We start from the raw sequence: 56958 nt of genomic DNA, 5'->3' as shown, positions 1-56958 counted from the left end.
TCACCGTTGAGCTGGAACCGTCGGCCAATACCCTGGAAGGCATCGAGCGCGCGCAGGATCGCCGCGTCGCTGACACCCACCTCCTGTGCGACGGCGATGGCCGCTGTGGCATTGAGCACATTGTGGCGCCCGGGCAAATTGAGCGTCACCGCCAGGGGCTCCGCGCGCCCCGCGCGGTGAATCGTGAAGCGTGTGCGCAGCCCATCCTGGCGAATGTCGATGGCGCGAACGTCGGCACGTGCGTCGGTACCGTAGGTGAGCAGCGGCTTGGATATCTCCGGCAAAATGCCGTTCACTTCGGGATCATCGATGCACATCACCGCCAGACCATAAAAAGGCAGGTGGTGAAGAAACTCCAGGAAGGTCTCGCGCAGCTGATCGAAGTCCCCCTGATAGGTCTCCATGTGATCGGCGTCGATGTTGGTCACCACCGCCAGCATCGGCTGCAGATAGAGAAAGGAGGCATCGCTCTCGTCAGCCTCGGCCACCAGGTAGCGACCGGCACCGAGCCGGGCGCTGCTGCCGGCACTGTTCAGCCGGCCACCGATCACGAAGGTGGGATCGAGCCCCCCTTCACCCAAAAGGCTCGCGATCAAACTGGTGGTCGTGGTTTTGCCATGCGTTCCGGCCACAGCAATGCCATAGCGAAAGCGCATCAGTTCAGCCAGCATCTCGGCACGGGGTATTACCGGGATCCGCGCGGCCCGCGCCGCCTGCACCTCGGGATTGTCCTGTTTGATGGCGCTGGAAATCACCACCACGTCACTATCGCTCACGTTGCGCGCCTCATGCCCCTGGAAGATGCGCGCGCCTTGCGCGGCGAGGTGGCGAGTCACCGCGTTTTCGGCGAGATCCGAGCCGCTAACCGTGTAGCCAAGATTGAGAAGCACCTCGGCGATCCCACCCATGCCCGAGCCGCCGATGCCGACCATATGAATGTTGCTGATCCGGCGAATCCAATCGACACCCACCGATACCCGGGTCGTATTCTCAGGCGCCATGATGCACCCCCTGATCCGACGCAGTGCTCGCCAGGCGCGCCTCCAACCCGGCGAGACTCAGACACTGCGTTCCGACCCGATCGGTCGCCTCGGGCTGGGCGACGCGGCGCGACGCCTCCGCCATTGCCAGCAGCCGCTCCCGATCCTGATCGAGCTGTTGCAGATGTTCGGCCAGGAGTCCCGCAGAGAGCAGTGGCTGGGGAATCAGTTCCGCCCCGCCCTGCGCTACCAGCCAGCGGGCATTGGCGCTCTGATGGTCGTCCACCGCGTGCGGGTAGGGCACCAGCAATGCGGCCACACCGGCGGCGGTGAGTTCCGCAATTGTCAGGGCGCCCGCCCGGCACAACACCAGATCTGCCCAACCGTAGGCCTGCGCCATATCCCCGATGAACGACTCCACCCGGGCCTCGACCTCGGCGTCGCGATACGCGGCACGCCCCTGCTCGAGTTGGCGCTCTCCCACCTGGTGCCAGATTTCGGGTCTGCACTGCGGCGCCAAGGCGGCCACAGCCTCGGGCACGACGCGATTGAGAGCTACGGCCCCACGGCTGCCACCCAGCACCAGCAGGCGCAGCGGCTTGCCGGTCGCTGCGCCGCGTAACGCCGGTTCCGGCAGGGCCGCAATCTCAGGACGAACGGGGTTGCCGGTGCTCACCACCTTGGGACTGGGTACAAAAGTTCCGGGGAACGCCTCCATCACCCGCTTGGCCATGCGGGCCAGCAGCCGATTGGTCAGTCCGGGAATCGCGTTTTGCTCGTGAATCAATAGCGGTGTACGCAGCAACCAGCTTGCCAATCCCCCTGGCCCGGTGACGAAACCGCCCATGCCAAGCACCGCGCGCGGGCGGCAGCGACGCAGAATCGCCAGCGCCTGCATGAGCGCTCGCAGCAGACGCACCGGCGCCAGCAGCCACCCGATCATCCCCTTGCCGCGCAAACCGGTAACCTGCACCCACTCGATCGGAATACCGGCCGCGGGCACCACCCGCGCCTCCAATCCGGCTTGGGTGCCCATCCAGGTCACCTCGACACCGCGCTCGCGCAGCCACCCGGCCACCGCCAGGGCGGGAAACACATGCCCCCCGGTGCCACCGGCCATGATCATCACGCCGCCCGCCATGTGGCCTCCTCACCGCGCCCGGCCTGTTCCGCTTCGCGACTCTCCAGATCGACGCGCAGCACCAGCGCCACCATCACGCAGGCGACGATGATGCTGGTTCCCCCGTAGCTCATCAGCGGCAGGGTCAGTCCCTTGGTGGGCAGCGCGCCCATGTTGACGCCGATATTGATGAGTGCCTGCAACCCGATGCAGATGCCGACGCCCCACGCAGCGTAGGCCCCGAACAGTCCGCCGCTGCGCTGGGCGCGCGCAGCGATAACAAACATGCGCCAGATCAGTACCGAGAAGAGCGCCACAACCCCCAATGCTCCCAGCAGACCGAGCTCCTCAGCGAGTACGGCAAAGAGGAAATCGGTATGTGCCTCGGGCAGGTAGAACAGTTTCTGCACGCTTGCGCCGAGACCGACCCCAAGCCACTCGCCACGACCGAAGGCGATAAGCGCCTGGGTCAGTTGAAAGCCGCTGTTGAAGGGGTCGGCCCAGGGATTGAGGAACGTGGTCAGCCGCTCCAGGCGGTAGGGGGAGCTGATCACCAGGTACCAGGCACCGGCCATACCCGCCGCCAGCAGCACCAGAAACTGCCAGAACTTCACTCCGCCCAGGAACAGCATCCCCATCACGGTCACCATCAACACACCGGTCGCGCCAAAGTCCGGTTCCAGCAGCAGCAGCACCCCGACGGCAGCGACCACCATCAAGGGTTTCAGAAAACCGCTCAACTGTTCCCGTAGTTCGTCACCACGACGCACCAGGTAACCCGCGACGAAGAGCACCATGAAAAGTTTGACCAATTCGGAGGGCTGCAGCCCCACCGGACCGACGCGCAGCCAGCGCATACTGCCGTTGACCTCGCGGCCAACGCCGGGGATCAATACCAGGACCAGCATCACGACGCCCGCCAGCAGCAGTGCCGGAGCACCGCGCCGCCAAACCTCCAGAGGCGTGCAGAACATCATCCAGGCCGCCGCCAGGCCAATACCCAGGAAGACGCTATGACGCAGCAGGTAATAGAGGGGCTGGCCGAACCTGCGATCGGCGATGGTGATCGACGCCGAGGCGACCATTACCCAGCCGAGCGCCAGCAGAACGGCAGCCGCACCCAACAGCCACGGATCCAGACGCAGCGGGTCGTTCACCGGCAGACTGCGTGGCGCGGAGCGCAGGGCCCGGGTGGTCATTACTACGCTCATGGCGCCAGCCCCCGCACCGCGGCGGTAAACCGATCGCCTCGTTCCTCGAAGTTACGGAACATGTCGAGACTGGCGCAGGCAGGCGCCAGCAGTACCGCGTCACCCGATCGCGCCAGGGATACCGCCACCCGCACCGCCTCCTCAACCGATTCGACCCGGTGCAACGGGACACATTGCCCGAGCGTTTCCGCCAATCGCGGCGCGTCGCGGCCCAACAACACGACCGCGCGGGCGTGGCGCTCGACCGGCGCCTGCAAAGGCGTCAGATCGGCTCCTTTGGCATCGCCGCCCGCAATCAGGATCAGGGGTCGTTCGAAGCCCTCCAGGGCGGCAACGGCGGCGCCGACATTGGTCGCCTTGGAGTCGTTGTACCAGGCCACACCTGCGATCTCGGCCACGAATTGGCAGCGATGCGGCAGGCCCGGGAACTCGCGCAGCGCCGCCACCATCGGTTCCAGCGGCAGACCCACCGCCTCGCCGAGCGCCAGGGCTGCCAACGCATTGGCGACATTGTGGCGACCGGCCATGCGCAACTCGTCAACCCCCAGCACAGGCTGCCTGCCCCGCATCAGCCAACGGCCGCCGGCGCGCTGCCCAAGCCCGTAACCATCGGCCTTCGGCGTGCCCAGCGTGAAGGTGATCGAGCGCCGACCGGGCAGGACCATCGCCACGACCTGGGGATCGTCGGAGTTGATAACCATCACCCCATCACCGCGATAGATTCTCTCCTTGGCGGCGCGGTATTCCGCCGGATCGCCGTAGCGGTCCATGTGATCTTCGCTGATGTTGAGTACCACCGCCGCGCTGGCGTTGAGCGCGTGCGCGGTTTCCAGTTGGAAGCTGGACAGCTCGATCACATACAGCTCCAACGCCGGATCGAGCAACTCCAGCAAAGGGGTACCCAAATTGCCGCCCACCCCAACGCGGCGACCGGCGTGGCGCGCCATCTCGCCCACCAGGGTGGTGACGGTGCTCTTGCCATTGGAACCGGTGACCGCAACGACCGGTGCGCCGGCCTCGGCGGCAAACAGATCCACATCACCCAGCACCGGCGTGCCCTGCTCCAACGCTTGCGCCAGCAGCGGTTCGCGCAACGACACGCCCGGGCTCACCACCACGGCATCGGCCGCAGCGAACGCCTCGGCGGCAAAGCCGCCGAGAAACAGCGCTGCATCGGGGAGCCACTCGCGCACGGCCTCCAATGCCGGTGGTTGCATGCGGCTGTCGGTAATGGCGACTTCCAGTCCACGTGCACTCAAATAGCGGGCACAGCTCAAGCCGGTCTTGCCCAGGCCGACCACCAGCACCCGCCGCCACTGTTTCCAGGGCGCGCTTTGTTGACCGTTACTCTGCATTGCCCACGCCAGTCTTTCTCTCTCGATCCCGTTGTTCCCGCTTGCCAAACCCACCGCGTTCATCCCGTCTCAGCGCAACTTCAAAGTGGCCAGGCCGATCAGCACCAGAATGACGGTGATAATCCAAAAGCGGACAATGACCCGCGGCTCGGGCCAGCCCTTCAGTTCAAAATGGTGATGCAGCGGTGCCATGCGGAAGATGCGCCGCCCGGTGAGCTTGAACGAGGCGACCTGGAGGATGACCGAAACGGTCTCCACCACGAACACGCCGCCCATGATCAGCAGCACCAACTCCTGGCGCACCACCACGGCCAACACGCCAAGCGCTGCGCCCAGGGCCAATGCGCCCACGTCACCCATAAAAACCTGCGCCGGGTAGGCGTTGAACCAGAGAAACCCCAATCCGGCCCCCACCAATGCACCGCAGAAGATCACCACCTCGCCCACTCCAGGCAGATAGGGAACGAGCAGGTAACTCGAAAAGTTCACGTTGCCCGAGGTGTAGGCGAAAATACCCAACGCGCCGGCCACCAATACGGTGGGCAGGATCGCCAGACCGTCGAGACCGTCGGTTAGATTGACCGCATTGCTGGAACCGACGATGACGAAGTAGGCCAGTACGACGAACACCCAGCCCAGATCGAGAACGACTTCCTTGAAGAACGGAACGATCAGCTGAGTCTCCGCCGGATTACTGGCCGAGAAGTAGAGCAGCAGCGCTGTCACCAGCCCCGCCAACGACTGCCAGACATATTTGCTGCGTGCAGAGAGTCCGCGACTGTTGCCGTAGACGATCTTGCGGTAATCATCCACCCAGCCGATCGCGCCGAAAGCCAGCGTCACGGAGAGCACGATCCAGACGTAGCGGTTGCTGAGATCGGACCACAACAGCGTGCTCACCGCGATCGCCACCAGAATCAACGCCCCTCCCATGGTCGGAGTCCCGGCCTTGGAGAAATGGGTTTGCGGGCCGTCATCGCGCACCTGCTGCCCGATCTGACGAAAACTGAGATGGGCGATCATGAAGGGACCGACCACGAAGGAGATCAGCAGCGCGGTCAGCACGCCGAGAATGGCGCGAAACGTCAGGTACTGAAAGACGTTGAAGGCGCTGTAGTAATTGGAGAGGTAATCAGTCAGTGCGTGCAGCATGCGTCAACGCCCCCTCTTCGCGTCGTCGCTCGGCATATCCTTACCGTTAGCGACCAACTGTTTGACGACCTGCTCCATACGCATGCTGCGCGATCCCTTGACCAGTACGGTGGCCTGGGGTGGAAGGTGGCGCAGCAAAGCCTCGATCAGCAGTTCATGATTGGGGTAGTGGTTGGCACCCTTGCCGAAGGCATGAACGGCGTGGCGGCCAAGAGGACCCAGCGCACAAAGTCGTTCGATGCCGGCAGCACGGGCATAACGCCCGGCCGCGGTGTGCAGCGCCACTCCGTCGGTACCCAGTTCCGCCATATCGCCCAGCACCAGCCAGCGCTCACCGGGACACACCGTCAGGACATCGATACCGGCTGCGAGCGAGTGCGGGTTGGCGTTATAGGTATCGTCGATCAGCCGCAATCCCTGGCGGCCGGCGCGATACTGCAGCCTTCCGGTGACCGCCCGGACCTGGCCGAGTCCAGCCGCGATGGCGTTGATCGGAATCTCAGCCGCCAGTGCGACTGCCGCAGCCGCCACCGCGTTGAAAGCATTGTGACGCCCGGCGAGGGGCAGCCGGAGTTGCAGCGGACCCTCCGGCGTGTCGATCCCCAGGCAGGAGACGAAGCCTTCGTCCCCCAGGGTCAACGAGAGCGCGCTCTCATCCAGCCGCACATCGCAATCCGGACCGCTGCCAAAGGTCAGCCGACGACGCTGTCCCGCAAGTTCGTGCCAGACAGGCGCACCCGGATCATCCGCATTGATGACGGCAACACCGTGCTCGGGCAGCCGGGTGTAGATCTCGCCCTTGGCGCGCACCACGCCATCGAGCGAACCAAAACCCTCAAGGTGGGCTGCCGCCGCGTTGTTGACCACAGCCACATCGGGCAGTGTGATCTCGGCCAGATAGGCGATTTCTCCCGGCGCGCTGGCGCCCATCTCAATCACCGCGTAACGATGTTGCGAACCCAGTTCGAGCAGCGTCAGCGGCACGCCGATCTCGTTGTTCAGATTCCCCTTGGTGGCCAGGGTCGGCGCGCATTGGGTACAGATGGCGGCCAGCATCTCCTTGACGGTGGTCTTGCCGTTACTGCCCGTTACACCGATGACCGGGAGGCGAAATCGGCGTCGCCACGCGGCAGCCAGTTGCCCGAGGGCGCGGCGCGTGTCCTCTACCGCCAGCAGCGGCAACCCGGTGTCGCGCCGGCGATCGGCGAGGGCGCAGACAGCCCCTTGAGCCGCCGCCTGTTCCAGGTAATCGTTACCGTCGAAACGGGGTCCGCGCAGGGCGACGAACATCGACCCCGCTGTCAAATGCCGCGTATCGGTGCTGACCCCGGTATAGCGGACATCGTGTACCGGGGGATCCAGGCCCAACATGTGCGCGGTGTCGCTGAGACTGGTGGCAATCATCATGCGCCGCCTCCCGTCAATTGGGCGGCGAGCGTCCGGTCACTGTAGGGCATACGCCGTCCTGCGACCTCCTGGTAGTTCTCATGCCCCTTGCCGGCGACCAGCACCACATCGCACGCCTCCGCAGCGGCATAGGCGGCGTGAACGGCACGCTGGCGATCGCGTTCCACCAGCGCCTTGCCCGGCTCGCTCAATCCCGCACGGATATCGGCAACGATGGCGTCGCCCTTCTCTCCTCGCGGGTTGTCGTCGGTGATCACCACACGATCGGCGAGCCGCTCGGCAATCGCGCCCATTTGCGGCCGTTTGCCCTGGTCACGTTCTCCTCCACAACCGAACACGCACCACAGCATTCCCTGCGTGTGTTCGCGCACCGCAAGCAGCGCCTGCTCCAGCGCATCGGGTGTGTGGGCGTAATCCACCACCAGAAGCGCACGACCCGCCGCGGAAAAGCGCTCCATCCGCCCGGCCACGGCGCGGGTCCCGGCGAGACGTTGCACGGCTTGCTCCAGTGTCCACTCCTGGGCCAGCAGTGTCGCCAGCGTAGCGAGCAGGTTGCTGGCATTGAAACGCCCCAACAAAGGCGCACCGAGTACCGCCCGGCCCCAGTCGCCATCGACTTCCATCCTCAGTCCGTCCGACGAAAGCGTCACCTCCGTCGCCCACAAGTGTCTGATCGGACACCCGGCCGCGGTGGTGCCGAGCGACTGGTTGGCTTCAGCGTTCAGACTGTAGGCGACGGCGCGCACCACGGGCGGCAGGTCGCGCAGCAACCGCCGACCGGCACTGTCGTCAGCGTTGATCACGGCGCAACCCAGATCCGGCCAATGGAAGAGCCGGCGCTTGGTGGCTTCATAACTCGCCATGTCACCGTGATAGTCCAGATGGTCGCGTGACAGATTGGTGAAAACTGCGGCATCGAAAGCCACGCCCCCCACTCGTCCCTGATTCAGCGCGTGGGAGGAGACCTCCATCACCACGGCGTGGGCACCCTTCTGGCGCAGATCGCTCAAGGTCGCGTGCACGGTCAAGGCGTCAGGTGTGGTATGGACGCCCGGATCCAGCGCGCCGAAAAGCCCGTTACCCAGCGTTCCGATAACGCCGCACGCGGCGTCCTTGTGGTTCAGCGCCTGAGCGAGGTAGTGACAGCACGAGGTCTTGCCGTTGGTGCCGGTAATGCCGATCACCTGCAGTGCCGCCGAGGGGTGTCCGTGGAATCGATCGGCGATCAAGCCAACCTTATCGCTCAACTGCGCGACGGCGATCGCCGGCACACCGAGCGGGTGTACGCCGTTGGCGCCCTCCGGGTCGTAGACGATGGCCACGGTACCCTGACGCAGGGCTTCGGAGATGTAGTCAACGCCGTGCGTCCTGCCGCCCCTGCAAGCCAGGAACAGGTCTCCACGGCGCACGATGCGGCTGTCGATCTGCACCCCGGAAACCACCACATCTTCACAGGCTGGGATTGCGACGACACCCTGCAGCAACTCGCTGAGATAACGCTCGTGGTGGTGCACCGGAGCCGCCATCATCGCTCGACCTCGCTGCGCGCCATCTGCGTTTGCAGCGCGGGCAGATCATCGGGGGCCACGTCGAGCAGGCGCAGCGCGCCGGCCATGACCCGCGAGAAGACGGGACCCGCGACCTGCCCGCCGTAGTACTTTTCACCGCGTGGATCATCGATGACCACAACGCTCACCAGACGCGGATCACTCAGAGGCGCGATACCAACGAAGATCGCCACATACTGATCTTCCGAATACGCGCCGTTGACCAACTTGTGCACCGTACCGCTCTTGCCCGCAACACGGTAACCGGCCACCTGCGCGCCTGGCGCTGTGCCTTCTGGACCCACCACCGCCTGCAGCATTTCGCGTAGCTGGCGCGCGACGCGTTTGGCGACGACGCGTTCACCGGCCGGCGCTACACCGACCCGCACCAGGCCCAACGGGCGCAACACGCCATCAGCCGCAATAGCGCTATAGGCATGGGCCAACTGCAGAGCGGTCGTGGCGAGCCCGTAACCATAGGAGAGGGTTGCCTGCTCGATGGGGCGCCAGGTGGAGTAATGCGCCAGCGATCCGGTCGACTCACCCGGAAAACCGATCCCCGACTGCGTTCCGAAGCCAACCTGGGTGAACACCGACCAGAGACTCTCGGGCGGCAGGGTGAGCGCGATCTTGCTGGCGCCCACGTTGCTGGATTTGCTCAACACCGTGGCCAGATCGATCGCCCCCAGGTTGCGCGAATCACGGATCATCTTGCCGCTCACTTTGTGCCAGCCGGGTGTGGTATCGATGGCGGTATCGGGGTGATAGCGACCCGACCCAAGCGCTGCGGCCACGGTGAAGGCCTTGGCGGTGGAACCCGGTTCAAAGACATCGGTGACGGCGCGATTGCGCATATGTGAAGGCTTGAGATCGCCACGGTTGTTGGGGTTGTAGGCCGGCTGATTGACCATCGCCAGAACCTCGCCGGTGGTCACATCCAGCATCACCAATGAACCTGAACGCGCGCGATTGGCCGCAACCGCGGCCTTCAACTCACGGTAGGCGAGGTACTGTATGCGCCGATCGATACTGAGGGAGAGGTCGCGCCCGGGTCGCGGCACGCTGATGCTCTCGACATCTTCGACGATGCGCCCGAGACGATCCTTGATCACACGTTTGGCCCCCGGGGTGCCGCGCAGGTGATCATCGTAGGCGAGTTCCAATCCCTCCTGGCCGCGATCGTCCACATTGGTGAATCCGATCAGGTGCGCCGTCACTTCGCCCATCGGGTAGTAGCGCTTGTATTCGCGCTGCAGAAATACACCGGGCGCTTCCAGCGCCTGGACTTGACGCGCGAGATCCGGAGTCGCATGGCGTTTGAGGTAGACAAACTCGCGATCGCGCCGCTCTTCCAGCAGGCGTTTTACGGCGTTAGGATCGAGGTCGAGTTTGCGCGCGACACGAATCAACGCCCGATTGTCCGCCAACAGTGCATCGGGCTGCGCCCACACCGAATCGACCGGCGTACTGATGGCCAGAGCCTCGCCGTTACGGTCGGTAATCACACCACGGTGTGCAGAAATCGGCACCGTCCGCAGATGGCGCGCATCGCCCTGTTCCTGAAGGAACGCCTTGTTGAAGATCTGCAGATCCACGGCGCGCCAGACCAGCAGCCCCACGGCAGCCCCCAGCATCGAGAGCACCAGGGCACGGCGCCAGCGATAGCTTGGATTGGGGACTTGGTCTCGATTCATCGTTTCACGATCACTACGTGGTCGGGAGTGGGAATGCGCATCTCCAGGCGCTCGCGGGCAACGCTCTCGATCCGGCCATGGGTCGCCCAGGTCGCCTGCTCGAGTTGCAGCCGCCCCCAATCGATCTGCAGATCGTCCCGCGATTTCTGCACTCCCTGCAGCTCGACAAACAACTTGCGGGTTTGATGCTTGGCATAGATCACGCCGAGCGCCGACCCCAATACCGCACCGATCAGCAGCGCCATGGCGACACGCGCAAAGCGGCTCATGACACGCGCTCCGCAACCCGCAGCATGGCACTACGGGCGCGCGGGTTTTGCTCCACCTCTTGCGCTCCGGCGCGGATCGCTTTACCCACCGGGCGCAGCCGTACGGCGAGCTGAGCCTGGGTCAAGGGCAGATCCGGCGGCAGGTCACCACCTCTTGCCTCGCGCTGCATGAAGCGCTTGACGATGCGGTCCTCCAGCGAATGAAAACTGATCACCGCCAGACGCCCGCCCTTGGGCAGCAGTTCGACGGCCTGCTCGAGACCTGACCGCAGATCGTCCAGTTCGCGGTTGATGAAGATGCGGATCGCCTGGAAACTGCGGGTGGCCGGATGTTTTCCCGGTTCCCAGCGCGGATTGGCGGCAGCGACGATCTCGGCCAGCTTGCCGGTGGTAACGATGGGCGCCTCGCGGCGTGCCTTCACTATCGCCCGCGCCACGCGTTTGGCGTAGCGCTCCTCGCCATACTCTTTGAGGATCTGGGCGATCTCCTGTTCCGGGGCCCGCGCCAACCACTCCGCCGCGCCGCGCCCGGACTCCGGGTCCATGCGCATATCCAGAGGGCCATCGTGGTAGAAACTGAAACCCCGGTTCGGGTCATCCAACTGAGGCGAGGAGACCCCAAGGTCCAGCAAAATGCCATCGACCTTATTGACTCCCTCCTGCCCGAGCATCCGCTCTAGCATTGCGAACGACCCCCGATGTATGGAAAACCGTCGATCCGCAGAAAACTCGTTTCTTCCCACCTCGATTGCCGCCGGATCCTTGTCGATGGCGATCAATCGCCCCTGCGGGCCCAGACACTGGAGGATGGCCCTGCTGTGACCACCCCGCCCGAAAGTACCGTCCACGTAGATGCCGTCAGCTTTCATCATCAGCGCCTCCAGCACTTCCTGCAGAAGCACCGGACGATGGGCGAGTGCCTCGGCCATCGCCCTTACAACGAGAGCGTCTCAAGACCGGAACCCAACTCCGACCCGCCCAAACCATCGGCAAGCCACGTCTCGCGACGCGCGTTCCAGGCTGATTCCTCCCACAACTCAAACTTATTGCCCTGCCCGACCAGCACGACGCGCTTATCGAGTTTGGCAAATTCACGCAACGGCGGGGGCAGCAGGACACGGCCGCTGCTGTCGATCTCGCAATCTGCGGCGTGACCGACCAGGAGACGCTGCATGCGCCGCACCTCGGGATCCAGCGCCGGCAGCCGCATCAATTGGCGTTCAATCTCAATCCACGCCGGCAAGGGATACACCAACAGGCAATGGTCGGGATCGACGGTGATCACCAACGATCCGTTGCTCTGCTCCTGCAGCGGCTCGCGGTAGCGCGTCGGAATCGCCAACCTACCTTTGGCATCGAGATTGAGCGTGTTGACGCCCCTGAACACGTTTTGCCCCCTTTTATTCGGTTCCTCCGCCCCGGAGGCGGAGATGGATCATTTCCCATTCTGACCCACTTTGTCCCACATTTTCACACTATAGGTATCCAAAACGCATTGTGTCAAGGCGTTTTCTCCACAAGAACAGGGGTTTACGAGCATTTTGTGACCTGTGCACGTAGCTGACACACGCACGAAACAGCCCATCAATATCGAGCTATTTCATAAGGTTGACGGGTTAAGCTAAATGACGACATTAAGTCGCGGGAGGGGTGGTTCGGTGCGGAATAAAGGGAGAGTCGGCCGATAAGCCGGGTTCTGTCGTGGACAACCATTCATCTGGGATGTGCGTCGCCGCACACCTCAAGCGACCTACCCGGGGACAGTGCGGGCCGCACCTATCGCCCCCCTATTTGGTCTTGCTCCGGGTGGGGTTTACCCTGCCACCGCCGTTGCCGGCGGCGCGGTGCGCTCTTACCGCACCATTTCACCCTTACCGGTCCCGAAGGACTTTGGCGGTATGTTTTCTGTGGCACTTTCCGTAGGCTCGCGCCTCCCAGGCGTTACCTGGCACCCTGCCCTATGGAGCCCGGACTTTCCTCCGTGACAAAGCACAGCGGTTGTCTGGCCGACTCTCATCCCTACAGTAGCCCCAGGCTACCTGCGTGGCAAGGATGGCCGGCTACTGGCGCCCTACCACTTCGACGCGCTCCTCTTCAGCGAGGGTCACGGTCACGCCGTCCAGCGTGGTGAAGGTTCGGCCGCGCATCTCGCCGCGGCTTACGTGGTATTGGGTTGTGAGGCCCGTGCGGCTGTTGATGACCTTCACCGACAGGACTTCGTTACGTTCCTGCCAGTCGAGATAGTAAAAGGTCACGCCTACCCCGATGACCGTTGCCAAAAATCCGTAGGCGATAAACCGCGGCCATTTTGGCATTGGAACCTGCGGCGTGGCGCTCCCCGTGGCCGTCTTTCCGCGCAGACGGCCGCGGGCAATCACCAGCACCACCAGGATGACAACGATGGTAAAGAGGATCTTCCCAATCATGGCGCGCTACCCTATCACACCTTCGGTTTCAGAGTTTGCGCCAGTGCGTAGAGTCGATTTCGGCGACCTCCGGTGATCCGCGCTGCAATGAGCGCAGCCTGTTTGGCCGACAACTCTTCGAGCAGAATCTTCAGTACGCGCTCCTCCTCAAGGCCGGTCTCATCATCCGCAGCTTCTGCACCCCGGATCAGGACAACAAACTCGCCTCGCTGTTGATCGGGATCGTCTGCCACCCACCGGGCCAAAGCTCCGAGGGTTCCATCGCGAATGGTCTCGAAGCGTTTGGTCAGCTCGCGAGCCACCACCGCCGCCCGACCCTTCCCCAGAATCTTCGCCATATCACTCAGCGCGGCAACTATGCGGTGACTCGATTCGTAGATGATGAGGGTTCGTGTTTCCCGAACCAGGGCCTCAAGCCGCTGGCAGCGGGCCGCCTGTTTCGCCGGCAGGAAACCCTCGAAAACAAAACGGTCCGATGGCAATCCCGCGGCCGACAGTGCGCAGACAGCGGCGCTGGGACCTGGGATAGGCACCACTCGAATCCCGGCGGACCGCGCACCGCCCACCAGATGAAATCCGGGATCGCTGACCAGTGGTGTGCCGGCATCCGAGATCAGTGCCACCGGATCTCCCGCCTGAAGACGTGTCAAAAGCTTAGCGGTCACCTCGCGCTCGTTATGTTCATGCAGCGCCAGGACGGGGGTATGAACACAGAAGTGGCGCAGCAACGGTCGGCTGTGGCGCGTATCCTCGGCGGCGATCAGCGCCACCCCCTGGAGCACTGCAATGCCACGCAGGGAAAAGTCGGCAAGATTACCGATGGGCGTAGCGACAATATAAAGCGTACCCGGCAGAATGGTTTCCGACACCATGAATGAGCCTTGGAGTTTTGTGTTTTGCGATGGACGTCGGTGGTCGCCGACTTCCCCGTCGCGCTATCATCTGTTTCCTTACAGGCCTCGCTGACGCTAGGCCGTGCATTTTGGGAGCGCCATGAACCGTTGGGGAGAAATCTGTGGGGTGCTGCTCCTCGCTACTGTTGCAGGATGTGCAACGCCGGTCAAGGAGACACCGCCCCTCGGGATTCCGGAGACAGTGGACCTGGAGCGCGCGCGCGCGCTCGAAAACGAAGGCGACCTGCTGGGCGCCGCGCGGCAGTATCTGGGTCTTGCGCGCGAGGCTGACAACCTCGAGACGCGCTTTGAACTCACGCTCCAGGCCGGCGAGCTGCTGATTCGCGCGGGTGAATTGAGCACCGCCGATCAGGTGCTGCAGCAACTCAAACCGCCTGCCCCCACCCCCCTGCTGGAATTCAGCCTGCGCTTGGCGGTCGGCGATCTGGCGCTGAAACGCTCCCGCGCCGAATTGGCGCTGCAGCAGTTAACCATGCCTGAACCGGGAACTCGGCTTACCCAGGCGCTGATGCTGCGACTCCACCGACTGCGGGCGGAGGCCTACGCGCTGAGCGGCAACGCGCTGGAAGCGGCCAACGAACTGCTCCTTCTGGAGGGTCTGCTGGTGGACAATGCCGTGATCGCAGACAATCAGGCGCTGATTCTGCAGACGCTTTCGCCCCTGACGGATCAGGCGCTGGAGCAGATGCAGGTGTTGGCCCCCGATGTGCTCGCCGGCTGGCTCGAGCTGACCCGGATCGCCAAGGCCCCCAGCGGTTCGGCACAGTTCCAGCGCAGCATTACCGAATGGCGTGCCCGGTTCCCCGATCATCCGGTCCTGCCACAGACAATCGATCGGCTGCGTGCCCGTCTCGCCGTTGAGCCCCTGCGCCCCACTCAGGTGGCGGTACTCCTCCCGAGCACCGGCCCTTTCGCTGAACCCGCGATCGCGGTGCGCGACGGTCTGCTGACCGCCTTTTACAGCGACACCTATCCGGAACGCCCGATTCTGCGGTTTTACGATGTCGCGGCTGATGGCAGCAATGCGGTCGTGACCTTGCAGCAGGCGGTCGCAGAGGGTGCGCAGTTGATCGTCGGACCGCTCAGCAAGAACGCGGTAACGGCCGTTGCGCGCAGCGATGCCTTACCCGTTCCGGTGCTGGCGCTCAACCAGGCCGAACTCGCAGATACCGTTCCGTTGCCGACCAACCTTTATCAGTTCGGACTGCCGCCCGAGGCGGAGGCACGCCAGGCAGCGGAACGCGCGTGGATCGAGGGCCATACGCGAGCGCTGATTCTGGTACCCGACGGCTTGTGGGGCTCGCGGATCGCGACAAGTTTTCGCGAGCGCTGGGAAGCCCTGGGGGGAATCGTCCTCGAACAGCAAAGCTACGACTCCACCAAAAACGACTACTCCAATCCCATCAAGGCCCTGTTCGATCTGAACGAAAGCGAAACACGGCGTACCAATCTGCGCCGCACCCTGGGTACGGAGATCAAATTCGAGCCCCGCCGCCGCCAGGATGTCGATGTGTTGTTTCTCGGCGCCTTTCCCCGCCAGGCGCGCCAAATCCGACCGCAGCTCAAATTTCACCACGCCAGGGATGTCCCGGTAATCGCCACCAGCCACATCTTCACCGGCAAGGTGGATCGAGCCGCCGACCGCGACATGGATGACCTGCTGTTCGGCGATACCCCTTGGACATTGGGAGTCGAACGCGCGACGGTGATCCAGCGCACCCAGATTGCCAAGGCATGGCCCGAGGCACAGGAACGATTCAGCCGGCTCTATGCCATGGGTTTCGATGCCTATCGTTTAATCCCCTATCTGGAGTGGTTGCAGACCTATCCAGAAGAGCGCTATGAGGGGGAGACCGGCCAGATTTCCATCGACGAACGCGGGCGTATCCACCGTCGGCTGGCATGGGCGCGATTTCGGCAGGGCGCTCCGGACCTGATTGGCTTCGCTCCAACGCTGATCGATGGTCGGCCGGTGGCGGAGGAACCTCAACAAGAGACGCCTGCTGTGGTACCTGCGTCCAACCCCTCGTGAGGAGTCAAGCAGGGCCGTGACACAACCGACACCCAGACAGCGCACCGGAGCACGTGCGGAGCAGCAGGCGCTGGAGTATCTGGAAGGGGCTGGGCTGTGTCTCGTCGAACGCAATTTTCGCTGCCGCTATGGCGAAATTGATTTGATCATGTTCGATACTGAAACCGTCGTATTCGTCGAGGTGCGCTTTCGTCGCAACAGCCTCTTTGGCGGACCGGCGGCCTCCGTCGATCAACGGAAACGTCAGCGCCTGATCACCACCGCGGAGCATTTTCTGCAAAGACATGCGGCACTGCGGCGCCGACCTGCCCGATTCGATATCGTAGCGGTTACGGAACCTAACGCTATCGAGTGGATTCCAAATGCCTTTGGAACGTAATTCAAACTTCACCCGCGTCTAACAACACATGGATAAAACGATGAAAAATCTTACCCATCTGATCACGCTGCTCCTGATCATCGGTACCGTCACCGGCTGCGCAACCGCGGTAGTCGGCGGTGCTGCAACGGGAGCAGCCGTCGTTCACGATCGTCGCACGGCCGGAACTGTCGTCGATGACCAGGGCATAGAGCTCAAGATCAACAATGCTATCGGTGCCAGTCAACGCCTGAGCGGGAACTCGCACATCAACGTCACAAGTTATAATCTCAATGTGCTGTTGAGCGGCGAGGTGGGAACACCCGCATTGAAGGTCGAAGCCGAAAGGCTCGCGGCCGCGACCCAAAATGTTAACCGCGTCATGAATCATTTGGTCGTGGGGCCAAACAGTTCGCTGGGAGCACGCACCAAGGACACCTGGATCACGACCAAGGTCAAATCAAGTCTCTTCGGGATCAAAATTGAAGGTTTTGACCCGACCCGCATCAAGGTAGTGACGGAAGCCAACACGGTATTTCTCATGGGTTTGGTCAACCGCCAGGAAGGCAGCGCCGCGATAAACGAAGCGCGCCAGGTCTCAGGCGTACACAGGGTGGTCGCCCTCTTCGAATACCTCTGAGCTTCCCGGAGAGGGCCCTCGCGCAGCACAACAAGGGCCGCATCGCTCAGAGGTCATCGGCAGTGACGCCGGACGAACAGCGCTCTGTGAGCCCAGCGGCCTGGCGCGCTGTGCCGATTACCGGCACGCGAGCGTGCGGTGGTAGCGTTCGGCGTCGCTTGAGCTGAAACAGCAGACTATGATGCGGTCGAGCTGTGCCTCCCTGGCGCGCATTGCGCCAATCGCGATCGTCGCGGCCTCCTCCTTCGGGTAACCAAAGACACCGGTACTTATCGCCGGGAACGCAACGCTCTTTAAGTCATACGCGAGAGCCAACGCGAGTGCGTTGTTGTAGCAGCTACCGAGAAGTTCGGCTTCACCGTGCTGGCCACCTTTCCACACCGGGCCTACGGCATGGATCACCCAACGCGCCTTGAGATCGAACCCAGGGGTAATCCGCGCCTCCCCGGTCGGGCAACCACCGAGTGTGCGGCAGGCCCTGATCAGCGCCGGCCCGGCAGCACGGTGGATCGCGCCATCCACGCCGCCGCCGCCCAACAGACTCTCGTTGGCGGCGTTGACGATGGCATCGGTATCGAGCGTGGTGATATCGGCGATGACGATCTCAATCACTGACTGTCTCCGCGGAAACACGAAAAGCGATTCAGGCGCTCATTTGACCACCCGGAGCCTGGGTTTTTCATCCCCGCCGTCGCTGGGATCCGGTGATGGTTCGTCTGATTCGTTGCTAAAGACCATGCCACGGCCGTTCTCGCGCGCATAGATGGCCAGTACGGCGTGCGTCGGAAATTCGACCTTCTGCGCCTTGCCGCCGAAACGCGCACTGAAGCTGACTTGCCCGTTCCCCAGCACCAACCCCTGCGTGGCGGCAGGACTGACATTGAGCACAATACGCTCGTCACTGACATGCTCGATCGGCACGCACACCTCAGGCAACCGGCAATCCACCAGTACATAAGGGGTCATATTGTTATCGACGATCCACTCATGAAGCGCGCGGATCAGGTAGGGACGACTGGATGTCATTTCCGGAAAGCTCACAGACAATACCGACCACAGAGAGCGTTGACGCTAACGGAACGTGTCAGGAAGTTCGCGGTGCCACGGGGTATCAGGCTCGTTGCCTACTCGCGCATTTCACGCTCGGCTTCGGAGAGACTGTCCTGAAATGAACCGCGATTAAAAATCCGTTCGGCATATTGTAGAACCGGCTTCGCCGAGGCAGGCAGTTCCACCCCGTATTTTGGCAACCGCCACAGCAGTGGGGCCAGGCAAGCGTCAACCAGCGTGAACTCCTCGTTGAGGAAGAAGCGCATCGCCGAAAAAACATCGGCGCTCGAAGTCAGGCTTTCGCGCAACAGCTGCCGCGCCTTGGCGGATTTCTTCTCCCCTGAGGACTCGAGATCGGGTAACAGACTGAACCAGTCCCGCTCGATGCGGTACATGACCAGGCGGGATTTCGCCCGGGAGACCGGATCGACGGGCATCAGCGGTGGGTGCGGAAAGCGCTCGTCCAAATACTCCATGATGACCCGTGCATCGTAGAGGACCAGATCGCGATCGACCAGCGTGGGCAGCGTCTGATAGGGGTTGAGATCGATTACGTCTTCCGGCAAATGGGCTGAATCGACGAAGTGGACTTCAACATTGATTCCCTTTTCGGCCAACACAATCCGAGCACGGTGGCTGTATGCGCAGACAGGATCGGAATACAACATCATCACAGACCGCTTATTGGCAACCACGCCCATGGAACGCATCTCCAGTATGTTCGCGTAAAGGAGGGCATTGTATCACGATGGATAGACCCGCTGGGCAATGGGGCCGACAACCATAAAAGAGACAGGGGCCCAAAGGCCCCTGTCTCTTTATACCGCTTCGATCCTTTATCAGTGGATATCCCGCCAGTACTCCTTTTTGAGCAGATACGCGACGACAAAGAAGATCACCAGAAAACCCATCACCCAGATGCCGAGCTCGCGGCGGGTATTCTGGATCGGCTCACCCACGTAGGAGAGGAAATTGACCAGATCGCGCATTGCGGTATCGAACTCAGCGGTACTCATTGAGCCTGGTGTGACCAACTCGAGTTTTTCAATCTGATCGGTGGCTTTTCCGTCCGGCCCGGTCTTGAAAACAGCCTTCTGCCAACCCTGAAGCTCCCACATCACGTGGGGCATTGAGACACCATTGAACACCGCGTTGTTGACGCCGAATGGGCGCTTTTCATCGACATAGAAAGAGCGCAGGTAGGTATAGAGCCAGTCAATGCCGCGCGAGCGTGCCACCAGCGAGAGATCCGGAATCTTGGTGCCGAACCACTGCTTGGCCATTTCGTCGGTCATGGCAACCCGCATCGTGTCACCGGGTTTCTCGACGGCCACCATGTATTCACTGATCAGGGTCTGCTCGTCGATGCCCAGGTCTGCGGCCATGCGGTTATAGCGCATGAACTTGGCTGAATGACAGCTCAAGCAGGAATCGACAAAGAGCCGCGCTCCGCGCTGCAACGACTCCTGATCCGTGGGATCGATTCCCGCCTTGTCGAGATGGACACCTCCGCCGGCGGCCAGCGCAAGAACCGGGAACAGTGAGGCCAACAACGTTATGAATAACTTCTTCATTTGCTCACCCTCTCCGGAACCGGCTTGGTTTTATCGATCTTGCTGTACCACGGCATCAGTAAGAAGAAGAGAAAATAGAGCGTAGTGAAAACCTGCGCCAGGAAGGTGTACAGCACGGTCACCGGCTGCGTTCCCAACCATCCCAGAATTACGAAAGAGATGATGAAAATCGCCAACGCCACTTTGGACAGCACGCCTTTGTAACGAATCGATTTCACCGCGCTGCGATCCAGCCACGGGAGCAGAAAGAGAATGGCTATCGCGGCAAACATCACCAATACACCCGGGAACTGGGAGCCGAACATCGGCGGCACCGCCCGCAGCATCGCGTAGAAGGGGGTGAAGTACCATACCGGCGCAATATGCTCGGGGGTTTTCAGCGGATCGGCGGGCTCAAAGTTGGGTGGCTCCAGGAAATAACCACCCATCTCGGGTGCAAAAAATATCACTGCACAGAAGAGGATCAGGAATCCAGCCACACCCACGATGTCCTTGACCGTGTAGTAGGGATGAAACGGAATACCGTCTTTCGGTTTGCCGTCCGCGCCCTTGTTGTTCTTGATCTCGATGCCATCCGGATTGTTCGAACCCACCTTGTGCAGCGCAACGATGTGAATAAAGACCAGGGCTGCCAGAATGAACGGTACCGCGAAATGGAAGGCGTAGAAGCGATTCAGAGTGACGTCGGATATCACGAAGTCACCGCGAATCCATATCGCCAGCTCCTCGCCCACGAAGGGCACGGCAGCAAACAGATTGACGATGACCTGCGCGCCCCAGAACGACATCTGGCCCCAGGGGAGGAGGTAGCCAAAGAACGCCGTAGCCATCATCGCCAGGTAGATGACCACACCGATGATCCACAGCAGTTCCCGCGGCTTACGGTGCGAACCGTACATCAGGCCGCGCAGCATGTGCAGGTAGATCACGATAAAAAAGGCCGACGCTCCGGTGGAGTGGATATAGCGGAGCAGCCAACCCCATTCCACGTCGCGCATGATGTACTCGACCGAGGCGAAGGCTTCGCGAGCATCCGGTTTGTAGCTCATGGCCAACCAGATACCGCTGACAATCTGAATCACCAGCACCAGCATCGCCAGGGAGCCGAAGAAGTACCAGAAATTGAAGTTCTTGGGGGCGTAATACTCGGTCAGATGCTCGCGCATCGTCTTGCTGAGCGGGAAACGCTCATCAATCCAGCCAAGCAGGCCGCTACTCTTCTCGTCCATCAGGCGGCTCCCTTGTCTTCACCCACCAGAATGCGGGTATCGCTGAGGAAATGGTACGGAGGAACCACCAGATTGGTGGGTGCCGGCACTCCGGCGTAGACCCGACCGGCGAGGTCGAACTTCGAACCGTGGCAGGGACAGAAAAAGCCACCCTTCCAGTCGCTGCCGAGATCGGCGGGGGCCATTTCGGGGCGAAAAGTGGGCGAACAGCCGAGGTGGGTGCAAATACCGATCAACACTGCGTACTCCGCCTTGATGGAGCGGTACTCGTTCCTGGCGTATTCAGGCTGCTGCCGTTTCTCCGAGTCGGGATCGGCAAGGATATCGGTCAAACCCGACAGATCCGCAAGATTCTCTTCGGTACGGCGCACGATCCAGACCGGCTGGCCACGCCATTCAACGACGATCATCGCGCCGGGTTCCAACTTCGAGATGTCCGCCTCGACCGGCGCACCGGCCGCCCGGGCGCGGGCACTGGGTTGCAACGAAGAGAGAAAGGGAACAACGGCAAACGCTGTCCCAACTGCTCCAACTACCGATGTGGCGGCAGTGAGGAATCGACGTCGGCCGGGGTCGACAGCCACGATACTGCTCATCCGGATCACTCCAAGGTTGGGTCGCTCACGGGAGCGCTGTGAATGCAATCGCGCACTGGCGTGAGCGCATAGACGGCACAGATGCAAAAACAGCCGCGATTATCGGGAATGTGCCAGGTCGGGTCAAGAAAGCACCTTGGATTCCAACCAAAATCGAGTAAAACGGCTCGCAATGCGCGAACTTAGACGGAAAATCCAGCAAAACACACCTCTCGATAGGGGTAGATGTTCGCCATGCTTTACACATGCCTATGCAGGGTTGTCGATATCGACAAATCGATGCTCCAGCTGAAAGCGCTCAGCCAGATGCGTGCCGAGAGCCTCCACCCCACCTCGCTCGGTGGCATGATGCCCGGCAGCGAAATAGTGGATACCGAGTTCTCGTGCGGCATGGACTGTGGGTTCCGAAATCTCACCGCTGATATAGGCGTCCAATCGCGCCGCCGCCGCGAGCTCGATCATCCCCTGCGCCGCACCGGTGCACCAGCCGATGGTTGCAATGCGGTCACCGCCGCCCGGGATATGGAGTGGCGTTCGTCCCAGGGCGGATGCCAGGCGCGCGCCGAACTCCCGGGGTGTGGATGGCGGGGTCAGTCGGCCCTGAAAAACCAGCTCTGGTCCGTTTTGACCCGCCACTCTACCCGTTACTTCGATGCCCAACCGCCTGGCGAGTTGCGCGTTGTTTCCCAACTCCGGATGCCCATCCAACGGGAGATGGTAGGCAAGAAGGTTGATGTCGTTATCAAGCAACAGTTTAAGCCGCTGTCGTCTCATGCCCGTCACAACCGGATCCTCGCCCTTCCAGAAATAGCCGTGATGCACGAGCAGCGCATCGGCGCCAAACTCAACAGCCGCCTCCAGCAGTGCCTGGCTGGCCGTCACGCCGGTCAACAGGCGCTGGACGGTGGCACGACCCTCCACCTGCAAGCCGTTGGGGGCGTAATCGTCATAGGCGTGAATCTGCAACAGATCAGCCAGATAGCCCAGCAATGCGCTTCGTTCGATCATCGATCAAGACTCCATGGTCACTTGCGTAGGGTTGCTACGAACCTGGCGGAACCGAATAATGTATTGCCCTGTACCCCAGATTACCCGCCGCAATGAGAATCAACCAAACCCTTCGCTTTTTCTTACAGGCCGCCACGGTAGGCCTTGCAGCGGCCTTCGTCATTCTGTTTCTCAATCCGGAACTCCTCGGTAACCAGCGCCCCACCGTCGAGATCCGTCGGGCTCCACCATCGGGCGCCGTGCCACCCGGTGCCGCCGCGCCAACCGCCGCCGCCAATATCCGGGATCTGTCATTTGCCGCAGCGGTGGAGGCAGCGGCGCCGTCTGTGGTCAACATCTTCACCCAGAAACTGGTGAGGGAACGCAGCAATCCGCTGCTCGACGATCCCGTGTTCCGCCGTTTTTTTGGCAACAACCTCCCTGCCCCCCAGGAGCGGATGCAAAACAGCCTGGGATCAGGCGTCATCATCAGCCCCCAGGGTTACATACTGACCAACTATCACGTCATTCAGGGGGCTGATGATGTCGTTGTACTGTTAAGGGACGGGCGCACCGAGGTCGCGCAGCTGGCCGGCAGCGACCCGGAAACGGATCTGGCGGTGTTGCAGATCCCGCTCGACGGCCTGCCCAGCATTACGCTCGGCAATTCCGATCTGTTGCGGGTTGGCGATCTGGTGCTGGCGATTGGCAATCCTTTTGGCGTTGGACAAACGGTGACCATGGGGATTGCCAGCGCGACCGGTCGCAACCGGCTGGGCATCAACACCTTTGAAAACTTCATTCAGACCGATGCCGCCATCAATCCTGGCAACTCAGGGGGTGCTCTGATCAACCTGCGGGGAGAGTTGGTGGGCATCAACACGGCGATCTTTTCCCGCTCGGGTGGCTCGCAGGGAATAGGCTTCGCGATACCCGCTCAGCTGGCAGCCGATGTGATGCGGCAGATCATCGAGCAGGGTCGTGTGGTGCGCGGTTGGCTGGGCATAGAAGCGCGCGACCTGCCCCCGGAGATCGCCGCCTCCCAGGGCTTCGAGAACGTGCAAGGTGTCGTCGTCACCAATCTGGTGCGGGATGGCCCGGCCCACCTGGCCGGTATTCAACCCGGTGATCTGCTCACGCACATCGACGGAGAACCGATTCCTAACACGCGCTCGGTGCTGGATCGCGTAACCCGCCAACAGCCCGGCACGCGCATTCTGATCAGCGCATCCCGCGCCGGAGAACGTTTCGCGGTACAGGCCACGATTCGCGAGCGTCCCATCTCCCGATCCGAATAGCGTTCGCGCAGCGTCGCAGGTGGAACGGCCTAGCTATCACGCCCGTAGACGTCATCGAACCGCACAATGTCATCCTCGCCCAGGTAAGTGCCGGATTGCACCTCGATCAGCTCAAGCGCCACCTTCCCGGGATTCTCCAGGCGGTGGCGTACTCCCAGGGGTATGAAGGTCGATTCGTTCTCTCCCAGGAGAAACACCTCATCGCCGCGTGTCACCCGTGCTGTGCCACGCACTACGATCCAGTGCTCGGCGCGATGATGATGCATCTGTAACGACAGTGATGCATTGGGATTAACGGTAATACGCTTGACCTGGAAGCGCTCGGCCTGATCTACCCCTTCGTAGCTGCCCCAGGGCCGGTATACCCGCCGATGCAACGTCGCCTCGGTACGCCCGTCAGTCTTTAACTGAGTGACGAGTTTCTTGACCTCCTGGACTCGATCCTTGTGTGCCACCAGCACCGCATCCGCCGTCTCGACCACGACGCAGTCGCGCAGCCCGACCGTGGCGATCAGACGACTGCTGCCGTGAAGGTAGCTGTCCCGCGTATCCTCGATGAGCACATCGCCCTGCATCACGTTTCCGTTGGCATCCTGCTTTCCGATCTGCCACAGCGCCGACCACGCGCCCACGTCGTTCCATCCCGCTGACAAAGGAACGACTTTTACCCTGTCGGCCTTCTCCATCACTGCAAAATCCACGGAATCCGCGGGCGAGGATTTAAAGCAGACGGCATCCGGACGAACGAAATCGCGATCCCCGCTCCGCTTGGCGAAAGCGTCGCGGCAGGCTGCGGCGATCGCGGGAGCGTGCCGTTCGAGCTCTTCCAGATAACGTGCCGCCTTGAAGACGAACATGCCGCTGTTCCAAAGGTATTCGCCACAGCGCACGTAGCCTTCGGCAGTCGCGAAATCGGGTTTCTCCACGAACTCCGCCACCGGGTAGGCGCGACTTGTATCATCAGGCGTCCCGGCAAACCGAATATAACCGTATCCGATCTCCACCTTGTCCGGTACGACGCCAAACGTAATCAGATCCCCCTGTGCAGCGGCCTGTGCCGCGGTGGCAATCGCCCGGCGCAGCGCTTCCTCATCGCGTATCACATGGTCGGCCGGCAGCACCAGGAGCAGTGGATCCTCTTGATCCAGCAATGCATGCAACGCGGCCAGCGCAATGGCCGGCGCGGTATTGCGCCCTTCCGGCTCCAGCAGAATCACGGAGGGTGGCCGATCGGCGCGACGCAGCTGTTCGGCCACCAGAAAACGATGCTCTTCATTGCAGACAACCAGCGGTTGCCCAACGCCTTCCAGCCCGTCGAGCCTGCGTACCGTTTGCTGCAGCATGCTGCGCTCTTCCACCAGGGGAAGAAACTGCTTCGGGTGAAGCTCGCGCGACAACGGCCAAAGACGACTGCCGGATCCACCTGAGAGTATGACGGGTACGATCATGATTACGACTTCCTTTTTTTGGATGGCTCCAGTGGAGCCAACGCCATTATAACCAGGGTCGCGCCTGCCGGATGGCCTGGGTTACACTCGGGCGCTCGCGGCGCTTGAACCGCGATCCTGGAGAGGAGCGACACGTGGGGCAGCGCGGTATTCTAGTCACAGGTGGTGCCGGCTACATCGGCAGTCATGTGGTCAGGCAATTGGGGGAACGCGGCGAACGGTTGGTTATTCTCGACAATCTGTCGACCGGCCGGCGCGATGCCGTGCTGCATGGCGAACTGATTGTCGGTGATACCGGCGATCGAGCAACGGTACTGAGACTTCTGCGTGAGCACGATGTCGAAACCGTACTGCACTTCGCCGCGCATACCATCGTTCCCGAATCCGTCGCCGATCCACTCAAGTATTACGGCAACAACACCTGTTCGACCCGCAACCTCCTGCAGTGCTGCAGCGAAACCGGTGTGAGCCACTTTGTTTTCTCCTCCACCGCCGCGGTCTACGGCATACCGCCCGACGGGCTCGCGGAAGAAAGTTCCCCCACCGCTCCCATCAACCCCTACGGCACCTCGAAACTAATGAGCGAATGGATGCTGCGTGACCTCGCTGCGGCCACCGATCTGCGCTACGTCGCGCTGCGCTACTTCAATGTTGCAGGTTGCGATCCTCAGGCCCGTATCGGACAGTCGACGCCCAAGGCCACTCTGCTGGTCAAAGTCGCCTGCGAAGCGGCCGTAGGCAAACGCAAGCAGTTGGCGGTCTTCGGTACCGACTACGCAACCCCGGACGGAACCGGCGTACGGGACTATATCCATGTCGAGGATCTTGCCGACGCCCATCTCAAGGCTGTGGACTATCTTCGTAAAGGAGGGCTCTCCACGACGTTGAACTGCGGCTACGGTCACGGCTACAGCGTGCGCGAAGTGATTGGGATGGTCGAAAAAGTCGCGGGGCACGCCTTACCCGTCAATGAACAACCGCGGCGTGCAGGTGACCCCGCTACACTGGTCGCGAAAGCCAATCGGGTGCGAAAGGTCCTGGGTTGGTCTCCCCGCTACGACTCGCTGGAAACCATCGTCCGCACATCGCTGGCCTGGGAGAAGAAACTGAACACCGACTGATACGCTTTGCGCCGCTACTCCTTGGGCGGTGTTCGCAGTTCGATAGCTTTACGCAATTTATGCGCAATGATGATGGAGTACTCACTGACCCGGCGGCACTCGGCCTCAGTCAAACCGCGGGTTTTGGCCTTTTTCAGCAATCCTCGCCACGGGCGGCGCAAGTAGGGGGGGATGACATCCTGATAACGCACGCCCAGCGCCTTGGCCCGCAGTCGCAAATCCGTCGTCTGGACATAACCTTCCGGACGACGATCCTCGAGCAACCACTGCAAAGGTTGAATCACCACGGGGCCCTCGGCGGGCAAGCGCTTGCCGCTCCGCGCGCGCGGCTTCGGAATCTCGGCTTCCAGCTGAAGATCCGCGCCTGAGGGTTCGAGATTGTCGTCTTCCACACTAACTCCCGCTGATCGACCCTGCGTTTTGTCTGGTCTCATCAAGAGGGCCAACACCGGGCATCCGCATAGTGTTAACAGGCCCTGAGCCAGTCGAACGTATCTAATCTTGACTGACGATACAAGAACCGTTCTCTACCCTGCCCAAAATCTTGCTGTTTAAACGATCTGACCATTAGCCAAGTGGCAGCTGGCATCAGACAAACTGATTGATCACAGGTGTATTCACCGATGTTTTCTGCATCCCAGTTGCTATAATCGCCGCTCTTTGTAGAAACCGCTCGAAAAGCGAGGCTGGAAAAAACATTACGTTCCTTCAGTCTCCAACTCTAAAGAGCCTTTGAAAACGATGCTGGAGAGGAATTATTCGCCATGGAAACCGTTGCCGTCGTTGGTCTCGGCTATGTAGGGCTGCCTTTGGCGGTCGCGCTCGGCAAGCTTCGCCCCACCGTGGGTTTTGATCCCAACACCGCCAAGGTCGAAAGCTATCTGCGCTATTGCGACCCTACCGGAGAGGTGAGCGAGGAGTCGCTGCGTGCGGCAAAGCGGCTGCGCTGCTCGACCGACCCGGCGATACTCAGCGAGGCTGAACTCATTATCGTAGCGGTGCCCACCCCTATCGGCAGCGCCCATCAACCCGACTTCTCTCCTCTGATAGCGGCCAGCCGCACCGTGGGCCAGCATATGCGCCGCGGCGCCACGGTCATCTATGAGTCCACCGTCTATCCAGGCGCAACGGAGGAGATCTGCGTCCCGGTGCTGGAACAGAATTCAGGGTTGCGCTGGATGGAAGACTTCCATGTCGGTTATTCACCCGAGCGCATCAATCCGGGCGACCAGGAGCACCGCCTCGAGACGATTGTTAAAGTGGTATCGGGTGACGATGCGGCAACCCTGGAAAAGGTTGCGCAGCTTTACGAGCAGGTCGTCACCGCGGGCGTACATCGTGCATCCAGCATCAAAGTGGCCGAGGCGGCCAAGGTCATTGAGAACACCCAGCGTGATCTCAACATCGCCCTGATGAATGAATTGGCGCTCATCTTTAGCAAACTGGACCTCGATACCACGGAGGTGCTGCAGGCAGCAGGCACCAAATGGAACTTTCTGCCCTTCCGTCCGGGGCTGGTTGGCGGACACTGCATCGGGGTCGATCCCTACTATTTGACGCACAAGGCCGAGATGGTGGGCTATCACCCGCAGGTGATTCTGGCCGGCCGGCATATCAACGACAGCATGGGCAAGTTCGTTGCTGAACAGGCGATCAAGCAGGTCATAAAAAACGGGCACTGCGTCAAGGACTCGCGAATTGCGGTACTCGGGGTAACATTCAAAGAGAACTGCCCCGATACGCGCAACTCCCGTGTCATAGACGTCGTGGAGGAGCTGCAGTCTTTTGGCGTCAATGTCCTGGTCCACGATCCCATGGCCGACCCACACGAGGTACAGCACGAGTACGGGCTGCAACTTGCGAAATGGGAGGATCTGAAAGATCTGCAGGCCATCGTGCTGTGTGTCGCTCACGCACACTACCTGCAGCTACCGCTGTCCGATTTTCAGGCTTTAGCAGCAAGTCCGGCTGCCTTTGTCGATGTCAAATCCGCCCTTGACCGCGAGGCCCTTGAGCAGATGGGTTTTTCGGTGTGGCGCCTCTGATCCCCGATCAAAATTGAGATTATCGCTATGAAGATACTGATCACCGGCGCGGCAGGTTTCATCGGTAACGCCCTGTCTCTGCGCCTTGTCGAGCGTGGCGACGAGGTCGTCGGCCTCGACAACCTGAACGACTATTACGACGTCTCTTTGAAGGAGACCCGACTCAAGCGCCTGGCCGGCAATGATCGGTTCCGTTTCGTCAAACTCGATATCGAAGACCGTGAAGGAATGGCCAGGTTGTTCGCGGCAGAGCGCTTCGATCGCGTGATGCATCTCGCAGCACAGGCCGGGGTGCGTTACTCGATCGAGAACCCCTACGCCTACATCGATAGCAATCTTGTCGGCTTTGGAAATATTCTTGAGGGTTGCCGACACACTGCGGTCGAACACCTGGTCTACGCCTCCACCAGCTCCGTGTATGGTGCCAACACCCAGCAGCCGTTTTCCGAACACGACGGCTGCAATCACCAGGTATCGCTCTACGCCGCCACCAAAAAAGCCAATGAAGTGATGGCACACAGCTATGCTCACCTCTTCAAGCTGCCCAGCACCGGGTTGCGCTTCTTTACCGTTTACGGGCCTTGGGGACGACCCGACATGGCCCTGTTCAAATTCACCAAAGGTATCCTGGCCGGCGAACCCATTCCGGTTTTCAACCGCGGCCAGATGGTACGCGACTTCACCTACATCGACGACATCGTCGAAGGTATCGTTCGCACCATCGACAGCACCGCCGCTGCCAATCCCGAGTGGTCGAGTGACGCGCCCGATCCGGCCACCAGCTACGCGCCATGGCGCGTATTCAATATCGGCAACAACCAGTCGGTGTCGCTGATGCACTACATCGAGACACTGGAGAAATGCTTGGGCAAAAAGGCTCAACTGGATTTGCTGCCCATGCAGCCTGGGGATGTTCCTGCGACGCTCGCGGATACCACCGCCCTGGAGGCGGGTGTCGGCTTCAAGCCCGACACACAGGTCGAGGCCGGCATCAAGGCATTTGTCGACTGGTATCTGGACTATTACGGCAACAGTTAAGTAGGTCGGCGCAAGCACCTGGCGAAGAACAATCCCCAGCCAAGTGATCCACACAGTGGAAACGTCCATCCCTTTGCGGTATACCTCCCCCAACACTCCTCGATCACTGTGGCCAACATGGGCGAATCACAAGAGAATATTCCATCGTGCGGCGTCCTTCGCAGGGAGCCCATCTTCAACCGGGAGTTGGAGATGGTTGCAACAGCGCTCACTTTTCTATCATGCGATCCACAATCGCCATTCACACCCGCGGCGCTCGAACAGGGTTTGCGGCTGCTCAACGAGGTAACCGAAGACCCGGTTTTCGGGACACTACCGACCGTTGTGGATGTACCTGCGCAGTCCCTGGACGCACTGCTCGACCTGCCCTGGCCTCTGCCCACAAAGATTCTGCGTATCAAAGGTGGCAAAACCGCAATTGACGACTATCGCGGATCCCTTGCCACGCTCGCTCAACAAGGTTTTGAATACATCCTGGACCGTGGAACCGGACCGGGCGAGATGGAGTTGAAACCGAAATTCTGGGCAGTCAAGGGGAAAACCTCCGCGTCAGACACCACAGGTTCTCCAGCACATGCGCCTTTATGGTCGACCCAGATCGATACCCGGGAAGAGTTTCAGGGCTGCGTCGAGAACCCTTCCACGACGTGGTTCTCCGGCCGGTTCTGGAAACGTCCCGAGGTCAAAGCGCAGCGCTCGCTTCCGGCAAGCCAGGTTGGATCGTTGCGCCTGCTCGCCCAACTGCAAAATCCCGACGTCGACGTCAACGACGTCGAACGAATCATCAGTTGCGATACAACATTGACCTACAAACTGCTGAAACTCCTCAACTCCGCGTTCTTCGTTTCACCCAGTCGCGTGGAGTCCATCCACCACGGTGTGAATTTCTTTGGCCTGCAACGCATAAAGAACTGGGCCACCGTCATCGTAATGAACTCGGTGGATTTCCGTCCCCGGGAAATCCTGCCACTCGGCGCCTACCGGGCACACCTCGCCGAGACGCTTGCACAGGCATTGAAGCGTCCCAATGCACCGCAATACTATCTGGTAGGGTTATTCTCGGTGCTCGATGCACTTTTCGATTGCGAGATGGAGCAGTTCATAGCACCGCTGAATCTCCACGAAGAGATCGTGCGCGCCTTGCTTGTCCACGAAGGCCCCTACGGGGAGCTGCTGAAATGGGTCATCAGCGCTGAGGATGGAAAGCCCGACTGGAGCGACGTATCGCTGCCGCTGCAGGGACTCGATCTGATGCGCCTGCAGTTGGAAGCGCAGATCTGGACCAACGAGTTCTGCCACTGCCTGCGCGGCCAGTAACCAGCCTTTGGAAAAGGCTCGCCACGCTCTTCACTACCATGGCGAGCCTTCAGCGCGTTCAGGCGGTTGCACGCTCGGCGACGCTTATCACCACACCGTTCTCGTCCGCACTCACCTGGATGGTATCGCCGCTCTGGAATCGCCCGGCGAGAATGGCCTGCGCCAGCGGGTTCTCCAGTTGCTGCTGGATCGCCCGTTTCAGCGGCCGGGCACCGTATACGGGATCGAAACCCGCCGCGCCCAACTGATCGAGCGCCGCCTCGTCGACAACGATTTCGATATCGCGTTCGCTCAGGCGTTTGCGCAGATACGACAGTTGGATTTGCGCGATGGCCCGGATCTGCTCTTTGACCAACGGATGAAAGACCACTACCTCATCTAGCCGGTTGATGAACTCAGGCCGGAAATATTGCCCGACGATCGCCATCACCGAGGATTTCATCTGGTCATAGTTCTCCTCGCCCGCCAGACTCTGGATCACATCGGAACCGAGGTTGGAGGTCATCACGATCACGGTGTTGCGGAAATCCACGGTGCGACCGTGCCCGTCGGTCAACCGGCCGTCGTCGAGCACCTGCAGCAACACGTTGAAGACATCCGGGTGCGCCTTCTCCACCTCGTCGAGTAGAATCAACGAGTAGGGTTTGCGCCGCACCGTTTCGGTGAGATAACCGCCCTCTTCATAGCCGACATACCCTGGCGGTGCGCCGATCAGTCGCGCTACCGAGTGCTTCTCCATGAACTCGGACATATCAACGCGCACCATCGCCTCCTCGGTATCGAAAAGAAACGTCGCCAGCGCCTTGCACAGTTCGGTCTTGCCGACACCGGTAGGGCCGAGGAACAGGAACGAGCCGTTGGGCCGGTTGGGATCGGAAAGACCGGCGCGCGAGCGGCGAATGGCGTTGGCCACCGCGACGACCGCCTCGTCCTGACCCACCACCCGCTGGTGAATCGCCTCTTCCATGCGCAGCAGCTTGTCGCGCTCGCCCTCCATCATCTTACTCACCGGGATGCCGGTCCACTTCGAGACCACCTCGGCGATCTCCTCGTCGCTGACCTTGTTGCGCAGCAATTTCATATCAAGCATCTCGGCCTGCGCCGCCATATCAAGCTGGCGCTCCAGTTCGGGAATGCGCCCGTACTGCAGCTCGGACATGCGCCCCAAATCCTGCGCACGCTTGGCCGCCTCAAGCTCGAGGCGTGACCGCTCCAACTCCTCCTTGATATGTGCCGCTCCCTGCAACGACGCCTTCTCCGCCTTCCACACCTCTTCCAGATCCGAAAATTCACGCTCCAATTTATCGATCTGCTGTTGCAGGTCGCCCAGCCGTTTGCGCGAAGCCTCGTCGCTCTCTTTGGCCACCGCCTCGCGTTCGATCTTGAGCTGAATCAGGCGTCGTTCCAGGCGATCCATTTCCTCGGGTTTGGAATCCATCTCGATACGGATCCGACTCGCCGCCTCGTCCACCAGATCGATAGCCTTGTCGGGCAGCTGGCGATCGGCGATGTAGCGATGCGAAAGCATCGCCGCCGCGACGATGGCCGGGTCGGTGATCTCGACACCGTGGTGCACTTCGTAGCGCTGCTTGAGGCCGCGCAGGATGGCGATGGTATCTTCGACACTGGGCTCCTCCACCAGTACCTTCTGAAAACGCCGCTCCAGCGCCGCGTCCTTCTCGATGTACTGGCGGTATTCGTCGAGCGTGGTGGCCCCGACACAGTGCAGCTCGCCGCGCGCCAGTGCCGGTTTGAGCATGTTACCCGCGTCCATCGCGCCTTCGGCCTTGCCGGCGCCGACCATGGTGTGCAGCTCGTCGATGAAGAGGATGATCTGCCCCTCCTGCTTGACGAGATCGTTGAGCACCGCCTTCAAGCGCTCCTCGAATTCGCCGCGGTACTTGGCACCGGCGATCAGCGCGCCCATATCAAGCGCCAGCAGGCGTTTGCCCTTCATCCCCTCGGGTACCTCGCCGTTGACGATGCGCTGCGCGAGCCCCTCGACGATGGCGGTCTTGCCGACGCCGGGCTCGCCGATCAGCACCGGGTTGTTCTTGGTGCGTCGCTGCAGCACCTGGATGGTGCGCCGGATCTCGTCGTCGCGGCCGATCACCGGATCGAGCTTGCCCTGCTCGGCGCGCTCGGTGAGATCGATGGTGAACCGCTCCAGCGCCTGGCGCTGTTCCTCGGCGTTGGGATCATCGACCGACTGCCCGCCGCGCACCTCTTCGATGGCCTTCTCGATCGCTTCCTGCGACGCCCCGGCATCGCGCAGCAACTGACCCAGATTTCCCTTGTCCTGCGTCGCCGCGAGGACGTAGAGCTCGGAGGTGATGTACTGATCCTTGCGCTGCTGCGCGAGTTTGTCGGTGACGTTGAGCAAGCGACCGAGTTCGTTGGAGATATGAACCTCGCCCGCCGTACCCTCGACCCGCGGCAACCGGTCCACCGCCTGGCCAATGGCGCTGCGCAGCTGCTGCACCCGCGCGCCCGCCTTGGTCAGCAAGCCACGCACCGTGCCGCCCTCCTGATCGAGCAGGGCCTGCATCAGGTGCTGGGGCTCGATGAACTGGTGATCGTGGCCAACGGCCAGCGACTGCGCTTCAGCCAGCGCCATTTGAAACTTGGTGGTCAATTTGTCCATTCGCATCCGTAAAACCCTCTGTCGTCTGTTCGGTGCGCCGAAATCTACTCTACAGATAGGGCTTTACGCCCTGAATTCAAGAGGCATGGGTGCCCTGCGGTGGCCGGCCACGATGCTGGCGCTGCCAGTGTCCTTCGATCTGCCCCGCCAATCGATGCAGAAACGCGTGCTCCTCTCCCGCCTCGCACTGCAGTAACGGAAAGGCCCGTAGGCGTGCTCTGCTGCGCAGCCACAAGGCGGCGACCACAAACCCCTGTCCACGCACTCCCTCGATGCGCAGCGGCACCACCGGGCACCCCGTCAGGCGGGCCAATGCCGCGACGCCCCCCTTCAGTTTGCGGTGCGGTTCATGATCCAGATGGATACCACCGTGGGGAAAGAGCGCGACTACCTCGCCGGAACGCAACGCCCGCAGCGCGTCTCTCAACGCGCGCTCCGGGCGCGCCGCGCGATCGACGGGAATGCAGCCGCCCCAGCGGAACAGCCAGTGCAGCCCAAGCCGTTGGTACTGTTCACGCGCAATAATGAATCGCAACGGGCGTCGAGAGGAGGCAATCAACAGCAGCGGATCAAGACCGGAAACGTGGTTGGCAACGACGATCGCACCGCCGTGACTCGGCAACGGCACCGTATCCGCACGCAGCCGGTGGTAGCGCCGGCAAAACAGCCGGATCAGTCCGTCGATGCGATTGAGCCCGCGCGCCCCCCAGTCAGTACCCGCCCGACATTCCAGCTGGTGCAACCAGCGCGGCAACGCGATCCATGCCAGCCCAAGGCACAGCAGGGCCAGCGTCGCAAAGCCAACCAGCACACCCACTGGACTCAAGAATCTGCTCGCGCCGCGGCGCGTCCGCGCTGTTCATCGATCCCCCACAGCGATACCAGACCGAGCACGAAGAAGGTCACGGTCGAGAGGATGGCCAGGCGGTGATTGCCTCCGGTCAGATAGCCGATCACGCCGTAGCTTACCGGCCCGATTATCGCGGCGAGCTTGACGGCAAGGCCCCACAGTCCGAAGAACTCGGCGGTGCGGCGCGGCGGGGTGAATTGTCCGATCAGGGCGCGTCCGGCGGACTGGCTCGCCCCCATCGCGATGCCCACCAGATTGGCAACCACCCAGAATCCGGCGCGGCTAGTCCCGGCGTAAGCGAGTACCGTGGCGGCTATCCAGATCACCAGCGTGAGCGAGAGCGTGGGCAGGGAACCCAGCCGGTCCTGCACGCGCCCGAAGACAAAGGCGCCGACCGCCGCAGTAACGTTGACCACCAGAATCAGCCCGATGGTCTCGCTCTGTTCGAAACCCATCACCTCCTGTGCGTAGACGGCGGCCAGAACCACCACGGTCGCGATACCCGAGTGATAGAGCACCAGCGTGAAGAGAAACCGGAACAGATCGCGAAACCGGTGCCTCTCGTGCAGGGTGCGGCCCACACGGCGCCAGCCTTCACCGAAATAGACCACGAACCGCTCCGGCCGCAACGTGTCGGGCACCGCACGCTCGCGTAGCCAGAGGAAGGTCGGAAGGGCGGCCGCGAGAAAACAGACCGCGACGATCAGCAGGATCACCGGCACGTACTGCTCGGCCCCGTGCCCCGCCCCCCGGGCCCAGAAGAGATAGCCGAGACAGGCGCCCAGTACCAGCACGCCCCCAACGTAGCCGATCGCCCACCCGAAAGCTGAGATGCGACCCATCTGCTCGGGAGGGGCAATCTCGGGCAGAAAGGCGGCGATCAGATTCTCGCCTACCGCAAACATAAACGCCGAACCGATCACCAGCGCCACCGCCCAGCCCACCTCGCCGGGCCCCGCCAATCCCAGGGCAGCGGTAAAGAGGGCGCACCCCAGCGTCGCAATCAGGAGAAACCGCTTTTTATGAGCACCGTGATCGGCCAGCGCCCCCAGCAACGGCGCGGTGAGCAACGCCAAACCGTTGGCGGTACCGATGGCCAGCGTCCACAGCAGCGTCCCCTGGCCGGGCGCAAACCCGGCCGCGGGACCCGCGATGACGGCGACAAAATAGGCGTTGTAGACAGCGGTCAGCACCACCGTGGTGTAACCGGAGTTGGCAAAGTCGAAGCTCGCCCAAGCCCAGATTTCGCGCCGGGCTACCAAACCGGTGGTGATGCTCATTGTCCTCCGTGGGCCGCTTTGACCGGCACCTTGGGTTTCCGATAGACCTTGCGGCGAAACAGGTCATTGCGGCGGCTGACCAGGCGATCGAGAAACAGCAACCCATCGAGATGGTCGATTTCGTGCTGCACGGCACGCGCTTCGAACCCCTCCATCCGGTAGTGGCGCAATTCGCCGCGTTCGTCCAGCGCCTGGAGCGCAATGCGCTCGGCGCGCACCACGTTCCCGGTGTAATCGGGTACCGACATACACCCTTCGCGGCCCACGGCCAGGCCCTCCCACTCGATGATCTCTGGATTGATCAGCACCATGCGGCCGTGATTCCTGAGTTTTGGCCTGGCGGAAATATCGACGATCGCAATGCGTTGAAAACGGCCCACCTGCGGAGCCGCGATACCCACTCCGCCAGGGCCGGCGCGCAGGGTTGCTTCGAGGTCGGCGACAAACTTCCACAACTCGTCATCGATGGTTGCAACCGGTGTCGACAACTGCTTCAGACGCGCATCCGGATACACCAGTAGATCAAGCACCGCCATCGCTTAACCGATGAGTGTATCGACGGAGGAGATGCTGATGTCGACCCCCTCCCGGGCGATCACGTCCACCGCTGACTCGAGTGCACCCACACCCTCGGTGGCAACGCCTTCGATGTGCATGATGTAGATCGGCGACTCGGCCGTACCCGCCACGTCAGACTCCAGATCAAGAATATTCAGGCCGGCCCCGGCCAAGGCGCCGGTCACCTGGGCGACGATGCCGGCCCGGTCAGCGCCGGAGACAGTGATGCGCACATCCGGTAGAACATGCTGGTGCAACTGCCCCGCAATGGCATCAATATGCAGGTGCAAGCCCAGCGACTCCACCACCGGGGCGAGCATGGTCTGCACCTGTTTCGCAGCGCCGTCGCTGTTGACCATCAGCATGGTGGTAAAGCTGCCGCCGAGGCGCATCATCGACGCTTCACCCAGATTGCAACCACCCTCAAACAGCGCAGCGGTGACTTTGGCGACGATGCCGGGACGATCCTCGCCGACCAGCGTCAACATGTACCAGTGTTTCACTCAATTCTCCTCAGCACCGCTGCCGCGCAAATTTCAGCGCTTGATACGGGTGATTTTCGAGCCCTCGAAGGTGAGGTTGTACATCAGACCCTTGTTGGAAAAAATGAAGCCGATAATCGGTTTTCTCGTGGTTTCGGTATCGATCTCACCACCCGCGCCCAGGGTGGCCAGCGCCACGCTGCCGTCCACCCCGGCCTTCCACCCATCGCTATTGCGAAAATCCCGTAGCGCCTTCTCGGTCATGAAGAGGATGATCTGCGATTTGACCTGCACGCCGAGCTGCAATCCGATCGAGGCGGCGGCGGTGTTGTAGTAACCCAGCGTCTTGCCACCCACGCGCAATGCCCCGTCGCCGTATTCCCCACCGATCCCGATGCCGGCTTTCACCACCTCCGGAAACACCAGCATGCCGGCGGCTTTCCCCGCCAGCTCGCGCCCACCCTTGACCTCCGCGTAAAAGGTCTTGATGGTCGCGTTGACCTTGGCATTGATCTCGGCCTTGGAGGCTGCTTGAGCCGGGCTCAGCACCAAACCCAGGCACAGACTGGCAATTGTCCATTGCATCAACTTCATGGCGCTCCTCCGCAACTGATCTGATTTAGGGAATTCTGATTAAATCTGTTCAGATAAGAGTGGTGTTCAGAGGCAGCGAGTTCAAGGCGGAAAGTGCGGGTAATAGCCCGCTATTGCCAAGCTCTCCAACACTGAAATCGCCGCTTCCGGACAACAGAATCACTGAACACGATTTAATCAGAGGTTCCCTTGGGTCCCGATGGTAACCCGCACGCAAAGCAGGCGTCACCCGCCCTCCGACATCCGACCCCTACGCCAGCCAGATCAGACTCGCCGAACGGCCCGTTACACCATCGCGTCGATAGGAGAAGAAGTGATCGCGCTCGGTATGCGTGCAACGGTCTCCCCCATAAACCGCCTCGACGCCACACGCTTCCAGCCGCTGGCGGGCCAGGGCGTAGAGATCCGCCAGCCAATGCCCGCTGCGGTTCGCCGTAAAGGCCGCCGCGGCCTGGGTATCGTGATCCACCATGACCGCCCGCACCTCTTCGCCTACTTCAAAAGCCAGCGGACCGATGGCGGGACCCAACCACGCCATCACCTCCCCGCCACGGCAGCCAAGCGCCTCGACACCCGCCTCCAGCACCCCTGCCGCCAGTCCACGCCAGCCGGCATGCAGCGCGGCGACACGGCGCCCCTGCCGATCGCAGAGCAGCACCGGCAGGCAGTCCGCCGTCAGCACAGCGCATACCGTTCCCCGGGCAGCGGTCCATGCGCCATCGGCCTGGAAGGCAGCGCCATTGCCCGCCTCCACCACGTCACGACCGTGAACCTGATTCAGCCAACAGGGTTCGGCGGGCAACTGCAGGAGATCGCGCAACCGCTTGCGATTGCGCGCCACATGGTCGGGATCGTCACCGACATGATCACCCAGGTTGAAGCTGGCGTAAGGGGGTTCGCTCACTCCGCCCAGGCGCGTGGTGGCAAACGCTCTGACCTGCGCCGGTGCCGGCCAATCAGGTCGAATCCACGCGGGATGACGCCTGCTCACCGGATGTTCGCCTCGGCCGCATCGCTCCTTAGCGTACCGAGCACGGCGCAGAAATCCTCGGGTGGCGAGACCTCCCAGGAGAGGATTTCACCGCTGACGGGATGGCACAGCGTCAGGCGCGTTGCGTGCAATGCCTGGCGGCGAAAACCCCGCAACGCCGTCGCCAGTGCATCGCCCGCCCCCTTGGGGATCCGCAGACGTCCACCATAGACAGGATCACCGACCAGCGGGTGGTGGATGTGTCCCATGTGCACGCGTATCTGATGGGTGCGTCCGGTCTCCAGGCGCACACGCACCAGAGTGTGGGCGCGAAACCGTTCTTCTACCCGGTAGTGGCTCACCGCATGACGGCCACCTGCGATCACGGCGATGCGTTTACGATCACCCGGGTGTCGGCCCAAAGGGGCGTCCACCGTGCCTCCCGCGGCCAACACGCCGTTCACCAGCGCCAGATACTCGCGTCCCACGCTGCGCGATTGCAGCTGGCGCACCAAATCGGTATGCGCCTCAAGGGTCTTCGCAACCACCAGCAGACCACTGGTTTCTTTATCGAGGCGATGAACGATTCCGGCACGCGGTACGGTCGCCAGCGCCGGGCAATGGTGCAACAGTGCGTTCTGCAAGGTGCCGTCCGGATTGCCCGCAGCCGGATGGACCACCAAACCTGCCGGCTTGTTGATCACCAACAGGGCGGCATCTTCGTACCTGATGTCCAGAGGAATTGCCTCGGCCCGCAGCGGCGACGCGGATTCAATCTCCGCCCGCACATGGACCAGTTCCCCCCCTGCGACCTTGTCCCGCGGGCGCGATATCTGTTGGTCGACATGCACCTGCCCGGCCCTGACCCAGGACTGCAGTCGGGCCCGCGAATACTCCGGAAAAAGTTCGGCCAGCGCCTGATCCAGACGCCTGCCGCCCAGGCGCTCGGGAATCTCAGCATGCAATTCGATGATGGGCACGGTCGTTTGCGGGTCTGGCAATGACAACAACTTTGCGGGGTTTCGGGATAGGGTATACTGCGCCCTTGATAAGCTCCAGGTTCCCAAGGCGTTTGATGGAAATCTCACACTCGTTCAGATCTGTCGTCATCACAATGCTGGTCACCCTCCTGGCGGGCTGCGCCTCTACCCCAGAGGAAGACATCACCCGTAACTGGACCGCCGCCCAGTTCTACACCGAAGCCAAAGCGGCGGTGAAAGCCGGCGAGTTTCAGAAGGGGATCAAGTACTACGAAACACTGGAGTCCCGATTTCCCTTTGGCCGCTATGCGCAACAGGCGCAGCTGGAAATCATCTACGCCTATTACCGCTACGACGAGCCCGACTCTTCCATCGCCGCGGCCGAGCGCTTCATCAAGATCAACCCCCTGCATCCCTATGTCGATTACGCGATGTACATGAAGGGTCTCGCCAATTTCAATCGTGGCGTTGGTTTTCTTGACCGTTGGTTGGAGGACACTTACTCCAAGCGTGACCAACAGGCGGCACGCGATGCCTATCGTGATTTCGAAGCGCTCATCGAAAAGTTCCCGGAGAGCCGCTACGCCGCCGATGCCAACAAACGGCTGGTCTATCTGCGCAACACGCTGGCCCTGCACGAGGTCCACGTGGGTCAGTACTACCTGGATCGCCGCGCATACGTAGCAGCAGCCAACCGGGCACGCCATGTCATCGAAAACTATCAGCAGACGCCGGCTGTTCCCGAAGCCCTGCTGCTGATGATTCGGGCCTACAATGCGTTGGAGCTGCACAACCTGGCCAATGACGCGCGCCGCGTACTGGCGCGCAACTTCCCGGACCGTCTGGGGGAGATCGAACCACAAGGCAAAGACAGCAGCAACTCCAACTAGAGCCGCGCACCGACACCGAGATTGGGGAGCAGGAGACCATGTGGGATTTTTTCGAAACCGTCAGACACCGCCACTCGGTGCGCAAATATCATTCCGACATGCCCGTCGAGGAGGAGAAGCTGCATGCCATTCTGGAAATGGCTTGTGCGGCACCTACGGCAGGCGATCTGCAATCCTACCGTATCGTGGTGGTGCGCGATCCGGATGCCCGTGATGCATTGTGCAAGGCCACCAAAGAGCAGGATTTTCTCTGCCAGGCGCCGGTGAGTCTCGTGTTCTGCGCCGATACCCAACGCGCTGCCGAAGAGTACGGCGAGCGTGGTAGAAACCTCTACTCCATACAGGATGCGACGATCTCAGCCGCGTATGCGCAACTTGCGATTGTTGCCGCGGGCCTGGGGACGGCGTGGGTGGGCTATTTTGACGAGGAACAGGTCAGCAAGGTCCTTGATCTGCAGGCCGGGGAGAAGCCCATCGCCATCATTTGCGTGGGCTATCCGGCCGAACTGCCCGAACCGACACCGCGCCGCCCGCTCGATCAGATCACCCGCACGATTTAGCGCGATCCGCGTACGGGGCTATCAGGAGGCCGGCAGGCTTGCCAGGACATCGCGGAGCGGTCGAATCCAGGGCCGGTCACGACGCAATTCGGCCGGTAACCCCTGCAAAGCAGCCCGCGCCTGCGGCAGATCGGCAAATAATCCAAACAACACCACATACCAGCGCGCGCCGTTAAGCCTGGTTTCAACGACACCGCTCTGCTCCGCCAGGCGATTTCGTTGTGCAAACTCGCCGAGGCTCTTGCGCGACGACCCCCCTACCAATTGAATGGTGTACTGCGAGCTGTCCTGGCGCCGCAACCAGGCGACTGAAAATGGTTCTCCATCATCGTCCGTCGCAGCGACTTCCGGGGCGGCACTGGTTACCGCAGCGGGCTCGGTGGCCGCCTGAAACACAGGCTCGGTCGACCCCTGCGCGGGTGGTACGCTGACCTCCGCACTCGCCGTGGCTGGCGAATGAGGGTCAGGTGCAGCAGGAGCCTCGACAACAGCGACCGTGTTCCCGGTCCGTTCCGCCGGTGGTGCGTTGGCCGCGACACGTCCCTCCAGCAACGCCAGCGCCTGCCTCGCCTTCGCATTGCCTTGCGCGGCTGCCATCCGGAACAACTCCATGGCACGCGCCCTGTCTCCCAGTACACCTTGACCCCGATAGTAAAGGTAACCCAGCGCATACTGCCCCCGGGGATCGCCCTGCCGCGCCAGCACTATCAACCTTTCCGCGGCCAGATAGTAATCGCCCGAGCGATAAGCCTCGCGGGCCTTGGCATAGAGGAGATCAGCGCTGCGGAACTGCGACTCGTCTTCCGCTACCGGGGTCGCCGCGCAGCCTGCCAGCAGGAGCGCGAAGGTTCCGAAGATCAACAGCAAGCGCGTGAGTAAAGTGCAATGCATATCAAACCGTTATTCTTGCTCTGTGCTCCAACGCGAGACGGTGGAAACAGGGCGAAATTTATTCGCCAGGGTCAATCAGTTTAATACAAGGCAAAATGTTGTCAAATGAATAAGTTATGGGGCATTCCTAAATCGGGCTCAAAGCTTTGTCTGCCAACTGTCTGGAAATCAGCCGACGCAACGGCTTGAGGAGAGAATAACTCAGGGAGATATCGGGCCGACCGCTGGGAATGACACCGGCATCACTGTGCCGGCATCGGGCCTGGACAGAACAAAGCCCGGCCGTCTCGGCGACGGCCGGGCTTGTCGCGTTCGTGACTGATCGGCTTTAGATCGCAGCCAAATCCTCTTCACCGGTGCGTATCCGGACCGCTCTTTCCACGGGAGAGACGAAGATCTTGCCGTCACCGATCTTACCGGTCCGCGCCGCCTCGGCGATGGCCTCTACGCAGCGTTCCACCTGGTCATCAGGGATCACCACTTCAATCTTGACCTTGGGCAGAAAATCCACGACATACTCCGCACCACGATAGAGTTCGGTGTGCCCCTTCTGCCGGCCAAAGCCCTTGACCTCGGTCGCCGTCATGCCGCTGATCCCGATCTCGGACAGCGCTTCGCGAACATCGTCGAGCTTGAATGGTTTGATTACGGCTTCCACCTTCTTCATTGCCTGTCCTCGGTTACGAATGCCAGTGCGGGGATGCAATACCTTACCGGAAAACCCCTTGAATAATCCATGCTCCCCAGCATTCTCTTCACTCCTCGGTTCCGAATCCCGAGGTGATCGGGTAACGCCGATCCTGGCCAAAAGCGCGGCGACTGATACGCACCCCCGGCGGGGCTTGGCGCCGCTTATACTCGTTGCGGTTGACCATACCGACCACGCGGCGCACGGTCTCGGGATCAAAACCATCGGCAATGATCTCGGTGACACTCCGGTCCAATTCAACATAGCGTTCCAGAATCGGATCGAGCACCTCGTAGGGGGGCAGACTGTCGGTGTCCTTCTGATCGGGCGCCAACTCGGCGGAAGGCGGTCGCTCCATCACCCGCCGGGGAATCGCCGCATCAAGGCGATTACGATACTCCGCGAGACGGTAGACCAAAGTCTTGGGTACATCCTTGATGGGTGCAAACCCGCCCGCCATATCGCCATAGAGCGTGGCATAACCCACCGACATCTCGCTCTTGTTACCGGTCGTCAACACAATTTTGCGGTGTTTATTGGATATCGCCATCAGCAACACCCCGCGGCAGCGGGCCTGGATGTTCTCTTCCGTGACATCGGCTGGGAGATTTCTGAAGAGCGGCTCCAGCGCCTGCTGAAACGATGCAAGCAGCGCATCGATCGGTACAACATGATAGGCGACCCCCATCGTATCCGCCTGCGCCTGCGCGTCATCAAGGCTTATCTGCGCCGTATAGCGTGACGGCATCATCACCGCCTCGACCCGATCGGCACCGATTGCATCGACCGCAATCGCCAGGGTCAACGCGGAGTCGATGCCGCCGGATAATCCAAGCACCGCGCCGGCGAATCCGTTCTTTTCGATATAGTCGCGGGTGGCGTACACCAGTGCGCTGTAGACACTCGCCTCGTCGTCCAGCGGTTCGTCGATGTACCCGGGCTCAATATGCACCCGCCCATCCCGGCTGGTGAGATGGATGCAGCGCAGCGCCTCTTCGAAGGCCGCTACACGCACGGCAATTTCGCCATCGGCATTCATGGCAAACGAATCGCCGTCGAACACCAGTTCATCCTGGCCACCAACCAGATTGGCATAAATCAGCGGCACTCCTGTTTCACTGACACGTTGCCGGGCTACCGCCTCCCGCTCGGCCCATTTCCGGACATGAAACGGCGATGCATTCAGATTGAGAATGAGATGAGCCCCCGCCTGTGCCGCCTGCCTGGCCGGTTCCGCAATCCAGATGTCTTCACAAATCGTGAGTCCCACCCGTATCCCGGCGATGTCAACCACACAAGGGTCGGTACCGACTTCAAAATGGCGTTTCTCGTCGAAGACGCTGTAGTTGGGCAGACGCTGTTTATGGTAGACAGCAACCACCTCACCCTCGCGGATGACACCGGCGGCGTTGTACAGGGTCTCGCGTTCGAGGTGAGGGTATCCCACCACCATGTCAATCCCCCGTACCTGCTCGCAGATCTGCGCAAGGGCGTTGCGCACTCGATGGTGCATACCCGGACGCTGGAGCAGATCCTCGGGTGGGTATCCCGTCAGCGACAGCTCGGGAAACACGATCGCATTGGCGCCCATGCGCTCGCGGGCATTTTGCGAACACTCCACGATCCGTCGGGCATTGCCCTCAATATCCCCGACCAGAAGGTCGATCTGAGCGACGACTATCGTTACCTGGTTGTTCATCGAAATACGCTATGCAGGGGGCCGCGAACGCTGCCACACCTTAGACTCGGGCACCCTAAAAAACAACAGGCTGCGCGGAGGGCGGCCTGTCGCAAACTAGGGGGAGGATCGTCTGGCACTTAATCCAACAGCGCCTTCATCTTTTCACCGATCTCCGCCAGTGAGCGCACCGTATGAACACCCGCGGCCTCCAGCGCGGCAAACTTTTCATCGGCGGTACCTTTGCCACCGGCGATGATGGCGCCGGCATGACCCATGCGTTTGCCTTTGGGTGCGGTGACGCCTGCTATATAGGAGACCATCGGCTTGGTGACGTTGGCCTTGATGAAGGCCGCCGCCTCCTCCTCCGCCGTCCCGCCGATCTCACCGATCATGACAATACCTTCCGTCTGCGGGTCTTCCTGGAACAGCTTCAGGATATCGATGAAGTTGGAGCCGGGAATCGGATCACCACCGATGCCGACACAGGTGGATTGCCCGAGACCGGCGTCGGTAGTCTGCTTGACCGCCTCGTAAGTCAGCGTCCCCGAGCGAGAGACGATGCCCACTTTGCCAGGCAGATGAATATGTCCCGGCATGATGCCGATCTTGCACTCACCGGGTGTGATGACGCCCGGGCAGTTGGGGCCGATGAGCCGCACACCCAGTTCGTCGCACCGGATCTTCGCTTCCAGCATGTCCAGTGTCGGCACGCCCTCGGTGATGGTGACGACCAGTTTAATGCCGGCATTGGCCGCTTCCAGGATGGAATCCTTGCAAAAAGCCGCCGGCACGAAGATTACCGAAGCGTCGGCACCGGTCTGCTCGACTGCGTCGCGCACGGTATTGAACACCGGCAGACCGAGGTGTTCCTGGCCACCCTTACCCGGGGTAACGCCCCCCACCATCTGGGTGCCATAGGCGATGGCCTGCTCGGAGTGGAACGTTCCCTGGCCGCCGGTAAAGCCCTGGCAGATCACCTTGGTCTCTTTGTCGATCAGGATACTCATGACGCCTTGCCCTCCACCGCGGCCACAGCCCGCCGGGCGGCATCGGCCAGTCCCGTCGCGGCAATAATATCCAGACCACTCTCTTTCAGCAGCTTGGAACCCGCATCGGCGTTGTTTCCCTCCAAGCGCACAATCACCGGCACCTCGACGCCCACCTCTTTCACCGCCGCGATAATACCTTCGGCGATCAAATCACAGCGAACGATGCCGCCGAAAATGTTCACCAATACCGCCTTCACATTACTGTCGGAGAGAATGATCTTGAACGCCTCGGCGACACGCTCTTTGGTGGCACCGCCGCCGACATCGAGGAAGTTGGCCGGCGCGCCGCCGTAGAGCTTGACGATATCCATAGTGCCCATCGCCAGACCGGCGCCGTTGACCATGCAACCGATATTGCCATCGAGGGCCACGTAGTTGAGTTCCCATTGCGCGGCATGCGCCTCGCGCTGATCCTCCTGCGAAGGATCGTGCATTTCGTGGATCTTCGGCTGGCGAAACAGCGCGTTTCCATCGACGTTGATCTTGCCATCGAGACAATGCAGATTGCCTTCGCTGGTGATCACCAGGGGATTGATCTCGAGCAGCGACAGATCGAAATCGTGGAACAGTCTGGAAAGGCCCAGAAACAGCTTGGTGAACTGTTTCACCTGATCGGCGTTGAGTCCCATCTTGAAAGCGATCTCGCGCGCCTGATAGGGCTGGGCTCCCACCAACGGGTCGATCGCGGCCTTGAGTATCTTCTCCGGCGTTTCAGCGGCCACTTTCTCGATCTCGACCCCACCCTCGGTGGAGGCCATGAAGACCACGCGACGCGTTGAACGATCAACCACGGCACCGAGATAGAGTTCACGCTCGATATCGGTGCACGACTCCACCAGAATCTTGTTGACCGGCTGCCCGTTGGCGTCGGTCTGGTAGGTCACCAGATTCTTGCCCAACCACTGATGGGCGAAATCGGTGATCTCCTGCTTGGAGCTGACCAGCTTGACCCCGCCTGCCTTGCCGCGGCCGCCGGCGTGGACCTGCGCTTTAACCACCCATTTGCTGCCGCCGATCTTGTCGGCAGCCTCAGCCGCCTCCTGCGCGGTAGCGGCGGCATAACCTTCCGAAACGGGGAGGCCGTACTCGCGGAATAACTGCTTGGCTTGGTATTCGTGGAGGTTCATCGATAAATGCTCCTTATGCCCCCAATAACGGATGCGGAACGCGGAATTTTGCCGGAAATGCCCTTTAAAGGCAAAGTTTAACGCGTGGTGCCCTTAGCCGACGCCGTGCACACAGTTATCACCAAACCCTGAACCGCCATTGCCTTGCAAGCCCCGATCTAAAAACACACACTAGCACAATGAGTTGAGCTAAATTCCCCCGGGCAACCCCAGAAAAGAAAAGCGAAGACGCGGGCACCCCCTCATGAACCGGATTCCCGACAAGCAGGCGCCGACCAATTTACCGCCGGCCACTGAGGTACTGCGCGATCCCTGGCGAACCCTGACGCTACTCAACCTCTACCGCCTGACCCTGGCACTCGCCTTCCTGACCCTGTTTATTACCGGCATCGGGCCGGATCTCCTCGGCAGCTCCCGTCCGACAGTCTATGCGACCACCGCTTGGGCCTATTTCGCGGGCGTGCTGTTCAGTATCGCCACCACCCGCACACGGCGTCCAACCTTCAACACCCAGGTCAATACACTGGTGGGTGTCGATATTCTCGCCATCGCCTTGTTGATGCACGCCAGCGGCGGCACCTCCAGCGGCCTCGGCATTCTGCTGATCGTGACCATCACCAGCGGAACGCTGATCAGCACCAAAAAAAGCGCCACCTACGTCTATGCTGCGCTGGCAACAATCGCCGTCCTCACCGAGGCTGTCTACTCCGACCTGGTCTCGGTGCAAACCGCCACCCACTACACCCAGGCGGGCCTGTTGGGCGCGGCGTTCTTTGCCACTGCTGTGCTCGATTACACCTTCGCCCGCCGAGTACAGCACAGCCAGGAACTCGCCGAACAGCGCGGCGTCGACCTGGCAAATCTCTCGCAACTCAACGAACACATTATCCAGCGACTGCAATCGGGGATTCTGGTGGTCGACGAGGACGGGCGCGTACGGTTGATGAATCAGGCCGCCTGGCATTTGATCGGCATGCCGATCAGCGGCAGTCAGCCGCCGCTCGCTGAGATCTGCCCTGAACTTGCCAGCCAACTGCAGCAATGGCTCACCAACCCATTCAATACCCCGCACTCCTTTACCCTGCCGGGTGGCCAAAGCGAACTGATGCCGCGGTTCAACCGCCTCGCCCGGGATGCGAAAGACGCGATTATTTACCTTGAGGACCAAAAGCAGGTAAGCCATCAGGCCCAGCAGCAAAAACTGGCCTCTCTCGGCCGCATGAGTGCAAGTATTGCGCACGAGATCCGCAATCCTCTTGGCGCCCTGAGTCACGCGGCCCAACTGCTGGCCGAATCCAGTACGCTGGCAGCCACCGATCAGCGGCTGACGCGGATAATCGGCGAGAATGCGCAGCGGGTGAACACTATCATCGAAAACGTACTCCAGATTTCCCGGCGCCAGACCAGCAGCCCCGTTCGTCTGCCGCTCCATGTGTGGCTGGAAGAACTGCGCGATGAGTTTTGCAGCGCCGAGGGACTGCCGCTGGAACACCTGCGCATCGACGTGCAACCTCGCGATCTTGAAGTGCTGATCGATCCCAACCAGTTGCACCAGGTGGTGTGGAATCTGTGCAAGAATGCGATCGAGCACGGGGCCAATGCCAGCGGTGAAACCCGCATCGAGCTGCGTGGCGGAATGGAGATGCCCGCGCGCCGCCCGTTTCTCGACGTGATCGACCAGGGCCCGGGCATTGATCCACAAACCGCGCAACAGATCTTCGAGCCGTTTTATACTACGCGCACACGGGGGACCGGACTGGGACTCTACCTCGCCCGTCAGCTCTGTGAGTTGAACGACGCCAAGCTCGATTACATCGCACAGCCGCGGGGCGGCAGTTGCTTTCGAATACGGTTCCCTCGGGCGCAATCCGCCCCATGACATCTGCGCTGATCCTGATAACAGCTCACACACCTCTGGATAAAGGGTGAAACGATGACGCGGCAAACCGCATTGATTGTGGATGACGAACCCGATATCTGCGAACTGCTGGAAATGACCCTGGCACAGATGAATGTCGACACCCGCGCTGCCATGACCATCGCCGATGCGCATCAGCTTCTCGACAAACACAACTTCGATCTCTGTCTGACCGACATGCGCTTGCCGGACGGCAACGGTATCGATCTGGTGCGCCACATCCAACAAACCCACTCGCAGATTCCCACCGCTGTCATTACCGCACACGGCAATATGGAATCCGCCGTCGAGGCGTTGAAGGCGGGCGCGTTCGACTTTGTCTCCAAGCCGGTCGATCTGAAAATTCTGCGCAAGCTGGTGGGGACGGCCTTGCGGCTCGGTGAGCAGCATAGCGAACCGACATTGACCCTGACCGGCAACTCGCGCGGCATTGAACGCGTGCGTGGTCTCATCACCAAGCTGGCGCGCAGTCAGGCGCCTGTGTATATCAGCGGTGAATCGGGTGTCGGGAAAGAGCTGGTGGCGCGCATGATTCACGAACAGGGGCCACGCGCCGGCGGTCCTTTCGTCCCGGTCAACTGCGGCGCGATCCCCGGCGAGTTGATGGAATCGGAGTTCTTCGGTCATCGCAAGGGCAGCTTTACCGGTGCGGTGGCGGACAAGACCGGACTCTTCCAGGCCGCGGATGGTGGCACCCTGTTCCTCGATGAGGTCGCCGAATTGCCGTTGCATATGCAGGTCAAGCTGTTGCGCGCCATTCAGGAAAAATCGGTGCGCCCGGTGGGGGAACAGAAAGAATTGGGCGTCGATGTGCGGATCCTGAGCGCCACCCATAAGGATCTCGCCGCACAGGTCAAGGATGGCAGCTTCCGGCAGGATCTTTTCTATCGCATCAATGTCATCGAGTTGAAGGTGCCGCCACTGCGTGAGCGCAGCGAGGATATCCCTCTGCTTTCCGATCTGATGTTGCGCCGCCTGGCAACCGAATCGGGCGAATCCCCCGCCCAACTCAGCAGCGAGGCGCAGCGCGCGCTGCTACGTTACACGTTTCCGGGCAACGTGCGCGAACTGGAGAACACCCTGGAACGTGCCATCACTCTTTGCGAAGGCGGCGTGATCGATATCGACGATCTGTTCTTGCCGGAGCATGAATTAGCCGAAAACGCCATTCTGGCTGAGATCGACTCCACCGACGGCGAAGCGATTCAACTTGAACCCTACATGGACAAGGTGGAAAAGGAGATCATCCTCAAAACCCTGGAACAGACGCGTTGGAACAAGACGGCCGCCGCGAAAAAGCTGGGCATCACATTCCGCGCCCTGCGCTATCGCTTGAAGAAGCTGGGGCTGGAGTGATCTCCGCCGCGCTGAATCGTTGATGCATTCATCAATCCGCCGCGCCTCGCGCCGTTTTCGCTACCACATCCTGTCGCGTCGCGCCTGGCGTCATCGGCTGGTCTTTTGGGCAGGGGCAGTCGTCGTTGGCGTGACCTGTTTCGTGTTCGTTCAGGGCGGTCAATTTCTCGAAACCCGATTTCGACAACTGATGATGGGGGCACCGTGGCTGCCCTTTCTCATCACCCCGGCAGGTCTCGCTGCAGCCGCCTGGCTGACCCGGCGATTTTTCGCCGGCGCTGAAGGCAGCGGCATTCCCCAGGTCGTCGCCGCCATCCAACTACCGGACAGGATCCGGCGCGGGCGGCTGCTTTCGCTGCGCATCGCCGTCGGCAAGATCGGTCTCACGTGGCTGGCATTGATCTGCGGCGGTTCGGTGGGAGTGTTTGCCCCCACCGTGCACATCGGCGCCTCGCTGCTCTACGGATTCGGCGATCGCAGCGGAATCCGCCGCCACCACATTCACCGTGGTTTGATCCTGGCCGGTGGCGCCGCGGGCATCGCCGCGGCCTTCAATACCCCACTCGCCGGTATCGTGTTCGCCATCGAACAGATGAGCCGCTCGATCGAGGAGCGCAGCAGTGGACTGATGCTGAGCGCCGTGATTATCGCCGGCATCACCGCACTGGTACTGGCGGGGAATTACCAGATGCTTCCCGCCGTTGAATCGCAATTGACCGACGCCGTCGACTGGTTGGCCGTTCCGACACTGGGCATAAGCGGGGGCTTGCTCGGCGCTTTTTTCGGCCTCGTGCTGATCGCGACCTCCTGCAAAGTGGCTCCGTGGCTGGCGCAACGCGGTATCGTGATCGCTCTGCTGTGCGGGCTGATCGTTGCGCTGTGCGGCTGGGCAACCGCCGGCCTGACCCACGGCACCGGCTTCCAGCAGGCCAGGGAACTCGCCGCGGGGGAACTCAGCGTTACGTTCCTGTTTCCCCTCGCCAAAATGATCGCCACGCTCGCATCGTATCTCAGCGGCGTACCGGCGGGGATCTTCGGCCCTGCTTTGGGCATAGGCGCCGGCGTCGGTTCCGCGTTCGCCGCCTGGTTTCCACACGTGGATACCACGGTATTGGTGCTGCTCGGCATGGTCGCGTTCTTCAGTGGAATGGCGCAAACCCCGATTACCGCGTTTGTGGTTATCATGGAGATGAGTGACCATCACGCACTGTTACTGCCGCTGATGACCACCGCGTTCCTGGCCTATATTGTCTCGCGGGCCGTATGCCGCAAACCGATCTACCTGGCTCTGGCAGAGCCGTTTCTTAATCCACCACAACGCCATTGAGCACTGCACCAAGGGGGAGAGATGCTCTGGGTCAAGGCATTACACGTTATCTTCATGGTCACCTGGTTCGCCGGACTTTTTTACCTGCCGCGGCTCTTCGTCTATCACGCACTCTGCGAGGACGAGGCGGGCCACGAACGGTTCAAGGTGATGGAGCGCAAACTCTATTACGCGATAACGACCCCCGGAATGGTGCTGACGGTGGTCTTTGGCCTGTGGCTGCTCTTCGAGTACGCCTGGGCCGCTTTCCACACCATGGGTTGGCTGCATGCGAAGCTGCTGTTGGCGGTAGGACTGATCGGGTATCACTTCTATTGCGGAAAACTGCTGCGCGATTTTCGCGAAAATCGCAATCGGCACAGCCACGTCTTTTTCCGCTGGTTTAACGAGATCCCGGTGCTGTTTCTCGTCGGGATGGTGATCCTGGTCGTGGTGAAACCGTTCTAGAGCCCGTCAACAGGTTTCGATGCCAAGGAGGCCACCGGCCACAACCACGGCGTGGTTCGCATTTGCAGCGGCAATTGTTTGCGCTGTGTCGACCCACCCACGTCAACGCGATCGATCGCGCATCAGGTAATAAATGTGGCGCTCGGCGTCGACCAGGTGCTCACCCCAATGCAGATCATAACTGAGGCACCAGTCGCGCACCGCCCGGAAAGGGGCGGCGGGACTCCCCTCGTCGAGGCGCTGCAGTCCGCGCCTCAGATCGAAATAGATGTCGGTCAAATCATCCGCCAGACTGCCGCTTTGCAGCTGTCCGGTGAGCGCGTGGTCGTACTCCATCCAGTAGGGGTCGCACTCGCCCAGCTGATCGCGAATGCGTTGAAACAGCGCGAAGCGGGTCTCCATATCGACCAACGGGTGCAGCGGGCCATCGGCTTGCGGTCTTGGCAGCGTGATAATCGCGGCATTAATGCGCAGCAACAAATGCGCCGCGGAATCGAGCAGATCCTTGGCCTCCAAACGGTCGAGACGCTCGATCAGCGCGCAATAGGCGCGCGCCGCCTCCACCAGCTTCAAGAATTGATCCTCTGGCGCCTGGTTGAACATCGATCGCGGTCCTCCAAGACACTCTCCAGCAGAGTCTAGTCGGCTCCGTGGCGCTAACCAGCGGGATTCTCTGCCGGAGGCTTCAATGCCAGTGCTAAACTAATGCCTTTTCCACGACCTCCACGCGCCATGCCCGCACCCATCAGGACCGAAAAACGCCCTGTGGTACTGACCCTGTCGGGGCACGACCCCACCGGCGGGGCGGGTATCCAGGCCGACATCGAAACCCTTTCCAGTCTTGGCTGCCACGCGGCGACGGTGGTAACCGCGCTGACGGTTCAGGACACTTGCGATGTGAAGGGCTTCCAGCCCGTCGAGGCGGAGTTGGTCATCGCACAGGCGCGCGCCGTACTGGAGGATCTGCCGGTCGCGGCCATCAAAATAGGCATGGTGGGCAGTGCCGCAGTCGCGGCCGCCCTCCACAGTATCCTGAGTGACTACCCCACACTGCCCGTGGTTTTGGATCCAGTGCTGGTCGCCGGTGGCGGCAGCGATCTGGCGACCCGCGACCTTACCGACGCCCTGACCACGCTGCTGTTACCGCTGACAACACTGATCACGCCCAACAGCATCGAGGCGCGTCACCTGGCCCCCGAGGGCGATACCCTGGAAGCCTGCGCCCAGCAACTGCTGGAGACCGGCTGCCGTTTCGTCCTGGTCACGGGCACACATGAGGGCACTGCACAAATCGCTCATCGCCTCTATGGCCTGGGACGGCTGATGCAGGTCTATCGCTGCCGGCGCCTGCCCCATAACTACCATGGCTCGGGCTGCACGCTGGCCTCCGCCATTGCCGGCCGTCTGGCACGCGGCGACGACATCGAAACCGCGGTTGCCAATGGCCAGGCTTACACGTGGCAGAGCCTCAGCGGCGGTTTCCGTGCCGGCATGGGTCAGCATCTGCCGGGCCGACTCTCCTGGGCAGGTCGGTGGGGCGACGAACAGCAATGAGCGACTTCGTCCTGCGCGGTCTCTATGCGATTACCGACACCACCACGTTGCAGGAGAACGACCTGCTCGTCGCCTGCGAAGCGGCCCTGCTCGGCGGCGCCAGAGCGCTGCAGTACCGCGATAAGAGCGACGATCAGGCGCGACGGTTGCACGAGGCCGCGGCGCTGGTCACGCTTTGCGAACGCTTCGGCGTGCCGCTCATCGTCAACGATGACCTGGACCTGGCGGTTGCGGTTGGGGCCCACGGCGTGCATCTGGGACGCGACGATACGGCGCTCCCCCGCGCCCGTGCGCAGCTGGGACCCGAAGCCCTCATCGGCGTCTCCTGTTACAACGATCTCGCGCGCGCCGCCGCGGCCTGCGCAGGCGGCGCCGACTATGTCGCATTCGGCAGTTTCTTCGCCTCGGCCACCAAACCGCAGGCGGTGCGAGCCGACGCCGATCTGCTGCTACAGGCACGGCACCGGTGTCCACTGCCCCTGGTTGCGATCGGTGGCATCACCCCCGAAAATGGGGCCGCATTGGTGGCGGCGGGCGCCGACATGCTGGCGGTCGTCACCGGAATCTTCGCCGATCCCGATCCGCGTGCGGCGGCCGACCGCTATGCCCGGCTCTACGCCTGGCTCACAAGACCCATCAACACAGCACAGGATTACCAACCATGACCCGATCGCAGGAACTCTTCGAGCAAGCCCAGGCCTTCATCCCCGGCGGGGTGAACTCGCCGGTCCGTGCCTTTCGCGGTGTCGGCGGAACACCAGTCTTCTTCGCCCGCGGTGAAGGCCCCTACGTCTACGGCGAGGACGGCGAGCGTTACATCGACTATGTCGGCTCGTGGGGTCCGATGATCCTGGGGCATGCCCATCCCGGTGTCATCGAAGCGGTGCGCGAGGCGTGCAAGCAAGGGTTGGGTTTCGGCGCTCCAACCGCCATCGAGATCGAGATGGCGGAGCTGATCTGTCAGATCATTCCCAGCATCGAACTGGTGCGCATGGTCAGCTCCGGCACCGAGGCGACCATGAGCGCCATCCGTCTGGCGCGCGGGTTTACCGGTCGCGACAAGATCGTGAAGTTCGAGGGCTGCTACCACGGCCACTCCGATTCGCTGCTGGTCAAGGCCGGTTCCGGCGCCCTGACCCTGGGCGTACCCACCTCCCCCGGCGTGCCCGCCGCCCTGGCGCAGCACACCATCACCCTCGCCTACAACGACCTCGACCAGGTGCGCGCCGCCTTCAGCGAGGCGGGCAGTGAGATCGCCTGCATCATTGTCGAGCCGGTGGCCGGCAACATGAACTGCATCCCGCCTGAGCCTGGTTTTCTCGAGGGTCTGCGCGAGGTGTGCGATGCCCACGGCACCGTGCTGATCTTCGACGAGGTGATGACCGGCTTTCGTGTCGCCCTGGGCGGCGCGCAGGAGTACTACAACGTCAAACCCGATCTGACCACCCTCGGCAAGGTGATCGGCGGGGGCATGCCGGTGGGCGCTTTCGGCGGCAAGCGCGCGATCATGGAGCACATCGCACCGCTGGGCCCGGTCTACCAGGCGGGGACTCTGTCGGGCAACCCCATCGCCATGACCGCGGGTCTGACGACGCTGCGCGAGCTGGGGCGCCCCGGTTTTCACGCTGAACTCGGCGCCAGGACGGAGCGTCTCACCACCGGGTTGCAGGCCGCGGCCGACGCCGCAGGCATTCCCTTCACCACCAATCAGGTCGGCGGCATGTTCGGGCTCTTCTTCACCCAGGCGCAAGAGGTCAGCCGCTACCAGCAGGTGATGGAGTGCAATGTCGAGCGCTTCAATCGCTTCTTCCACGCCATGCTCGAACGCGGCGTCTATCTCGCGCCCTCGGCGTACGAAGCGGGCTTTGTCTCCGCGGCCCACAGCGACGGCGACATCGACGCTACGGTCACCGCCGCGGCCGAGGTCTTCGGCATCCTGTAAGCGGACCACTGCTGCGCGCAGACGATGGACGACGGACTGCTGCAGGCGTTTATCGGCTGGGTCGCAGCGCATCCCGGCGCCGCCGGGCTGGCGGTGGCCTTCATCGCCTTCACCGAGTCACTGGTGCTGGTGGGGCTGGTGATGCCCGGTGCAGCGCTGCTGTTCGGCGTTGGCGCGCTGATCGCTGTCGGCGCACTGCCGCTGGGCAGCACTCTGGCCTGGGCTGCAGCCGGCGCCCTGGCCGGAGACTGGCTGAGCTTTTTCATCGGCCGCCGTTACGAGTTGACCTTGCGTCGCATGTGGCCATTGCGCAACCATCCCCAACTGATCGAACGCGGCCTGCATTTCATCAATCGCCACGGCGGTAAGAGCATTTTCCTGGGACGTTTCGTCGGCCCGGTGCGCCCCCTCCTGCCGGCTGTGGCCGGGATGCTGCGCATGCGAACCTGGCGCTTCCTGCTCATCAGCACTCTCGCCACCGCGCTTTGGGCGCCGGTCTATCTGCTTCCCGGTGCACTCTTCGGCGCCTCGCTGGGATTGGCCTCCGAGGTGGGCGGCCGTCTCGTGATGGCGATTCTCATCCTCACGGCAATGGTGTGGATCTCGGTGGTGCTGGTGCGTCGTGTCTATCGCCTGCTCCAACCGCATACCGTCGACTTTCTCAACCGCGCGGCGGTGTGGAGTACACGGCACCCGCTGCTGGGACGCGTCACCCACGGGCTGATCGATCCGGCGCGACCGGACGCCGGCACCCTCGCCGCCTGGGCACTGATGCTGCTGGTCGCGGTATGGGGGTTCTCCTTCATACTGGGCAGCGCGCTGCAGAGTCTGCCGCCCACGGATCTCGACCGTGCGCTCTACGACACCCTGCAAGGGTTACGCACGCCGTGGGTGGACGTGCTGATGGTGCGTCTGACCCAGTTGGGTGATCTTGCCGTCATTGCCGCCCTGGCGCTGATCGTCACGCTCTGGCTCTCGGCGCGCCGCCGCTGGATCGCCTGCGCCCACTGGCTGGGGGCCGTTGCCTTCGCGCTGCTGGTGCCCTGGTTGCTGAAAAGCCTGCTGGATATACCACGCCCCGAGGCCATCGCCGCCTTCCTGCCGGATGCTTCATTCCCGAGCGGTCACGCCACGCGGGGTATCACCCTGTTCGGCTTCCTGGCGGTATTGACGGCACGGGATTTCAGCATCGCCTGGCGCTGGCTGCCCTACACCGCCGCCCTGTTGATCGCATTGGCCATCGCCGCCTCGCGCCTCTATCTGGGGGCACACTGGCTGTCGGATGTGCTGGGGGGGCTCACCCTGGGACTGATCTGGATCACCGTCCTCGGCATCGCCTTTCGCCGTCACGATCCCGTCGCCGGGCGCGGACGCCAGCTGAGCGCATTGGCGTTGGCCGCCTTGATGGTCGGCGGCACGCTCTACTCGAACCACTACCTGCCTCGCGACCTGCAGCGCTATGCCGTGCAACGCACCGTGCATAGCTTCACGACCGCGGATTGGCTCGCCGGCGACTGGCGCCAGCTACCGCGCCTGCGTCACGATCTGCGCCTGCGGCGTAACCACCCGCTCACCCTGCAATGGGCCGGCGATCCGGAGCGGCTCGCGCAGCAGCTGGACACAGCCGGCTGGCAAACCGCGCGCCCCCTGACCTGGCGCGACAGCCTGCTCTGGTTCGGTACCGCAGGCGACGAGCCGCTTCCCATCCTGCCGCAGATCCACGACGGGGAGCACGAGGTCTTGACCCTGTGGCGCCACTCAACCGTCCCCGGTGAACGCCTGGTGCTGCGCCTGTGGAAAGTACCCTACCGGTTGCAGCCGGGAGATATCCCGCTTTACGTGGGTAACGTAAGCCGTCTCACTGAAGTGACCATACTCCCCTCGATCACCCTGCCGCGCACCCGCACCGATTTCGAGACCCCGCTGACCGCGCTGCTTCCGCAGCTGGGTCCCCTGCTGCTTGCCGAAGTGCAACCCACCCGACCGACCCATGAACCTGCCGGATGGTCGGGACACGTCGGGCTGTTGGGAACCGTCGCCATCCCGAACAAAGCGGACTGAGATCGTTTGCGTTGCCGAAAAAGGGGAAAAAGTGACTAACTCAATTGGTTAAACTTTCTTCCCTCCATCCCCTTTTCACCCTCCGGTCCACTTCTTAAAACCCTTTTTACGCCTAAAGATCTGACATTTTTTTTATTCTCACTATGGCTGGACCGTATTTTTTATATAGGAGCTCAGAAATGGCCCCCGCTGATTGGACAGTCAATAGACGACGATAAGTGCTTCCTCCATGATGAGCGCTACGCTCTGGAGAGAAACAATGAGACGGAAGAGACGAACCCATTCGCTCGAGTTTAAGGCC

54 protein-coding genes and 1 other RNA gene (1 of these 55 only partly in view) are annotated in these 56958 nt (G+C 61.7%); 18 read left to right on the top strand and 37 right to left on the bottom strand.

What is annotated here, in order from left to right; translation table 11 throughout:
• The 14 genes from DWQ09_10230 to rsmI form a co-directional block, all read right to left on the bottom strand.
• On the bottom strand, positions 1 to 1001 hold the 5' portion of the coding sequence (locus tag DWQ09_10230) for a UDP-N-acetylmuramate--L-alanine ligase (protein ID KAA3627564.1). It extends 445 nt beyond the left edge of the window; the window shows 1001 of its 1446 coding nt (coding positions 1–1001); it begins with the start codon at positions 999 to 1001; its stop codon lies beyond the left edge, outside the window.
• Positions 991 to 2121: an undecaprenyldiphospho-muramoylpentapeptide beta-N-acetylglucosaminyltransferase gene (gene murG, locus DWQ09_10225; protein KAA3627563.1), complete on the bottom strand. Its 1131-nt coding sequence runs from the start codon at positions 2119 to 2121 to the stop codon at positions 991 to 993. The genes DWQ09_10230 and murG overlap by 11 nt, the downstream gene beginning before the upstream one ends.
• Positions 2106 to 3299 carry a putative lipid II flippase FtsW gene (gene ftsW, locus DWQ09_10220; protein ID KAA3627562.1) on the bottom strand — a complete coding sequence of 398 codons (1194 nt, stop codon included), beginning with the start codon at positions 3297 to 3299 and terminating at the stop codon, positions 2106 to 2108. The genes murG and ftsW overlap by 16 nt, the downstream gene beginning before the upstream one ends.
• A gap of 8 nt (positions 3300 to 3307) precedes the next feature.
• The gene (locus tag DWQ09_10215; GenBank protein ID KAA3627992.1) at positions 3308 to 4666 is read right to left on the bottom strand and encodes a UDP-N-acetylmuramoyl-L-alanine--D-glutamate ligase; all 1359 of its coding nucleotides are present in this window, start codon (positions 4664 to 4666) and stop codon (positions 3308 to 3310) included.
• Positions 4667 to 4735: 69 nt separating this feature from the next.
• The gene (locus DWQ09_10210) at positions 4736 to 5818 is read right to left on the bottom strand and encodes a phospho-N-acetylmuramoyl-pentapeptide-transferase (GenBank protein ID KAA3627561.1); all 1083 of its coding nucleotides are present in this window, start codon (positions 5816 to 5818) and stop codon (positions 4736 to 4738) included.
• A gap of 3 nt (positions 5819 to 5821) precedes the next feature.
• Positions 5822 to 7222, bottom strand: a complete 1401-nt coding sequence (locus DWQ09_10205; protein ID KAA3627991.1) for a UDP-N-acetylmuramoyl-tripeptide--D-alanyl-D-alanine ligase — start codon at positions 7220 to 7222, stop codon at positions 5822 to 5824.
• Positions 7222 to 8754 (bottom strand): UDP-N-acetylmuramoyl-L-alanyl-D-glutamate--2,6-diaminopimelate ligase, encoded by a 1533-nt coding sequence (locus tag DWQ09_10200; GenBank protein KAA3627560.1) that lies wholly within the window; start codon positions 8752 to 8754, stop codon positions 7222 to 7224. The genes DWQ09_10205 and DWQ09_10200 overlap by 1 nt, the downstream gene beginning before the upstream one ends.
• On the bottom strand, positions 8751 to 10466 hold the full coding sequence (locus tag DWQ09_10195) for a penicillin-binding protein 2 (GenBank protein KAA3627559.1): 1716 nt from the start codon (positions 10464 to 10466) through the stop codon (positions 8751 to 8753). The genes DWQ09_10200 and DWQ09_10195 overlap by 4 nt, the downstream gene beginning before the upstream one ends.
• Positions 10463 to 10735 (bottom strand): cell division protein FtsL, encoded by a 273-nt coding sequence (gene ftsL, locus DWQ09_10190; GenBank protein ID KAA3627558.1) that lies wholly within the window; start codon positions 10733 to 10735, stop codon positions 10463 to 10465. The genes DWQ09_10195 and ftsL overlap by 4 nt, the downstream gene beginning before the upstream one ends.
• Positions 10732 to 11664 (bottom strand): 16S rRNA (cytosine(1402)-N(4))-methyltransferase RsmH, encoded by a 933-nt coding sequence (locus tag DWQ09_10185; GenBank protein KAA3627557.1) that lies wholly within the window; start codon positions 11662 to 11664, stop codon positions 10732 to 10734. Before DWQ09_10185 ends, ftsL begins: the two co-directional genes overlap by 4 nt.
• A gap of 5 nt (positions 11665 to 11669) precedes the next feature.
• Complete coding sequence (locus tag DWQ09_10180) at positions 11670 to 12122, bottom strand: transcriptional regulator MraZ (GenBank protein KAA3627556.1); 453 nt, start codon at positions 12120 to 12122, stop codon at positions 11670 to 11672.
• Between the two features lie 282 nt (positions 12123 to 12404).
• Positions 12405 to 12749, bottom strand: an RNA gene (gene rnpB / locus DWQ09_10175) — RNase P RNA component class A.
• A 46-nt stretch (positions 12750 to 12795) separates the two neighbouring features.
• Positions 12796 to 13161: a hypothetical protein gene (locus tag DWQ09_10170; GenBank protein ID KAA3627555.1), complete on the bottom strand. Its 366-nt coding sequence runs from the start codon at positions 13159 to 13161 to the stop codon at positions 12796 to 12798.
• A gap of 14 nt (positions 13162 to 13175) precedes the next feature.
• The gene (rsmI, locus tag DWQ09_10165; GenBank protein ID KAA3627554.1) at positions 13176 to 14033 is read right to left on the bottom strand and encodes a 16S rRNA (cytidine(1402)-2'-O)-methyltransferase; all 858 of its coding nucleotides are present in this window, start codon (positions 14031 to 14033) and stop codon (positions 13176 to 13178) included.
• Positions 14034 to 14154: 121 nt separating this feature from the next.
• Between rsmI and DWQ09_10160 the strand changes: the two genes are divergently transcribed.
• Genes DWQ09_10160 through DWQ09_10150 form a run of 3 tightly spaced genes read left to right on the top strand, consistent with a single transcriptional unit; the run spans position 14155 to position 17105 of the window.
• Positions 14155 to 16107: a penicillin-binding protein activator gene (locus DWQ09_10160; protein KAA3627553.1), complete on the top strand. Its 1953-nt coding sequence runs from the start codon at positions 14155 to 14157 to the stop codon at positions 16105 to 16107.
• Positions 16037 to 16486: a YraN family protein gene (locus DWQ09_10155; protein KAA3627552.1), complete on the top strand. Its 450-nt coding sequence runs from the start codon at positions 16037 to 16039 to the stop codon at positions 16484 to 16486. Before DWQ09_10160 ends, DWQ09_10155 begins: the two co-directional genes overlap by 71 nt.
• 28 nt (positions 16487 to 16514) lie before the next feature.
• The gene (locus tag DWQ09_10150) at positions 16515 to 17105 is read left to right on the top strand and encodes a BON domain-containing protein (GenBank protein KAA3627551.1); all 591 of its coding nucleotides are present in this window, start codon (positions 16515 to 16517) and stop codon (positions 17103 to 17105) included.
• Positions 17106 to 17222: 117 nt separating this feature from the next.
• On the opposite strand, the gene DWQ09_10145 is transcribed toward DWQ09_10150, so the two are convergent.
• From DWQ09_10145 to DWQ09_10115, 7 genes are all read right to left on the bottom strand, one after another.
• Positions 17223 to 17717 (bottom strand): O-acetyl-ADP-ribose deacetylase, encoded by a 495-nt coding sequence (locus DWQ09_10145; GenBank protein KAA3627550.1) that lies wholly within the window; start codon positions 17715 to 17717, stop codon positions 17223 to 17225.
• 39 nt (positions 17718 to 17756) lie between these two features.
• On the bottom strand, positions 17757 to 18131 hold the full coding sequence (locus DWQ09_10140; protein KAA3627549.1) for a ClpXP protease specificity-enhancing factor: 375 nt from the start codon (positions 18129 to 18131) through the stop codon (positions 17757 to 17759).
• A gap of 98 nt (positions 18132 to 18229) precedes the next feature.
• A complete protein-coding gene (locus tag DWQ09_10135; protein ID KAA3627548.1) occupies positions 18230 to 18856 on the bottom strand; it encodes a stringent starvation protein A in 627 nt (208 codons plus the stop codon).
• 138 nt (positions 18857 to 18994) lie between these two features.
• On the bottom strand, positions 18995 to 19729 hold the full coding sequence (locus tag DWQ09_10130) for a cytochrome c1 (GenBank protein KAA3627547.1): 735 nt from the start codon (positions 19727 to 19729) through the stop codon (positions 18995 to 18997).
• The gene (locus DWQ09_10125) at positions 19726 to 20958 is read right to left on the bottom strand and encodes a cytochrome b (GenBank protein ID KAA3627546.1); all 1233 of its coding nucleotides are present in this window, start codon (positions 20956 to 20958) and stop codon (positions 19726 to 19728) included. The genes DWQ09_10130 and DWQ09_10125 overlap by 4 nt, the downstream gene beginning before the upstream one ends.
• A complete protein-coding gene (gene petA / locus DWQ09_10120; protein KAA3627545.1) occupies positions 20958 to 21554 on the bottom strand; it encodes a ubiquinol-cytochrome c reductase iron-sulfur subunit in 597 nt (198 codons plus the stop codon). The genes DWQ09_10125 and petA overlap by 1 nt, the downstream gene beginning before the upstream one ends.
• 249 nt (positions 21555 to 21803) lie before the next feature.
• Positions 21804 to 22562, bottom strand: coding sequence for a Nif3-like dinuclear metal center hexameric protein (locus DWQ09_10115; GenBank protein KAA3627544.1), 759 nt, complete (start codon positions 22560 to 22562; stop codon positions 21804 to 21806).
• A 92-nt stretch (positions 22563 to 22654) separates the two neighbouring features.
• Between DWQ09_10115 and DWQ09_10110 the strand changes: the two genes are divergently transcribed.
• Complete coding sequence (locus DWQ09_10110) at positions 22655 to 23839, top strand: PDZ domain-containing protein (protein ID KAA3627543.1); 1185 nt, start codon at positions 22655 to 22657, stop codon at positions 23837 to 23839.
• A gap of 29 nt (positions 23840 to 23868) precedes the next feature.
• Here the strand turns inward: DWQ09_10110 and DWQ09_10105 are convergent, their stop codons facing one another.
• The gene (locus DWQ09_10105; protein KAA3627542.1) at positions 23869 to 25287 is read right to left on the bottom strand and encodes a mannose-1-phosphate guanylyltransferase/mannose-6-phosphate isomerase; all 1419 of its coding nucleotides are present in this window, start codon (positions 25285 to 25287) and stop codon (positions 23869 to 23871) included.
• Between the two features lie 134 nt (positions 25288 to 25421).
• Between DWQ09_10105 and galE the strand changes: the two genes are divergently transcribed.
• Positions 25422 to 26408 carry a UDP-glucose 4-epimerase GalE gene (galE, locus tag DWQ09_10100; protein ID KAA3627990.1) on the top strand — a complete coding sequence of 329 codons (987 nt, stop codon included), beginning with the start codon at positions 25422 to 25424 and terminating at the stop codon, positions 26406 to 26408.
• 14 nt (positions 26409 to 26422) lie between these two features.
• On the opposite strand, the gene DWQ09_10095 is transcribed toward galE, so the two are convergent.
• Entirely contained in the window at positions 26423 to 26800 is a 378-nt protein-coding gene (locus DWQ09_10095) for a hypothetical protein (protein ID KAA3627541.1), read from the bottom strand.
• Between the two features lie 372 nt (positions 26801 to 27172).
• Between DWQ09_10095 and DWQ09_10090 the strand changes: the two genes are divergently transcribed.
• The 3 genes from DWQ09_10090 to DWQ09_10080 all read left to right on the top strand — a co-directional run bounded on the left by DWQ09_10090 (position 27173) and on the right by DWQ09_10080 (position 30808).
• The gene (locus DWQ09_10090; protein KAA3627540.1) at positions 27173 to 28453 is read left to right on the top strand and encodes a nucleotide sugar dehydrogenase; all 1281 of its coding nucleotides are present in this window, start codon (positions 27173 to 27175) and stop codon (positions 28451 to 28453) included.
• Between the two features lie 27 nt (positions 28454 to 28480).
• The gene (locus tag DWQ09_10085) at positions 28481 to 29491 is read left to right on the top strand and encodes an NAD-dependent epimerase (GenBank protein KAA3627539.1); all 1011 of its coding nucleotides are present in this window, start codon (positions 28481 to 28483) and stop codon (positions 29489 to 29491) included.
• Between the two features lie 117 nt (positions 29492 to 29608).
• Positions 29609 to 30808: an HDOD domain-containing protein gene (locus tag DWQ09_10080; protein KAA3627538.1), complete on the top strand. Its 1200-nt coding sequence runs from the start codon at positions 29609 to 29611 to the stop codon at positions 30806 to 30808.
• A gap of 58 nt (positions 30809 to 30866) precedes the next feature.
• Here DWQ09_10080 and DWQ09_10075 read toward each other — a convergent pair whose 3' ends face one another.
• From DWQ09_10075 to DWQ09_10040, 8 genes are all read right to left on the bottom strand, one after another.
• Positions 30867 to 33458 (bottom strand): ATP-dependent chaperone ClpB, encoded by a 2592-nt coding sequence (locus DWQ09_10075; GenBank protein ID KAA3627537.1) that lies wholly within the window; start codon positions 33456 to 33458, stop codon positions 30867 to 30869.
• Between the two features lie 70 nt (positions 33459 to 33528).
• Complete coding sequence (locus DWQ09_10070; protein ID KAA3627989.1) at positions 33529 to 34233, bottom strand: 1-acyl-sn-glycerol-3-phosphate acyltransferase; 705 nt, start codon at positions 34231 to 34233, stop codon at positions 33529 to 33531.
• A gap of 41 nt (positions 34234 to 34274) precedes the next feature.
• Positions 34275 to 35582: an MFS transporter gene (locus DWQ09_10065; protein ID KAA3627536.1), complete on the bottom strand. Its 1308-nt coding sequence runs from the start codon at positions 35580 to 35582 to the stop codon at positions 34275 to 34277.
• On the bottom strand, positions 35579 to 36118 hold the full coding sequence (gene def / locus DWQ09_10060) for a peptide deformylase (protein KAA3627535.1): 540 nt from the start codon (positions 36116 to 36118) through the stop codon (positions 35579 to 35581). The genes DWQ09_10065 and def overlap by 4 nt, the downstream gene beginning before the upstream one ends.
• Positions 36119 to 36121: 3 nt before the next feature.
• Entirely contained in the window at positions 36122 to 36628 is a 507-nt protein-coding gene (locus DWQ09_10055) for an ACT domain-containing protein (GenBank protein KAA3627534.1), read from the bottom strand.
• A 48-nt stretch (positions 36629 to 36676) separates the two neighbouring features.
• A complete protein-coding gene (locus DWQ09_10050; protein ID KAA3627533.1) occupies positions 36677 to 37216 on the bottom strand; it encodes a hypothetical protein in 540 nt (179 codons plus the stop codon).
• A 250-nt stretch (positions 37217 to 37466) separates the two neighbouring features.
• The gene (gene pgeF / locus DWQ09_10045) at positions 37467 to 38207 is read right to left on the bottom strand and encodes a peptidoglycan editing factor PgeF (protein KAA3627532.1); all 741 of its coding nucleotides are present in this window, start codon (positions 38205 to 38207) and stop codon (positions 37467 to 37469) included.
• Entirely contained in the window at positions 38204 to 39196 is a 993-nt protein-coding gene (locus tag DWQ09_10040) for a 23S rRNA pseudouridine(1911/1915/1917) synthase RluD (protein KAA3627531.1), read from the bottom strand. Before DWQ09_10040 ends, pgeF begins: the two co-directional genes overlap by 4 nt.
• A gap of 65 nt (positions 39197 to 39261) precedes the next feature.
• Between DWQ09_10040 and DWQ09_10035 the strand changes: the two genes are divergently transcribed.
• Both DWQ09_10035 and DWQ09_10030 read left to right on the top strand, forming a co-directional pair.
• Entirely contained in the window at positions 39262 to 40056 is a 795-nt protein-coding gene (locus DWQ09_10035; GenBank protein ID KAA3627530.1) for an outer membrane protein assembly factor BamD, read from the top strand.
• Between the two features lie 38 nt (positions 40057 to 40094).
• A complete protein-coding gene (locus tag DWQ09_10030; GenBank protein ID KAA3627529.1) occupies positions 40095 to 40616 on the top strand; it encodes a nitroreductase in 522 nt (173 codons plus the stop codon).
• A 21-nt stretch (positions 40617 to 40637) separates the two neighbouring features.
• Here the strand turns inward: DWQ09_10030 and DWQ09_10025 are convergent, their stop codons facing one another.
• The 5 genes from DWQ09_10025 to DWQ09_10005 form a co-directional block, all read right to left on the bottom strand.
• Positions 40638 to 41507, bottom strand: a complete 870-nt coding sequence (locus DWQ09_10025) for a hypothetical protein (GenBank protein KAA3627528.1) — start codon at positions 41505 to 41507, stop codon at positions 40638 to 40640.
• 328 nt (positions 41508 to 41835) lie between these two features.
• Positions 41836 to 42174 carry a P-II family nitrogen regulator gene (locus DWQ09_10020; GenBank protein ID KAA3627527.1) on the bottom strand — a complete coding sequence of 113 codons (339 nt, stop codon included), beginning with the start codon at positions 42172 to 42174 and terminating at the stop codon, positions 41836 to 41838.
• Between the two features lie 88 nt (positions 42175 to 42262).
• Positions 42263 to 43894: an NAD+ synthase gene (locus DWQ09_10015; protein KAA3627526.1), complete on the bottom strand. Its 1632-nt coding sequence runs from the start codon at positions 43892 to 43894 to the stop codon at positions 42263 to 42265.
• A 119-nt stretch (positions 43895 to 44013) separates the two neighbouring features.
• Positions 44014 to 44883, bottom strand: a complete 870-nt coding sequence (locus DWQ09_10010; GenBank protein ID KAA3627525.1) for a succinate--CoA ligase subunit alpha — start codon at positions 44881 to 44883, stop codon at positions 44014 to 44016.
• Entirely contained in the window at positions 44880 to 46052 is a 1173-nt protein-coding gene (locus DWQ09_10005; GenBank protein ID KAA3627524.1) for an ADP-forming succinate--CoA ligase subunit beta, read from the bottom strand. Before DWQ09_10005 ends, DWQ09_10010 begins: the two co-directional genes overlap by 4 nt.
• Before the next feature lie 244 nt (positions 46053 to 46296).
• On the opposite strand from DWQ09_10005, the gene DWQ09_10000 reads away from it, so the two are divergent.
• Genes DWQ09_10000 through hemJ form a run of 4 tightly spaced genes read left to right on the top strand, consistent with a single transcriptional unit; the run spans position 46297 to position 51100 of the window.
• The gene (locus DWQ09_10000) at positions 46297 to 47931 is read left to right on the top strand and encodes a hypothetical protein (protein ID KAA3627523.1); all 1635 of its coding nucleotides are present in this window, start codon (positions 46297 to 46299) and stop codon (positions 47929 to 47931) included.
• Between the two features lie 54 nt (positions 47932 to 47985).
• Positions 47986 to 49326, top strand: coding sequence for a sigma-54-dependent Fis family transcriptional regulator (locus DWQ09_09995; protein ID KAA3627522.1), 1341 nt, complete (start codon positions 47986 to 47988; stop codon positions 49324 to 49326).
• Between the two features lie 22 nt (positions 49327 to 49348).
• Positions 49349 to 50653 (top strand): chloride channel protein, encoded by a 1305-nt coding sequence (locus DWQ09_09990; protein ID KAA3627521.1) that lies wholly within the window; start codon positions 49349 to 49351, stop codon positions 50651 to 50653.
• Positions 50654 to 50674: 21 nt separating this feature from the next.
• The gene (gene hemJ, locus DWQ09_09985) at positions 50675 to 51100 is read left to right on the top strand and encodes a protoporphyrinogen oxidase HemJ (GenBank protein ID KAA3627520.1); all 426 of its coding nucleotides are present in this window, start codon (positions 50675 to 50677) and stop codon (positions 51098 to 51100) included.
• Positions 51101 to 51202: 102 nt separating this feature from the next.
• Here hemJ and DWQ09_09980 read toward each other — a convergent pair whose 3' ends face one another.
• A complete protein-coding gene (locus DWQ09_09980) occupies positions 51203 to 51703 on the bottom strand; it encodes a DUF5063 domain-containing protein (GenBank protein KAA3627519.1) in 501 nt (166 codons plus the stop codon).
• Positions 51704 to 51832: 129 nt separating this feature from the next.
• Here DWQ09_09980 and DWQ09_09975 point away from each other — a divergent pair, with 129 nt between their 5' ends.
• From DWQ09_09975 to DWQ09_09960, 4 genes are read left to right on the top strand one after another with little or no spacing between them, the layout of a single operon-like run.
• Positions 51833 to 52654, top strand: a complete 822-nt coding sequence (locus DWQ09_09975) for a hydroxymethylpyrimidine/phosphomethylpyrimidine kinase (protein ID KAA3627988.1) — start codon at positions 51833 to 51835, stop codon at positions 52652 to 52654.
• The gene (locus DWQ09_09970; GenBank protein ID KAA3627518.1) at positions 52651 to 53319 is read left to right on the top strand and encodes a thiamine phosphate synthase; all 669 of its coding nucleotides are present in this window, start codon (positions 52651 to 52653) and stop codon (positions 53317 to 53319) included. The genes DWQ09_09975 and DWQ09_09970 overlap by 4 nt, the downstream gene beginning before the upstream one ends.
• Positions 53316 to 54596, top strand: coding sequence for a glutamate-1-semialdehyde-2,1-aminomutase (gene hemL, locus DWQ09_09965; GenBank protein KAA3627517.1), 1281 nt, complete (start codon positions 53316 to 53318; stop codon positions 54594 to 54596). The genes DWQ09_09970 and hemL overlap by 4 nt, the downstream gene beginning before the upstream one ends.
• 24 nt (positions 54597 to 54620) lie before the next feature.
• The gene (locus tag DWQ09_09960; protein KAA3627516.1) at positions 54621 to 56657 is read left to right on the top strand and encodes a phosphatase PAP2 family protein; all 2037 of its coding nucleotides are present in this window, start codon (positions 54621 to 54623) and stop codon (positions 56655 to 56657) included.
• Positions 56658 to 56958 lie beyond the last annotated feature (301 nt).

Source organism: Pseudomonadota bacterium (assembly GCA_008501635.1).
Classification (GTDB): domain Bacteria; phylum Pseudomonadota; class Gammaproteobacteria; order QQUJ01; family QQUJ01; genus QQUJ01.
This window is presented reverse-complemented; position numbering and strand designations above follow the sequence as displayed.

Excerpts from the sequence above, each read along its gene's own strand:
- DWQ09_10205 (KAA3627991.1), bottom strand. The coding sequence starts at position 7,222 with ATGATTGCCACCAGTCTCAGCGACACCGCGCACATGTTGGGCCTGGAT.
- ftsW (KAA3627562.1), bottom strand. The coding sequence starts at position 3,299 with ATGACCACCCGGGCCCTGCGCTCCGCGCCACGCAGTCTGCCGGTGAAC.
- DWQ09_10140 (KAA3627549.1), bottom strand. The coding sequence starts at position 18,131 with ATGACATCCAGTCGTCCCTACCTGATCCGCGCGCTTCATGAGTGGATC.
- DWQ09_10020 (KAA3627527.1), bottom strand. The coding sequence starts at position 42,174 with ATGAAGAAGGTGGAAGCCGTAATCAAACCATTCAAGCTCGACGATGTT.
- DWQ09_09960 (KAA3627516.1), top strand. The coding sequence starts at position 54,621 with ATGGACGACGGACTGCTGCAGGCGTTTATCGGCTGGGTCGCAGCGCAT.
- hemJ (KAA3627520.1), top strand. The coding sequence starts at position 50,675 with ATGCTCTGGGTCAAGGCATTACACGTTATCTTCATGGTCACCTGGTTC.
- hemL (KAA3627517.1), top strand. The coding sequence starts at position 53,316 with ATGACCCGATCGCAGGAACTCTTCGAGCAAGCCCAGGCCTTCATCCCC.
- petA (KAA3627545.1), bottom strand. The coding sequence starts at position 21,554 with ATGAGCAGTATCGTGGCTGTCGACCCCGGCCGACGTCGATTCCTCACT.
- DWQ09_10130 (KAA3627547.1), bottom strand. The coding sequence starts at position 19,729 with ATGAAGAAGTTATTCATAACGTTGTTGGCCTCACTGTTCCCGGTTCTT.
- DWQ09_10155 (KAA3627552.1), top strand. The coding sequence starts at position 16,037 with ATGGTCGGCCGGTGGCGGAGGAACCTCAACAAGAGACGCCTGCTGTGG.
- DWQ09_10195 (KAA3627559.1), bottom strand. The coding sequence starts at position 10,466 with ATGAATCGAGACCAAGTCCCCAATCCAAGCTATCGCTGGCGCCGTGCC.
- DWQ09_10050 (KAA3627533.1), bottom strand. The coding sequence starts at position 37,216 with ATGAAGTTGATGCAATGGACAATTGCCAGTCTGTGCCTGGGTTTGGTG.
- ftsL (KAA3627558.1), bottom strand. The coding sequence starts at position 10,735 with ATGAGCCGCTTTGCGCGTGTCGCCATGGCGCTGCTGATCGGTGCGGTA.
- DWQ09_10170 (KAA3627555.1), bottom strand. The coding sequence starts at position 13,161 with ATGATTGGGAAGATCCTCTTTACCATCGTTGTCATCCTGGTGGTGCTG.
- DWQ09_10030 (KAA3627529.1), top strand. The coding sequence starts at position 40,095 with ATGTGGGATTTTTTCGAAACCGTCAGACACCGCCACTCGGTGCGCAAA.
- DWQ09_10125 (KAA3627546.1), bottom strand. The coding sequence starts at position 20,958 with ATGGACGAGAAGAGTAGCGGCCTGCTTGGCTGGATTGATGAGCGTTTC.
- rsmI (KAA3627554.1), bottom strand. The coding sequence starts at position 14,033 with ATGGTGTCGGAAACCATTCTGCCGGGTACGCTTTATATTGTCGCTACG.
- DWQ09_10065 (KAA3627536.1), bottom strand. The coding sequence starts at position 35,582 with ATGAGCATCACCACCGGTTTGGTAGCCCGGCGCGAAATCTGGGCTTGG.
- DWQ09_10215 (KAA3627992.1), bottom strand. The coding sequence starts at position 4,666 with ATGCAGAGTAACGGTCAACAAAGCGCGCCCTGGAAACAGTGGCGGCGG.
- DWQ09_10035 (KAA3627530.1), top strand. The coding sequence starts at position 39,262 with ATGGAAATCTCACACTCGTTCAGATCTGTCGTCATCACAATGCTGGTC.
- def (KAA3627535.1), bottom strand. The coding sequence starts at position 36,118 with ATGGCGGTGCTTGATCTACTGGTGTATCCGGATGCGCGTCTGAAGCAG.
- DWQ09_10210 (KAA3627561.1), bottom strand. The coding sequence starts at position 5,818 with ATGCTGCACGCACTGACTGATTACCTCTCCAATTACTACAGCGCCTTC.
- DWQ09_10085 (KAA3627539.1), top strand. The coding sequence starts at position 28,481 with ATGAAGATACTGATCACCGGCGCGGCAGGTTTCATCGGTAACGCCCTG.
- DWQ09_10115 (KAA3627544.1), bottom strand. The coding sequence starts at position 22,562 with ATGATCGAACGAAGCGCATTGCTGGGCTATCTGGCTGATCTGTTGCAG.
- DWQ09_10075 (KAA3627537.1), bottom strand. The coding sequence starts at position 33,458 with ATGCGAATGGACAAATTGACCACCAAGTTTCAAATGGCGCTGGCTGAA.
- DWQ09_10015 (KAA3627526.1), bottom strand. The coding sequence starts at position 43,894 with ATGAACAACCAGGTAACGATAGTCGTCGCTCAGATCGACCTTCTGGTC.
- DWQ09_10000 (KAA3627523.1), top strand. The coding sequence starts at position 46,297 with ATGAACCGGATTCCCGACAAGCAGGCGCCGACCAATTTACCGCCGGCC.
- DWQ09_10005 (KAA3627524.1), bottom strand. The coding sequence starts at position 46,052 with ATGAACCTCCACGAATACCAAGCCAAGCAGTTATTCCGCGAGTACGGC.
- DWQ09_10200 (KAA3627560.1), bottom strand. The coding sequence starts at position 8,754 with ATGATGGCGGCTCCGGTGCACCACCACGAGCGTTATCTCAGCGAGTTG.
- DWQ09_09995 (KAA3627522.1), top strand. The coding sequence starts at position 47,986 with ATGACGCGGCAAACCGCATTGATTGTGGATGACGAACCCGATATCTGC.
- DWQ09_09975 (KAA3627988.1), top strand. The coding sequence starts at position 51,833 with ATGCCCGCACCCATCAGGACCGAAAAACGCCCTGTGGTACTGACCCTG.
- DWQ09_10160 (KAA3627553.1), top strand. The coding sequence starts at position 14,155 with ATGAACCGTTGGGGAGAAATCTGTGGGGTGCTGCTCCTCGCTACTGTT.
- DWQ09_10055 (KAA3627534.1), bottom strand. The coding sequence starts at position 36,628 with ATGTTGACGCTGGTCGGCGAGGATCGTCCCGGCATCGTCGCCAAAGTC.
- DWQ09_10105 (KAA3627542.1), bottom strand. The coding sequence starts at position 25,287 with ATGATCGTACCCGTCATACTCTCAGGTGGATCCGGCAGTCGTCTTTGG.
- DWQ09_10025 (KAA3627528.1), bottom strand. The coding sequence starts at position 41,507 with ATGCATTGCACTTTACTCACGCGCTTGCTGTTGATCTTCGGAACCTTC.
- DWQ09_10150 (KAA3627551.1), top strand. The coding sequence starts at position 16,515 with ATGGATAAAACGATGAAAAATCTTACCCATCTGATCACGCTGCTCCTG.
- DWQ09_10080 (KAA3627538.1), top strand. The coding sequence starts at position 29,609 with ATGGGCGAATCACAAGAGAATATTCCATCGTGCGGCGTCCTTCGCAGG.
- DWQ09_10135 (KAA3627548.1), bottom strand. The coding sequence starts at position 18,856 with ATGGGCGTGGTTGCCAATAAGCGGTCTGTGATGATGTTGTATTCCGAT.
- DWQ09_10110 (KAA3627543.1), top strand. The coding sequence starts at position 22,655 with ATGAGAATCAACCAAACCCTTCGCTTTTTCTTACAGGCCGCCACGGTA.
- DWQ09_09990 (KAA3627521.1), top strand. The coding sequence starts at position 49,349 with ATGCATTCATCAATCCGCCGCGCCTCGCGCCGTTTTCGCTACCACATC.
- DWQ09_10010 (KAA3627525.1), bottom strand. The coding sequence starts at position 44,883 with ATGAGTATCCTGATCGACAAAGAGACCAAGGTGATCTGCCAGGGCTTT.
- DWQ09_10090 (KAA3627540.1), top strand. The coding sequence starts at position 27,173 with ATGGAAACCGTTGCCGTCGTTGGTCTCGGCTATGTAGGGCTGCCTTTG.
- DWQ09_10185 (KAA3627557.1), bottom strand. The coding sequence starts at position 11,664 with ATGGCCGAGGCACTCGCCCATCGTCCGGTGCTTCTGCAGGAAGTGCTG.
- murG (KAA3627563.1), bottom strand. The coding sequence starts at position 2,121 with ATGGCGGGCGGCGTGATGATCATGGCCGGTGGCACCGGGGGGCATGTG.
- DWQ09_09980 (KAA3627519.1), bottom strand. The coding sequence starts at position 51,703 with ATGTTCAACCAGGCGCCAGAGGATCAATTCTTGAAGCTGGTGGAGGCG.
- DWQ09_09970 (KAA3627518.1), top strand. The coding sequence starts at position 52,651 with ATGAGCGACTTCGTCCTGCGCGGTCTCTATGCGATTACCGACACCACC.